This is a genomic window from Thalassotalea coralli, from assembly GCF_055786205.1.
Genome location: NZ_JBVVBK010000008.1, coordinates 115,344 through 173,014, shown reverse-complemented (window position 1 = coordinate 173,014; position 57,671 = coordinate 115,344). Strand labels below are relative to the sequence as shown.

The 57,671-nt window shown below is 41.2% G+C and carries 55 protein-coding genes (1 of these 55 only partly in view); 42 read left to right on the top strand and 13 right to left on the bottom strand.

The window, feature by feature from the left end; genetic code table 11:
• The first annotated feature begins 43 nt into the window (after positions 1 to 43).
• The 9 genes from spoT (at position 44) to ACOB80_RS18930 (ending at position 13,528) form a co-directional block, all read left to right on the top strand.
• Complete coding sequence (gene spoT / locus ACOB80_RS18970) at positions 44 to 2,152, top strand: bifunctional GTP diphosphokinase/guanosine-3',5'-bis pyrophosphate 3'-pyrophosphohydrolase (protein ID WP_473167444.1); 2,109 nt, start codon at positions 44 to 46, stop codon at positions 2,150 to 2,152.
• A 12-nt stretch (positions 2,153 to 2,164) separates the two neighbouring features.
• On the top strand, positions 2,165 to 2,554 hold the full coding sequence (gene ridA, locus ACOB80_RS18965; RefSeq protein WP_473167443.1) for a deaminase RidA: 390 nt from the start codon (positions 2,165 to 2,167) through the stop codon (positions 2,552 to 2,554).
• 74 nt (positions 2,555 to 2,628) lie between these two features.
• The gene (gene trmH, locus ACOB80_RS18960; RefSeq protein WP_473167442.1) at positions 2,629 to 3,336 is read left to right on the top strand and encodes a tRNA (guanosine(18)-2'-O)-methyltransferase TrmH; all 708 of its coding nucleotides are present in this window, start codon (positions 2,629 to 2,631) and stop codon (positions 3,334 to 3,336) included.
• 43 nt (positions 3,337 to 3,379) lie between these two features.
• Complete coding sequence (recG, locus tag ACOB80_RS18955; RefSeq protein WP_473167441.1) at positions 3,380 to 5,479, top strand: ATP-dependent DNA helicase RecG; 2,100 nt, start codon at positions 3,380 to 3,382, stop codon at positions 5,477 to 5,479.
• A gap of 112 nt (positions 5,480 to 5,591) precedes the next feature.
• The gene (gene ubiE, locus ACOB80_RS18950; RefSeq protein ID WP_473167440.1) at positions 5,592 to 6,368 is read left to right on the top strand and encodes a bifunctional demethylmenaquinone methyltransferase/2-methoxy-6-polyprenyl-1,4-benzoquinol methylase UbiE; all 777 of its coding nucleotides are present in this window, start codon (positions 5,592 to 5,594) and stop codon (positions 6,366 to 6,368) included.
• The gene (locus ACOB80_RS18945) at positions 6,369 to 7,004 is read left to right on the top strand and encodes a ubiquinone biosynthesis accessory factor UbiJ (protein WP_473167439.1); all 636 of its coding nucleotides are present in this window, start codon (positions 6,369 to 6,371) and stop codon (positions 7,002 to 7,004) included. It abuts the gene before it with no gap.
• A gap of 22 nt (positions 7,005 to 7,026) precedes the next feature.
• Positions 7,027 to 8,592: a ubiquinone biosynthesis regulatory protein kinase UbiB gene (gene ubiB, locus ACOB80_RS18940; protein ID WP_473167438.1), complete on the top strand. Its 1,566-nt coding sequence runs from the start codon at positions 7,027 to 7,029 to the stop codon at positions 8,590 to 8,592.
• A gap of 52 nt (positions 8,593 to 8,644) precedes the next feature.
• Positions 8,645 to 11,233: an ATP-binding protein gene (locus ACOB80_RS18935; protein ID WP_473167437.1), complete on the top strand. Its 2,589-nt coding sequence runs from the start codon at positions 8,645 to 8,647 to the stop codon at positions 11,231 to 11,233.
• 387 nt (positions 11,234 to 11,620) lie between these two features.
• Entirely contained in the window at positions 11,621 to 13,528 is a 1,908-nt protein-coding gene (locus tag ACOB80_RS18930) for a metallophosphoesterase family protein (protein ID WP_473167436.1), read from the top strand.
• A gap of 42 nt (positions 13,529 to 13,570) precedes the next feature.
• On the opposite strand, the gene ACOB80_RS18925 is transcribed toward ACOB80_RS18930, so the two are convergent.
• Entirely contained in the window at positions 13,571 to 15,313 is a 1,743-nt protein-coding gene (locus tag ACOB80_RS18925; RefSeq protein ID WP_473167435.1) for a DUF885 domain-containing protein, read from the bottom strand.
• A 175-nt stretch (positions 15,314 to 15,488) separates the two neighbouring features.
• Between ACOB80_RS18925 and ACOB80_RS18920 the strand changes: the two genes are divergently transcribed.
• From ACOB80_RS18920 to mutM, 3 genes are read left to right on the top strand one after another with little or no spacing between them, the layout of a single operon-like run.
• Positions 15,489 to 15,974, top strand: coding sequence for a hypothetical protein (locus ACOB80_RS18920; protein ID WP_473167434.1), 486 nt, complete (start codon positions 15,489 to 15,491; stop codon positions 15,972 to 15,974).
• Positions 15,975 to 15,999: 25 nt separating this feature from the next.
• Positions 16,000 to 16,908, top strand: a complete 909-nt coding sequence (locus ACOB80_RS18915; protein WP_473167433.1) for an ATP-grasp domain-containing protein — start codon at positions 16,000 to 16,002, stop codon at positions 16,906 to 16,908.
• A 20-nt stretch (positions 16,909 to 16,928) separates the two neighbouring features.
• Positions 16,929 to 17,741: a bifunctional DNA-formamidopyrimidine glycosylase/DNA-(apurinic or apyrimidinic site) lyase gene (gene mutM / locus ACOB80_RS18910; protein WP_473167432.1), complete on the top strand. Its 813-nt coding sequence runs from the start codon at positions 16,929 to 16,931 to the stop codon at positions 17,739 to 17,741.
• A 47-nt stretch (positions 17,742 to 17,788) separates the two neighbouring features.
• Here mutM and ACOB80_RS18905 read toward each other — a convergent pair whose 3' ends face one another.
• Positions 17,789 to 18,226 (bottom strand): DUF6491 family protein, encoded by a 438-nt coding sequence (locus ACOB80_RS18905; RefSeq protein ID WP_473167431.1) that lies wholly within the window; start codon positions 18,224 to 18,226, stop codon positions 17,789 to 17,791.
• Positions 18,227 to 18,298: 72 nt separating this feature from the next.
• Positions 18,299 to 18,781 (bottom strand): pantetheine-phosphate adenylyltransferase, encoded by a 483-nt coding sequence (gene coaD / locus ACOB80_RS18900; RefSeq protein WP_473167430.1) that lies wholly within the window; start codon positions 18,779 to 18,781, stop codon positions 18,299 to 18,301.
• A gap of 192 nt (positions 18,782 to 18,973) precedes the next feature.
• Here coaD and ACOB80_RS18895 point away from each other — a divergent pair, with 192 nt between their 5' ends.
• Complete coding sequence (locus ACOB80_RS18895; protein ID WP_473167429.1) at positions 18,974 to 19,630, top strand: TetR/AcrR family transcriptional regulator; 657 nt, start codon at positions 18,974 to 18,976, stop codon at positions 19,628 to 19,630.
• A gap of 7 nt (positions 19,631 to 19,637) precedes the next feature.
• Here the strand turns inward: ACOB80_RS18895 and ACOB80_RS18890 are convergent, their stop codons facing one another.
• A complete protein-coding gene (locus tag ACOB80_RS18890; RefSeq protein WP_473167428.1) occupies positions 19,638 to 20,393 on the bottom strand; it encodes a 3-deoxy-D-manno-octulosonic acid kinase in 756 nt (251 codons plus the stop codon).
• 42 nt (positions 20,394 to 20,435) lie between these two features.
• Here ACOB80_RS18890 and ACOB80_RS18885 point away from each other — a divergent pair, with 42 nt between their 5' ends.
• On the top strand, positions 20,436 to 21,503 hold the full coding sequence (locus tag ACOB80_RS18885) for a glycosyltransferase family 9 protein (protein WP_473167427.1): 1,068 nt from the start codon (positions 20,436 to 20,438) through the stop codon (positions 21,501 to 21,503).
• Between the two features lie 13 nt (positions 21,504 to 21,516).
• Here the strand turns inward: ACOB80_RS18885 and ACOB80_RS18880 are convergent, their stop codons facing one another.
• Positions 21,517 to 22,800, bottom strand: coding sequence for a 3-deoxy-D-manno-octulosonic acid transferase (locus ACOB80_RS18880; RefSeq protein ID WP_473167426.1), 1,284 nt, complete (start codon positions 22,798 to 22,800; stop codon positions 21,517 to 21,519).
• Positions 22,801 to 22,980: 180 nt separating this feature from the next.
• Here ACOB80_RS18880 and ACOB80_RS18875 point away from each other — a divergent pair, with 180 nt between their 5' ends.
• The gene (locus ACOB80_RS18875; RefSeq protein ID WP_473167425.1) at positions 22,981 to 23,778 is read left to right on the top strand and encodes an alpha/beta hydrolase; all 798 of its coding nucleotides are present in this window, start codon (positions 22,981 to 22,983) and stop codon (positions 23,776 to 23,778) included.
• 13 nt (positions 23,779 to 23,791) lie between these two features.
• Here the strand turns inward: ACOB80_RS18875 and ACOB80_RS18870 are convergent, their stop codons facing one another.
• Entirely contained in the window at positions 23,792 to 24,223 is a 432-nt protein-coding gene (locus ACOB80_RS18870) for an Lrp/AsnC family transcriptional regulator (protein ID WP_473167424.1), read from the bottom strand.
• 168 nt (positions 24,224 to 24,391) lie between these two features.
• On the opposite strand from ACOB80_RS18870, the gene ACOB80_RS18865 reads away from it, so the two are divergent.
• Genes ACOB80_RS18865 through glpG form a run of 4 tightly spaced genes read left to right on the top strand, consistent with a single transcriptional unit; the run spans position 24,392 to position 27,831 of the window.
• Positions 24,392 to 25,600 carry a glycine C-acetyltransferase gene (locus tag ACOB80_RS18865; RefSeq protein WP_473167423.1) on the top strand — a complete coding sequence of 403 codons (1,209 nt, stop codon included), beginning with the start codon at positions 24,392 to 24,394 and terminating at the stop codon, positions 25,598 to 25,600.
• On the top strand, positions 25,600 to 26,628 hold the full coding sequence (tdh, locus tag ACOB80_RS18860) for an L-threonine 3-dehydrogenase (RefSeq protein ID WP_473167422.1): 1,029 nt from the start codon (positions 25,600 to 25,602) through the stop codon (positions 26,626 to 26,628). The genes ACOB80_RS18865 and tdh overlap by 1 nt, the downstream gene beginning before the upstream one ends.
• A 3-nt stretch (positions 26,629 to 26,631) precedes the next feature.
• Positions 26,632 to 26,964 carry a thiosulfate sulfurtransferase GlpE gene (gene glpE, locus ACOB80_RS18855; RefSeq protein ID WP_473167421.1) on the top strand — a complete coding sequence of 111 codons (333 nt, stop codon included), beginning with the start codon at positions 26,632 to 26,634 and terminating at the stop codon, positions 26,962 to 26,964.
• Positions 26,965 to 26,982: 18 nt separating this feature from the next.
• Positions 26,983 to 27,831: a rhomboid family intramembrane serine protease GlpG gene (glpG, locus tag ACOB80_RS18850; protein WP_473167420.1), complete on the top strand. Its 849-nt coding sequence runs from the start codon at positions 26,983 to 26,985 to the stop codon at positions 27,829 to 27,831.
• An 18-nt stretch (positions 27,832 to 27,849) separates the two neighbouring features.
• On the opposite strand, the gene ACOB80_RS18845 is transcribed toward glpG, so the two are convergent.
• Positions 27,850 to 28,233, bottom strand: coding sequence for a flagellar basal body-associated protein FliL (locus ACOB80_RS18845; protein ID WP_473167419.1), 384 nt, complete (start codon positions 28,231 to 28,233; stop codon positions 27,850 to 27,852).
• Between the two features lie 151 nt (positions 28,234 to 28,384).
• Here ACOB80_RS18845 and ACOB80_RS18840 point away from each other — a divergent pair, with 151 nt between their 5' ends.
• Positions 28,385 to 28,966: a chorismate--pyruvate lyase family protein gene (locus tag ACOB80_RS18840; RefSeq protein WP_473167418.1), complete on the top strand. Its 582-nt coding sequence runs from the start codon at positions 28,385 to 28,387 to the stop codon at positions 28,964 to 28,966.
• Between the two features lie 3 nt (positions 28,967 to 28,969).
• Positions 28,970 to 29,839 carry a 4-hydroxybenzoate octaprenyltransferase gene (gene ubiA / locus ACOB80_RS18835; protein WP_473167417.1) on the top strand — a complete coding sequence of 290 codons (870 nt, stop codon included), beginning with the start codon at positions 28,970 to 28,972 and terminating at the stop codon, positions 29,837 to 29,839.
• A 105-nt stretch (positions 29,840 to 29,944) separates the two neighbouring features.
• Here ubiA and plsB read toward each other — a convergent pair whose 3' ends face one another.
• The gene (plsB, locus tag ACOB80_RS18830; RefSeq protein WP_473167416.1) at positions 29,945 to 32,452 is read right to left on the bottom strand and encodes a glycerol-3-phosphate 1-O-acyltransferase PlsB; all 2,508 of its coding nucleotides are present in this window, start codon (positions 32,450 to 32,452) and stop codon (positions 29,945 to 29,947) included.
• Between the two features lie 57 nt (positions 32,453 to 32,509).
• Here plsB and ACOB80_RS18825 point away from each other — a divergent pair, with 57 nt between their 5' ends.
• The 4 genes from ACOB80_RS18825 to ACOB80_RS18810 all read left to right on the top strand — a co-directional run bounded on the left by ACOB80_RS18825 (position 32,510) and on the right by ACOB80_RS18810 (position 35,978).
• Positions 32,510 to 33,835 carry a M20/M25/M40 family metallo-hydrolase gene (locus ACOB80_RS18825; protein ID WP_473167415.1) on the top strand — a complete coding sequence of 442 codons (1,326 nt, stop codon included), beginning with the start codon at positions 32,510 to 32,512 and terminating at the stop codon, positions 33,833 to 33,835.
• 105 nt (positions 33,836 to 33,940) lie between these two features.
• A complete protein-coding gene (locus ACOB80_RS18820) occupies positions 33,941 to 34,543 on the top strand; it encodes an energy transducer TonB (protein ID WP_473167414.1) in 603 nt (200 codons plus the stop codon).
• Positions 34,544 to 34,704: 161 nt separating this feature from the next.
• Positions 34,705 to 35,280, top strand: coding sequence for an RNA polymerase sigma factor (locus ACOB80_RS18815; protein ID WP_473167413.1), 576 nt, complete (start codon positions 34,705 to 34,707; stop codon positions 35,278 to 35,280).
• Positions 35,277 to 35,978: an energy transducer TonB family protein gene (locus tag ACOB80_RS18810; protein WP_473167412.1), complete on the top strand. Its 702-nt coding sequence runs from the start codon at positions 35,277 to 35,279 to the stop codon at positions 35,976 to 35,978. Before ACOB80_RS18815 ends, ACOB80_RS18810 begins: the two co-directional genes overlap by 4 nt.
• Positions 35,979 to 36,000: 22 nt before the next feature.
• Here ACOB80_RS18810 and ACOB80_RS18805 read toward each other — a convergent pair whose 3' ends face one another.
• Positions 36,001 to 36,507: a lactoylglutathione lyase family protein gene (locus ACOB80_RS18805; RefSeq protein WP_473167411.1), complete on the bottom strand. Its 507-nt coding sequence runs from the start codon at positions 36,505 to 36,507 to the stop codon at positions 36,001 to 36,003.
• 258 nt (positions 36,508 to 36,765) lie between these two features.
• On the opposite strand from ACOB80_RS18805, the gene lexA reads away from it, so the two are divergent.
• The 5 genes from lexA to ACOB80_RS18780 all read left to right on the top strand — a co-directional run bounded on the left by lexA (position 36,766) and on the right by ACOB80_RS18780 (position 42,640).
• Positions 36,766 to 37,389: a transcriptional repressor LexA gene (gene lexA, locus ACOB80_RS18800; RefSeq protein ID WP_473167410.1), complete on the top strand. Its 624-nt coding sequence runs from the start codon at positions 36,766 to 36,768 to the stop codon at positions 37,387 to 37,389.
• 584 nt (positions 37,390 to 37,973) lie between these two features.
• Positions 37,974 to 39,494, top strand: a complete 1,521-nt coding sequence (gene coxB, locus ACOB80_RS18795) for a cytochrome c oxidase subunit II (protein WP_473167471.1) — start codon at positions 37,974 to 37,976, stop codon at positions 39,492 to 39,494.
• A 12-nt stretch (positions 39,495 to 39,506) separates the two neighbouring features.
• A complete protein-coding gene (ctaD, locus tag ACOB80_RS18790; protein WP_473167409.1) occupies positions 39,507 to 41,096 on the top strand; it encodes a cytochrome c oxidase subunit I in 1,590 nt (529 codons plus the stop codon).
• An 86-nt stretch (positions 41,097 to 41,182) separates the two neighbouring features.
• Complete coding sequence (locus ACOB80_RS18785) at positions 41,183 to 41,725, top strand: cytochrome c oxidase assembly protein (protein WP_473167408.1); 543 nt, start codon at positions 41,183 to 41,185, stop codon at positions 41,723 to 41,725.
• Between the two features lie 30 nt (positions 41,726 to 41,755).
• Complete coding sequence (locus tag ACOB80_RS18780) at positions 41,756 to 42,640, top strand: cytochrome c oxidase subunit 3 (RefSeq protein ID WP_473167407.1); 885 nt, start codon at positions 41,756 to 41,758, stop codon at positions 42,638 to 42,640.
• 115 nt (positions 42,641 to 42,755) lie between these two features.
• Here ACOB80_RS18780 and ACOB80_RS18775 read toward each other — a convergent pair whose 3' ends face one another.
• Positions 42,756 to 42,965 (bottom strand): DUF2909 domain-containing protein, encoded by a 210-nt coding sequence (locus tag ACOB80_RS18775; RefSeq protein ID WP_473167406.1) that lies wholly within the window; start codon positions 42,963 to 42,965, stop codon positions 42,756 to 42,758.
• Positions 42,966 to 43,027: 62 nt separating this feature from the next.
• Here ACOB80_RS18775 and ACOB80_RS18770 point away from each other — a divergent pair, with 62 nt between their 5' ends.
• The 5 genes from ACOB80_RS18770 to ACOB80_RS18750 are packed head-to-tail and all read left to right on the top strand — an operon-like array spanning position 43,028 to position 46,919.
• The gene (locus tag ACOB80_RS18770) at positions 43,028 to 43,783 is read left to right on the top strand and encodes an SURF1 family protein (protein WP_473167405.1); all 756 of its coding nucleotides are present in this window, start codon (positions 43,028 to 43,030) and stop codon (positions 43,781 to 43,783) included.
• Position 43,784: 1 nt separating this feature from the next.
• Positions 43,785 to 44,339, top strand: coding sequence for a redox-active disulfide-containing membrane protein (locus ACOB80_RS18765; RefSeq protein ID WP_473167404.1), 555 nt, complete (start codon positions 43,785 to 43,787; stop codon positions 44,337 to 44,339).
• Positions 44,340 to 44,367: 28 nt separating this feature from the next.
• On the top strand, positions 44,368 to 45,351 hold the full coding sequence (locus ACOB80_RS18760; protein WP_473167470.1) for a COX15/CtaA family protein: 984 nt from the start codon (positions 44,368 to 44,370) through the stop codon (positions 45,349 to 45,351).
• Between the two features lie 9 nt (positions 45,352 to 45,360).
• Complete coding sequence (gene cyoE, locus ACOB80_RS18755) at positions 45,361 to 46,281, top strand: heme o synthase (RefSeq protein WP_473167403.1); 921 nt, start codon at positions 45,361 to 45,363, stop codon at positions 46,279 to 46,281.
• Positions 46,282 to 46,292: 11 nt separating this feature from the next.
• Positions 46,293 to 46,919: an SCO family protein gene (locus tag ACOB80_RS18750; RefSeq protein ID WP_473167402.1), complete on the top strand. Its 627-nt coding sequence runs from the start codon at positions 46,293 to 46,295 to the stop codon at positions 46,917 to 46,919.
• A gap of 21 nt (positions 46,920 to 46,940) precedes the next feature.
• Here ACOB80_RS18750 and ACOB80_RS18745 read toward each other — a convergent pair whose 3' ends face one another.
• Entirely contained in the window at positions 46,941 to 48,002 is a 1,062-nt protein-coding gene (locus ACOB80_RS18745) for a polysaccharide deacetylase family protein (protein WP_473167401.1), read from the bottom strand.
• A gap of 92 nt (positions 48,003 to 48,094) precedes the next feature.
• Between ACOB80_RS18745 and ACOB80_RS18740 the strand changes: the two genes are divergently transcribed.
• Positions 48,095 to 49,411 (top strand): MATE family efflux transporter, encoded by a 1,317-nt coding sequence (locus tag ACOB80_RS18740; RefSeq protein WP_473167400.1) that lies wholly within the window; start codon positions 48,095 to 48,097, stop codon positions 49,409 to 49,411.
• A 53-nt stretch (positions 49,412 to 49,464) separates the two neighbouring features.
• Here ACOB80_RS18740 and nfuA read toward each other — a convergent pair whose 3' ends face one another.
• The gene (gene nfuA, locus ACOB80_RS18735; protein WP_473167399.1) at positions 49,465 to 50,043 is read right to left on the bottom strand and encodes a Fe-S biogenesis protein NfuA; all 579 of its coding nucleotides are present in this window, start codon (positions 50,041 to 50,043) and stop codon (positions 49,465 to 49,467) included.
• 256 nt (positions 50,044 to 50,299) lie between these two features.
• Between nfuA and ACOB80_RS18730 the strand changes: the two genes are divergently transcribed.
• Entirely contained in the window at positions 50,300 to 52,840 is a 2,541-nt protein-coding gene (locus ACOB80_RS18730; protein WP_473167398.1) for a M14 family zinc carboxypeptidase, read from the top strand.
• A 3-nt stretch (positions 52,841 to 52,843) separates the two neighbouring features.
• On the opposite strand, the gene ACOB80_RS18725 is transcribed toward ACOB80_RS18730, so the two are convergent.
• Complete coding sequence (locus ACOB80_RS18725; RefSeq protein ID WP_473167397.1) at positions 52,844 to 53,581, bottom strand: ComF family protein; 738 nt, start codon at positions 53,579 to 53,581, stop codon at positions 52,844 to 52,846.
• A 52-nt stretch (positions 53,582 to 53,633) separates the two neighbouring features.
• On the opposite strand from ACOB80_RS18725, the gene bioH reads away from it, so the two are divergent.
• From bioH to ACOB80_RS18700, 5 genes are all read left to right on the top strand, one after another.
• Positions 53,634 to 54,410, top strand: a complete 777-nt coding sequence (bioH, locus tag ACOB80_RS18720) for a pimeloyl-ACP methyl ester esterase BioH (protein WP_473167396.1) — start codon at positions 53,634 to 53,636, stop codon at positions 54,408 to 54,410.
• A 125-nt stretch (positions 54,411 to 54,535) separates the two neighbouring features.
• Positions 54,536 to 54,832: a hypothetical protein gene (locus ACOB80_RS18715; protein ID WP_473167395.1), complete on the top strand. Its 297-nt coding sequence runs from the start codon at positions 54,536 to 54,538 to the stop codon at positions 54,830 to 54,832.
• 6 nt (positions 54,833 to 54,838) lie between these two features.
• Complete coding sequence (locus tag ACOB80_RS18710; protein ID WP_473167394.1) at positions 54,839 to 55,828, top strand: putative metalloprotease CJM1_0395 family protein; 990 nt, start codon at positions 54,839 to 54,841, stop codon at positions 55,826 to 55,828.
• A gap of 117 nt (positions 55,829 to 55,945) precedes the next feature.
• The gene (hutG, locus tag ACOB80_RS18705; RefSeq protein ID WP_473167393.1) at positions 55,946 to 56,737 is read left to right on the top strand and encodes an N-formylglutamate deformylase; all 792 of its coding nucleotides are present in this window, start codon (positions 55,946 to 55,948) and stop codon (positions 56,735 to 56,737) included.
• Positions 56,737 to 57,671 carry the 5' portion of a formimidoylglutamate deiminase gene (locus ACOB80_RS18700; protein WP_473167392.1) on the top strand. It continues 430 nt past the right edge of the window, so only the first 935 of its 1,365 coding nucleotides appear in the window; the start codon lies at positions 56,737 to 56,739; its stop codon lies off the right edge, out of view. The genes hutG and ACOB80_RS18700 overlap by 1 nt, the downstream gene beginning before the upstream one ends.

Sequence of the window (57,671 nt, the reverse complement as noted above, 5' to 3'; positions counted from 1 at the left end):
TGCATTGGTGTCTATTACCTTAGAAGTAGAAAGGACAGACTGAGTGTATCTTTTTGAACCACTAAAAGAGTATGTATCAAGCTATTTATCGAAAGTACAAATAGACTTGTTAAAAGAAGCTTATATCGTTGCGCGTGACGCTCATGAAGGGCAAATGCGTTCAAGTGGCGAGCCTTATATTACCCACCCAGTTGCTGTTGCCCATAATTTGGCAAAAATGCATTTAGATCATGAAACGCTGATGGCCGCGTTACTTCATGATGTTATTGAAGATACGCCGGTTACCAAAGATGAACTCGCAGAATTGTTTGGTAATACCGTTGCTGAGCTTGTTGAAGGGGTAAGTAAGCTAGACAAGCTTAAATTTGATAACAAAGAAGAGATGCAGGCGGAAAACTTCCGCAAAATGGTGCTGGCAATGACACAAGACATTCGTGTCATTTTGATCAAACTTGCCGATAGAACACATAACATGCGTACATTAGGCGCACTTCGCCCTGACAAGCGTCGTCGAATTGCACGTGAAACCCTTGAAATTTATGCGCCAATTGCCAACCGTTTAGGTATTCATGATGTTAAAAATGAACTCGAAGTGCTTGGTTTTGAAGCGCTTTACCCAATGCGAGCACGTGCACTTAAGTCAGAAGTAAAAAAAGCGCGCGGTAATCGTAAAGAAATTATCAACAATATTCGTGAAGAAGTTGTTCAGCGATTAAGTGAACACGGCATAACAGCTGAAGTCATTGGCCGTGAAAAGCATCTGTTTTCCATTTACCGTAAAATGAAAAACAAGGAATTAATGTTTAATGAGGTTATGGACATATATGCCTTTAGGGTAATCGTCGATAACAATCTTGACGCTTGTTATCGTGCACTTGGCGCTGTTCACAACTTGTTTAAACCGATTGAAAGCCGCTTTAAAGACTACATTGCTATTCCTAAAACCAATGGCTATCAATCATTGCATACATCGCTTATTGGCCCACACGGTATTCCGGTAGAAATTCAGATCCGTACGCGAGATATGGACCAAATGGCAGACAAAGGGGTAGCAGCTCACTGGCTTTACAAGCAAGACGGGGACGAAGGTGGTACCACGGCGCAAATGAAAGCACGCCGTTGGATGCAAAGCTTGCTTGAATTGCAACAAAGTGCGGGTAGTTCATTTGAGTTTATTGAAAACGTAAAATCAGATCTATTCCCTGAAGAAATCTACGTTTTCACCCCTGATGGACGAATTATTGAATTGCCTATGGGCGCAACGCCAGTGGATTTTGCTTATGCGGTTCACACCGATGTAGGTAACTCCTGTGTTGGCGCTAAAGTGGATCGAAAACCGTTTCCATTAAGCCAACCAATAGATTCCGGTCAAACCATTGAAGTGGTGACCTCGCCAGCGGCACATCCTAATGCAACATGGCTTAACTTTGTTGTGACAGCGAAAGCGAGATTACAGATCCGCACCTACCTGCGTTCGCAAGAGAAAAACCATTCTCATGCACTAGGTTTACGATTACTGAGCCATGCACTTGGTAATGTTAAGCTTGAAGACATCGAACAAGAGAAAGTCGATCAAGTATTAGCGGAAACGGGCAACAACAGTTTAGATGAATTACTTGTAAACATTGGTTTAGGGAATGCGTTAAGTATTGGTATAGCGCGCCGATTAACGGATGAATTTACCGAAGAAAGTGAGGACAGCGATCCGTCTTCTAAAGGTAAATTGCCGATCAAAGGCACTGAAGGCATGCTTGTTAACTATGGTAAGTGTTGTCGTCCAATTCCGGGCGATAGCATTGTCGCGTATTTAAGCCCAGGTAAAGGCTTAATGGTGCACCAAGCGAGCTGTAAAAATATAAAAGGTACACAAGAGCAGCATATTTTCCCTGTTAAATGGGACACGGACATTGATCGTGACTTTATCGCTAAACTGCGCATAGAAATCGTCAACCACCAAGGTGCGCTTGCTAAGCTAACAAATGTTGTCGCTAAATGTGAATCCAATGTTCACACTTTAAACTCAGGTGAAAAAGATTCTGGTTTATACGCTATTGATATGGAGCTTACCTGTCGAGACCGTATACACTTAGCCGATATTATTAGAAAAATTAAAGTCATGGTTGACGTACAAAAAGTGGTACGTAACAAATAAACAAGGATTATTATGAAATCAATCATTCAAACAGATAAAGCACCTAGTGCTATCGGAACATACAGCCAAGCGGTAAAAGTGAAAAATACCGTTTATCTTTCAGGCCAAATTCCATTGGTTCCAGAAACGATGGAAATTGTGTCTGAAGATTTTGCTGAGCAAGCACATCAAGTATTTAAAAACTTATCTGCAGTATGTGAAGCTGCAGGCGGCACGATCAATGACATGGTTAAAGTAAACATTTTCCTAATGGACTTAGGGCAATTTGCGACAGTAAATGAAGTAATGAGCCAGTATTTTACGCAGCCATACCCAGCACGTGCGGCAGTTCAAGTATCACGTCTACCAAAAGATGTAGCCATTGAAATTGACGGTGTAATGGAAATTCCTAACATCGCTTAAGGCGCATTACTCGATAAACATTGCGCGGTGGTAAAAACAATGCCGCGCTTCTTAGACCTACCTTATAGAATATTATGACACCAGAAAGACTCGAACGAATTAATGCTATGTTGGACAAGCGCCAACCTGATCTCACTGTTTGCATGGAAGGCGTACACAAAACTCACAACCTTGCTGCAGTAGTAAGAACGGCTGACGCAATAGGTATTAGTGATGTTCATGCGGTTTGGAAAAATGAAAGAATGCGTGTCTCTGGTGGCAGCGCAGCTGGTAGTCAAAACTGGGTTGATGTTCACAACTATTCTTCTACTAAAGATGCGATAGCCGAACTTAAGCGTCAGAATATGCAAATCTTGGTAACTAACTTATCAGAGCGCTCTGTCGATTTTCGTGACATTGATTACACAAAACCAACAGCAGTTATTCTTGGTCAAGAAAAATTTGGTGCGTCAGATATTGCGTTAGAACTTGCTGATGAGCATATCATTATTCCTATGGTTGGCATGGTGCAATCGTTGAATGTGTCTGTTGCTAATTCCGTTGTATTATACGAAGCTCAACGCCAACGTGTTGCTGCAGGCATGTACGACAAACCGAGCATATCTGAAGAGCGTCGTCAGCGTTTTCTATTTGAAGGTGGTCATCCTATTTTTGCCAAAGCCTGTCAGCGTAAGGGCTTACCTTATCCTAAAATAGACGAGCAAGGCCAAATAGTTGCTTCAGACGAGTGGTGGCAGCAAATGCAAATGACACAAGAAGCTTGGCAAGAGCTTGATAACTAGCATAATAATGTAATCAAAAAGGAATTTGGTTAGAAGGAACACTATGGCATCATCTGCTCCGGGCTTAGGCAATTTATCTCAAATCGCCATTACTGCGCTTAAAGGCGTGGGCCCTAGCATGGCAGAAAAACTGGCTAAAATTGGCTTGCATAGTGTTCAAGATCTACTGTTTCATTTGCCGAATCGCTATGAAGACCGCACTCGTGTTTTGACGATACGAGACTGCTTACCAGGCATGTTTACTAACATCATTGGCGAAGTCGTTCACTCTCAAGTGGTGCAAGGTCGCCGCCGCATGTTATTGGTGACGGTGAATGACGGAACAGGCAACTTAACGCTACGTTTTTTTCACTTTTCAGCCGCTCAAAAGAATAATTTACCCAATGGCGTTGCCATTCGTTGTTATGGTGAAATACAGCGTGGTGCTAAAGGGTTGGAAATCATTCATCCCGAATATAAAACGCTCGAACAAGATACTCCCTTGGCAGAGACAGAGGAATTTCTCACGCCTGTGTACCCAACCACAGATGGCCTAAGACAAATTACCCTCAGAAATTTAACCGATGAAGCACTTAAACGCCTCAAACGTGGTCAAGTGGAAGAACTGATACCTGAAAAGTTTCGTCATGAGCCTTATTCATTGAAAGAGGCACTAGCTTTTATTCATCGTCCTACGCCGGATACATCTATCGAGCAATTAGAACAAGGTAAACACCCTGCGCAAATTCGTTTGATTAAAGAAGAATTACTCGCTCATAACTTAAGTATGCTTAAGCTAAAGCAATCGACACAAAAAGTTGATGCACAGCCGTTAACGGTATCAAGTGAACTTGAGCAACAGTTTCTAGCAAGTTTACCGTTTTCACCAACAGGCGCCCAAGCGCGCGTAGTAAAAGAGTTACGTGAAGATTTAGCTAAGTCGCTGCCAATGATGCGCTTAGTACAGGGCGATGTGGGCTCAGGAAAAACCTTAGTGGCGGCATTGGCAGCTATTACTGCAATTAGCCAAGGCTATCAGGTGGCATTGATGGCACCAACTGAAATATTAGCAGAGCAACATGCGATTAACTTTGCTAACTGGTTTGCCCCGTTAGATATAACTGTTGGTTGGTTAGCGGGTAAAACAAAAGCCAAGGCTCGTAGAGAAGCCTTAGAACGTATTGCCTCTGGCGAAATGCAGATGGTGGTTGGCACTCATGCGCTATTTCAAGATCAGGTAGCGTTTAATCAATTAGCGTTAATTATTATTGATGAGCAACATAGATTTGGTGTTCATCAACGTCTTTCGCTACGTGAAAAAGGCGCCTTTGACGGTAAGTATCCACATCAATTGATCATGACTGCTACACCTATTCCGAGAACATTGGCGATGACGGCATATGCAGACTTAGATACATCAATTATTGATGAGTTACCACCAGGAAGAACGCCTATTACCACTGTGGCGTTACCTGACTTACGCCGAGATCAGGTGATAGACAGAATTCGCCAAGCAGCCCATGAAGATAAACGTCAAGCCTATTGGGTATGTACTTTGATTGAAGAATCTGAAGTGTTGCAATGTCAGGCGGCTGAAGATACGGCACAATATCTTCAAGAACAGCTTTCAGATTTAAAAGTAGGCTTGGTTCATGGCCGAATGAAACCACAAGAAAAGCAAGCGGTTATGGAGCTATTCAAAGCAGGAGATGTTGATTTATTAGTGGCAACTACTGTGATAGAAGTTGGGGTTGATGTCCCTAATGCTAGCTTAATGGTGATCGAAAACCCAGAGCGCTTAGGTCTAGCTCAACTCCATCAATTGCGCGGACGAGTTGGGCGAGGCTCTGTCGCTTCTCATTGTGTGCTTATGTATAAAAGCCCACTCTCTAAAACGGCGATTAAACGCTTAGGCGTGTTACGTGACAGTAACGATGGCTTTGTTATCGCGCAAAAAGATTTAGAAATTAGGGGGCCTGGTGAATTACTAGGTACTAAGCAAACCGGCCTTGCCGATCTGAAAATTGCTGACTTAGCTCGTGATGCCGATCTTATCCCTGTCATTCAAGAACAAGCATATTTGCTATGGCAGCAATACCCAGAGGCAGGCATTGCACTCATTAATCGCTGGCTAGCAAACCGAGAGCATTTTTCTGCCGTATAACTTAACCACTGATCTCGCGCAAAATAAATGCCGATTGTTACGTGACAACAGTTAATTAATCTATCAATGTACGCTACACTATTCGCCATTATGAAGGCAGAGTATTACCACAATGAACGAACAGCCTAATTTACCTAAATCTAACGATACTGAAACGACCCATTTTGGTTATCAAACCGTTAAAACTGAAGAAAAAGAATCGAAAGTAGCCAGCGTCTTTCATTCTGTTGCTCAGCAATACGACATTATGAATGACCTAATGTCTTTCGGCATTCATCGTTTGTGGAAGCGTTTTACTATTGACGCAAGTGGCGTCAGACCAGGTAATAAAGTATTAGATCTTGCTGGCGGCACAGGTGACTTAACAGCAAAGTTTTCTAAACTTGTTGGTGCGCAAGGCCAAGTGGTTTTAGCTGATATTAATAGCTCTATGTTAAACGTTGGTCGCGATAAATTGCGCGATAAAGGTATCGTACAAAACGTAGAATACGTGCAAGCTAATGCTGAAGCTTTGCCTTTTGAAGACAATACCTTCGATGTTATTACCATGGCTTTTGGTTTACGTAATGTGACCAACAAAGATAAAGCACTTGCGTCTATGTACCGTGTGTTAAAGCCAGGTGGTCGTCTACTGGTTTTAGAGTTCTCTAAACCTGAACATGAAATTACGAATAAAGTTTACGACTTTTACTCTTTTAATATCTTACCGAAAATGGGTGAATTGGTGGCAAAAGACGGTGACAGTTACCAGTACCTTGCGGAATCTATTCGCATGCATCCAGATCAAGAAACATTAAAAAGTATGATGGAGCAGGTAGGGTTTGAACAAACGACATATAAAAACCTTACAGACGGTATTGTCGCTTTACACAAAGGGTATAAATTCTAAGTGAGTCACTCAGTGTTCATGCATCAGCAACTCATCTGTGCCTTGATAGAAAAGGGGTTGAATAAAGCCTTCGCGATGAGTGATGTTACCCCGCGCGATTGGCAGTTTTTTGTTGATCAAACGGCTGCGATTCATATTAAAGAACTAGGCTTTCCAATTTGTTTTTCTTTTGCCGCAGACCGGTTGTTGGTGACGTCTATCAGTGAGCGAGCTGATTGTACGGTTGAAACGTCCTTTTCAGCATTGATGGAAATGAAACAAGGCAAAGAACTCACGGATTTGATACGTAGCGGCGCTCTGGATGTACAAGGTGAGATTAAAGTTGTTCAACACTTATCGAGTTTATTTGAGCGGGTAAACCCTGATTGGCAAAGAGAACTGGCTCAACATATTGGCGATATTCCTACCTATCACGTTGAACGTATATACCTATGGTTGGCAGATAAGCTTAGGTTTGCTGCCAGACAAATTAAAGAAGACAGCACAGAATATCTTGTTCACGAACTCGGTGTTGTGGTAAATCGTTACCAAATAGCAGAATTTAAAGAAGGTGTTGAACAAACGAGCCAGTATTTGACTGCGTTAGAGCAGCGAATTGCTCAGCTAGAACAACGCATCAACAACCCTTCATCGTAACCAGTAAAAGGAAACCTAGGCTTTGAGTAGTGTTAGATTGTATCGCATTATCGCCACATTTTTTCAGTATGGCTTAGATGAGCTACTACCTGCTCGTTTCGTTCCTTGGTATGCCAAAGTGCTACGCTGGAGTTTATTTTGGCTACGTAATAAGCACAAAGACAAGCCGTTATCGACCCGTTTTCGTTTAGCTATTGAATCGTTGGGACCAGTTTTTATTAAATTTGGTCAAATGTTATCTACTCGTCGTGATTTGTTACCGGAAGATTTTGCGAATGAATTAGCATTACTGCAAGATCAAGTCCCGCCATTTGACGGCGAAAAAGCGCAGAAGATTATTATCGAGGCCATAGGTCAAGAGCGATTCAATGAATTATTTTCAAATTTCGAGACAAAGCCGCTAGCGTCAGCGTCTATTGCCCAAGTACACACAGCGACATTAGATTTAGACGGTCAAGCAACTGAAATAGTCATTAAAGTGCTGCGTCCAGGTATTGATAAAGTGATCAAAGCTGACGTGAACATGATGGCTAAGATCGCTAAAGTGGTGTCTCGCTGGTTACCTGATGGTCGACGATTACGCCCGAATGAAGTGGTTTCAGAATACAAGAAGACTATTCTTGATGAATTGGATTTGGACAGAGAAGCTGCGAATGCTATTCAATTAAAGCGTAACTTCAGCATGGGCCGCGATAACGACAATATTTTGTATGTACCCGAAGTATATAGTCAGTTTTGTACGCGTAATGTCTTGGTGATGGAACGTATTTACGGGGTGAGCGTTGGCGAAGTTGAGCAGCTTAAAGCGCAAGGAGTGAACCTAAAACTGTTAGCAGAACGCGGTTTAGATGTGTTTTTTACTCAAGTATATCGAGACAGTTTTTTCCATGCCGACATGCATCCTGGCAATGTTTTTGTTGACGTAACCAACCCCGAAGACCCAACTTGGATAGCAATAGATTGCGGTATTGTTGGCACTTTAAACCGAGAAGATAAAAGATATTTAGCAGAAAACTTTGTTGCCTTTTTTAATCGAGATTACCGAAAAGTTGCGCAATTACATGTTGATTCTGGCTGGGTGCCTGCAAACACTAGCGTAGATGAATTTGAATTTGCTATTCGTACCGTATGTGAGCCGATTTTTAACAAACCTTTGGCGGAAATTTCTTTTGGTCATGTCTTGGTTAATCTATTTAATACCGCACGACGATTTAACATGGAGGTGCAGCCACAATTGGTACTTCTCCAAAAAACTTTGCTTTATGTTGAAGGGTTAGGCCGACAGTTATATCCGCAACTTGATTTATGGCAAACCGCTAAACCTTTCCTTGAATCATGGGTAAAGGAGCAAATGGGTGTTAAAGCCGTATTTGAAAAAATTAAAGAAAATTTACCTTTCTGGAATGAAAAACTGCCAGAAATGCCTGACCTGATCTACCAATACTTGAAGGACGGTAAACAACACCAACAAGACCAAGTTACACTTCTAAAACAAATAAATAGAGAAAATAAAATCAATAATCAAAAACTTATCTATACTATTTTAGTATGCAGTGTATTGATTTCGGCGAGTATCTTGTTAAGTTAGTACTATAACTAGCTCGTTCGAACACGCAGTTCAATCACAAGGACTCGTTAATTTGATCAAAAATAAACATTATTTACAAATTACCGTCACGCTTATTGTCGGTGTTTTGTTTGCTATTTTATTGTTTTTTTCTTTAGAAAAATGGGAAAAATCGGGCGACACTTTAACTTTTCAACATAATGCGCAAAGTGCTATTCATGCTGTTGAAAACCAGCTTGCTGATTTAACGCAAGGAATTTACTCCTTTGCTGATTTTCTCGAGTTAATTGAGCCTATTTCTGAAGCTAAATTTCAGCAATATGCTGCGCGGTATTTATCGCGTAACAGTCAAGTGGAATTGACTTCATGGCATCCTTATATTCAAGCGCATCAACGTGAACTTTTCGAAAAAGAGCAATTAGCTGGCAACTATATCCTCCGATGGCAAAGTGAGGGCGTTTTGGGGCGCGATATTGACAGGGGCTTTTATTTTCCCAGTTTATATCAAGCGTCTTGGCATAATTTGAGCAAGTTTAAAGGCTATAACTTAACCTCGGACGTAAAGTTCCAAGATGATGTTAAAAAGGCATTGGCTAGCGCTCAAATCGTCTCTTCGAATGTCACTAGTTTAGCAGGGATTAAACCTGATCTGATTGGCATGTTGTTAATAGTACCTGTTTACGACGAGAACGCGCGTGCCGGCGTGTTGATTCAAGCGATAGATATTAAGGCAATTAGCCAGTTAGTTGCCAACGAAGCAAGGTCAGCTGGCCTTGATGTTTGGGTATATGAACAAGAGGCGCCTGACGCAGCATTGCCCTTATTTGCCATTACCGAGGATGATCACCAACAGGATATGACAGAGCAGGCTGTTATTGAACAACATCCATTGATGTGGCGAGGTGAAATGCAGGTGGTTGATAAGCAGTGGCGCGTTGTCATTGCACCGTCAGAGCATCAAGGGTTTGAGCCATACAAAAGTGTTGCTTGGATGGGATTCGTATTTGTACTTGTGGTTTGGGTGGGTTTTTGCTTTTTTTGGCTTAAACGCTATCACTACACTAAAGAATTGTTATCGAGTGCCAATCAGCATGTGGTGACTAATGAGCACCTTGCCAATGAAATTGTCGAACGATTAAAAATTGAAGAATCTCTAGTTAAATTCGCTCACGCATTTCAGTTATCTGCTGACGGTATTAATTTGATTGATATGCAAGGTAACTATACCTATTGCAACGCTGCTTCGGAAAATCTATATGGTTATCGCAGTGAGCAAATGTCAATTTTACATTTTCTTGATATTAACCAAGATCCAGAAGTTCAAAATTTAGATTTACTTTCTTTCGTCGAAAAACAAGGTAGTTGGCTAGGGCAGCTTTCACAAACGCGAGCCGATGGGACAAGATTTTTTGCGTCAGTATCTTTATCTCTCATCAAAGACGACAGCCACAAAGCTATCGGCTTTATAGAGATCACTCGCGACATCACAGAAAATACTTTACTGCAAACAGAGTTACAACAGTCGCGTAAGATGGAAGCGTTAGGAACGCTAGCGGGCGGCATTGCTCACGACTTTAACAATATTTTGGCTTCTATTTTAGGTAATACCGAAATGATGGTAATCACTAAGATGGATCCTGTAAAAGCTGAAAACTATATTGCCAATATTCAAGAGAGTTGTAATAGAGCCGCTAATTTAGTTAAACAAATTATGACCTTTAGTCGGATGGACTCGCTTAAATTAGTGCCGATAGATTTAATCAACACGGTTAAAGACGCCCTTAACATCATAAAAGTGTCAATTCCGTCTTCAATTCGTATTGTGACCAGCATTGATTCCCATTGCCCACCAATTAAAGGTGATGCAACGCAAATCCATCAGATTGTCATGAATTTATGCAACAATGCAGCACAAGCCATTGGAGAGGAAGCGGGCACTATTGCCATCGATCTGCATCCCGTTAAAACCATGTCCATCGATAAACAGCATGTCAGCATTGAGCAGGTGCAGCTAACGATTACTGATACTGGCCAAGGTATTTCCAAAGAGCACTTAGAGCGAATCTTTGACCCCTTTTATACGACTAAGCGCTTAGGTGAAGGTACTGGCCTTGGCTTGTCGGTGGTGAAAAGTATTATTGAAAGCCATGGTGGCGAGATACAAGTGCGCAGTGAGGAACAGCAGGGGGCAAGCTTCATCATTGTATTCCCTACCTGTGAAGTGCATACAGAAGCTATACCGATAGAGCCAAAAACTGAAGAAGTGTTTGAGCAGCAAGATATAGAAGCTAATCAAAGTAAACACGTACTTATTGCCGAAGATGAAAAGCATATTTCTAAGCTGTATCAAGAGTTCTTGCAGGACTACGGCTATCAAACCACCGTCTGCTCCGATGGTGCTGAAGCGTTAAAAGCATTTAACGATCCAAATAATTCATTTGATTTGGTACTTACTGATCAGGCGATGCCCCATGTAACCGGAAAAGAGCTTAGTATTCTTATGTTACAAAAACAGCCTGACTTACCGATTATTATGTGTACCGGTTACAGTGAGGTTATTTCAGAAGAAGTCGCAAAAGATATTGGTATTAAACACTATTTATTGAAACCAGCGAGTTTAAGCAAGCTAATGGCAACGATAAATGACTTGTTAAAAGACTAGAGCGTGTTGATCTTTGTGGTTCACTTTCTGTTCAATGTAAATGCTTTCTGATCGCGGCGCAACGATTGTGGGATAGTTGTTCTATGTGAATGAGGTGCAACAAAGAGCAGGAAGCATTTAAATGAACCCGTAGGGCAGCGTTTGTTTGTCCTTTCTACTGCGTTAGCGCTTATTCATGTGGAATAACCACACCACATGCGCGCTGCCTGGTATAAAAGATAAACGATTCGCTGCAGAAACGAACAGCAAAGATCAACACGCTCTAATTGAGTAACGAGCGCCACTTTATTTTCCACCCAAGGTAAAGGTGGCGCAAAAACGCACTTGAAAGATCGGCACACCCTAGTTAAATTGTAGTTTTCGTCGTTAAGGTAGTTCTTACTCGTAATGCTCCCCCATATTCTTGCAGGCCCAATTGTTCGTCATATTAGTAAGTCGGAAGTGACTTTATGGTTAGTGACCAGTGTCGATAGTGAAATATCTTGCCAGTTAACATCGAGCAGCGAATCCTTTTACCATCAAAATCTCGATGAAAAAGCGCTTCAAACGATAGCTATCGGACAGCAAGCGTTTGTTAGATTAATTCATATTAGTCTTGATGAGCCGCTACCGTTAAACACAGAGATTTTCTACGATTTACAGTTTTCCCATGACAATCACTCACTGTCATTGACGGAAGCTATCCCATCATTACTTTACGCTAACTACCCATTACCGCATTTTGTCGTACCTGATAAAGTTGATCGCTTGTTACACGGCTCTTGTCGTAAACCACATTTCGAAGGTGAAGACGGTTTAGTTGAAGTCGATCGCCAAGTTGAAATATCGTTAAACCGACAACAAGACCGACCTTCTTTATTAATGATGTCGGGCGACCAAATTTATGCTGATGATGTAGCAGGTCCTATGCTTAAAGCCATTCATCAGGTTATTAATATTCTTGGCTTGTATGATGAGGAGTGGCAAGGCGCTAAGGTCAACAATTCTCAGTCGTTGTATCAAAGTGAGTATAGCTACTACCATAGAGATCACCTTTTACCGCATACAGAAGCTAATAAAGCCGTCTACGAGAAGCTATTTGCTGCCAGTAAAAAGCCAATTTTTACATCGGTAAATGCTAAAAATCACTTAGTAACTTTAGCTGAGTGTTTCGCTATGTATTTATTAACTTGGTCACCACAACTATGGGAATTGGTAGATCTTACACCTCCTGAGCTAGATGACTCTGATATGGCAACCTACCAAAAAGAGCAGGTAGCGATAGAAGGCTTTATCGACGGTTTAGCGAAAGTACAGCGTGCATTGGCACACTTGCCCACTTATATGATTTTTGACGATCATGATATTACCGATGATTGGAATTTAACGCGTGCTTGGGAAGAAGCCGCGTATGGTCATCCTTTTTCCAAAAGGATTATTGGCAACGCTTTGGCAGCCTATTGGTTGTGCCAAGGGTGGGGGAACGCTCCAGAGAAGTTAATCGAATTAAATAGCCAAGCTGATACCTGGTTTGATGGAAAAGGGTACCAGCAACTCGATAACATGATTGATACCTTGCTTGATTGGCAAGAATGGCACTTTAATTTAGCCACCACGCCTAAAATTGTTGTTTTAGATACCCGTACTCAACGCTGGCGTTCTGAAAGTAGAGCAACTAAGCCTTCTGGATTAATGGATTGGGAAGCATTAACAGAAATGCAGCAAGATATTCTAAAAGAACCCAGGGTTATATTAGTGTCTGCCGCCCCTATTTACGGCGTTAAAATGATTGAAACCATCCAGCGAATTTTTACGTTTTTCGGGCAGCCGTTAATGGTTGATGCCGAAAACTGGATGGCCCATAAAGGAACCGCAAACGTTATTTTAAATATTTTTCGACATGTTAAAACGCCACCTGAATTTATTATTCTCTCAGGAGATGTCCATTATTCCTTTGTTTATGACGTAACTCATCGATTTATTCGTAATTCATCGAAAATTGTACAAGTGACTAGCAGCGGTATTAAAAATGAATTCCCAGCAGGATTGCTTAACAGTTTGGATAAACTAAACCAGTACTTGTACGGCCCTTATTCACCGTTAAATTGGTTCACCAAACGCCGCAGTATGAAAATTCAAGTACGAACACCGAAAGCTAACGACAGTGACGTATTTAATGGGCGTACCCTAGTTAACCAATGTGGTATCGGTGATTTACATCTTACAGACAATGAATTACTCGTTGATGTGAAGCAGCTTGGCGCTTGTGGCGGGGTAACAGAATTTATTGCGAAGAAAGGAGAAAAAGAGCAGTAACGCTATGGCTACTGCTCTGATAGTCTTACTGGTTGTTAACTGTTACTTCTTTTGTTCAGCGATCCAGTCATGTGTTAATTCTTCTAATAGTGCTAGCGGTAAGCTACCGTTTTTCAGCATTTGGTCGTGAAATAGACGCACATCAAATTGATCACCGAGTTCTTTTTCTGCTAAAGCGCGTAACTCTCGAATTTTAATCTCACCTATCTTGTAAGACAGCGCCTGAGCCGGCCAAGAGATATAACGATCAATTTGGGCAACAACATCTGGCATGCTTAACGCGGTATTGTCGGCTAAGTAGTCGATTGCTTGCTGGCGGCTCCAGCCTTTAGCATGAAGTCCAGTATCAACGACTAAACGACCTGCACGCCATGCTTCGTAAGTTAGTCGACCAAAGTCACTGTATGGGTCTTGGTAAAAGCCAATTTCTTTGCCTAAGCGTTCTGAATAAAGTCCCCAACCTTCGCCATATGCAGCGTGGTAAAGTGTTTTTCTAAACTCAGCCATATCAACTTCTTGTGCGATAGCACTTTGTAAGTGGTGACCGGGCTCAGCTTCATGGAAGGTTAGTGCTTCTAACGTGTATAGCGGTTGCGCACTGAGATCTTTTGTTTCAAGGAAGTAAGTACCCGAAGTTGTGCCGCTGCCATCAGAGGCAACATAATAAGCGCCACCGTTTGGTGCTGATTTAATATCGAAGGTTTGACGCGGCAATACTGAGAACCATTTAGGCAACTGAGCTGCCATCTTACGTGTGATATAACTCGCCTTTTCAAAGATTTCCATCTCAGATTTAGCATAAAACTTTGGTTCGTTACGCAAGTAATCGATAAAGGCTTTTAGGTCACCTTTAAAGCCAACTTGACGCATGATAACTTCCATTTCCCCTTTGATACGCTTAACTTCATCCAAGCCAATTTGGTGAATTTCATCAGCGCTCATATCCGTTGTGGTGTAAAACTCTATTAAGTACTGGTAGTAGTCGGCACCGCCAGGAAGTTCACTAATAGCAACCGTATCGCGACACTGTGTCATGTAGTCTTTTGTAAAAAAGTCATAGAATTTTTGATATTCAGGGATTACTTTTTCATTAATAAGTGCTTTTGCTTTTGCTTGGTATTCGGCTTTATTGCTAATTGAATCTGGCATGTTAGCAAACGGTTGATAAAACGGGCTGCTAGTTGCATCGTCGACAATGAGCTTTTTAATGTTGCCAGCGTAGTGCTTAAACGAGTCGCAATAATGCACATGACCTAGCTTTACTGCCGCTCTAAGGTCAGTGATGTGGTCTTGGCTGTATTTCGGATAGCCCGCCAAACTTATCAAATACTTGTCATAATCACCTTTACTTAAAAATGACATATTGCCAGGTGCGGCGGCAAAATAGCTATCAAATCCAGAGTAGTAATTTACTGGGTAGAGGTGATCAAGTTGCTGGTAACTCTTAGCTTCTGTTTGACGTTCATATTTAAATAAACGGTAAGTAACTTGATCATTAGCTGATAACTTTGACACATCTATTTTCTCAAGGCGATTCAGAAGCTCTTGATTGTATTTTTCTCGGCGGTCGCGACCTTGTTGCGACATATCTGGCAGTGCGCCGTTGGTACGAAATGCGTCAGGATCTTTTCGGAAAAATATTTGTTCTTTATTGGCCACTTGCCAATGCTCGTCAATTAGCGCGTTAAATGCGTTGGTCGCTTCATTATTTGGGGTGGCGAATGCAGTACCCATAAAACCACTGAATACCGCAATTGAAGCAAATACCAATTTATTCTTTTTCATCATCTTTCCTAGTTGGCATTTTTGTATAAAGTATACTACTTTACCTTGTTATGGATTAACTGTCAGCTAACTTCCTGTTTACTGTTTTCAAAGCGTCAAGCGACAGATGTTTATATTATTTAGCTAAGGTATACTCAAAGTAATCATTCACAGAGCTTTAAGACGTCTAAATACCATGATCAGACTGACTCGGGTTGGCTGGAACAATGTCATTATATTTGGTGTTATCGGTTTTATTTTACTGATTAATATTACTCATGATAATACCTTTAACACAGTAAAAGCTCTTCGCAACGAAGAAGTGAATATTCTCGGCGATAACCCCGTTATTTTAACACTTACGGTAAACGAGCGCTGGAAAGTCGAGCGAATTGGTCGAAGTTGGCGAACTAACAACGAGTTATTAAAAGGCCAAGCATTGGATCAAATGATGCTTGCGTGGCATGAGACCGAAGCCAATGTCATTGTTGCGCCTACTGAGTTTGATCCGCAACTCGCTTTAGCGGTAAAACTTGAATTAGCGGGGGTCGATCGACCCGCGCTACTGCATTTGTATGTGGAACAAGATTTATTAAAAATTCACAATACATACAAGAACCAATGGACTTCTGTTCCCTTGCAGCGCTTTGAGCAATTAATTCCTGGCGAATTATTAAACTAATACGAAATAATACAAGAGCTTTACTATGAATCACTGTGCCATTTTATCAATGGAATGCTTGGATGAGTTTGAGGTAAATGATCACCTTATTGAGCAGCCATTAGCCGAACTTGGTTGGCAAACGACGCACATTCCTTGGCGAAATGACGGAACTGACTGGCAGCGATTCGACGCCGTTATTATCCGCTCTCCATGGGATTACCAACAAGACCCAAAAGCCTTTCTCGATCGTTTAGCTGAAATAGAACAAAGTGGTACTGTGCTTTTAAATAATTTATCTATTGTTAAATGGAATGTTGATAAGCAATACCTCGCCGAATTAGCACAGCAGCAGGTTGATATTGTACCAACCACTTGGCTGGATCGTTTGCAAGGAAAGCCCATACCTATAGAGAAAATTGATGCTGTAGTAGCGCAATACGAGTCAGCAGAATTTATTTTAAAGCCCCGTATAAGCGCTAACGCAGATAATACCTTTCGACTGACACTGTCTGAAATGAAAGCGAGAAAAGACGCTTTGGCTGAAGTGTTTTCAGATAAAGATTTTATGTTGCAACCATTCGTTGAGCAAGTAACCACCGAAGGTGAGTTTTCTTTGTTTTATTTTAATGGTGAGTACAGCCATTGCATTTTAAAAACACCTGCAAGCAATGATTTTCGTGTCCAAGAAGAGCATGGTGGGCGTTTAACCGCGTTATCTCCAGAGCCAAATTTGATCGCCGCTGCCAATCGTTGCACAGAGGTATTAAACAAAAAATTTGGCTCCTTACTATATGCACGGCTTGATTTCGTTAGACACCAAGAAACTTTCCAGTTAATGGAAGCTGAGCTGATCGAACCCTCTTTATATTTTAATATGGATGCAAAATCAGCCTCGAGATTTGCTCACGCATTTGTTGCCAAAATGAATGCATTATTAGAAACCGGCCATTAACAGTAGATTGAGCTTTAAGCATGCCAGAGTTACCTGAAGTAGAAGTTTGCCGATTAGGCTTAACACCACATATTGAGCAACAGAAAATCACTAAGGTGGTTATTCGTCAACGACAATTGCGTTGGCCCATTCCAACAGAAGTTGACAACTTAACTGGGCAAAGTATTCAGAGTGTTAGTCGTCGGTCCAAATATTTGTTAATAGAGCTGAATACCGGCACGCTTGTCATCCATTTAGGTATGTCTGGCACTATTCGCGTAGTCGACAATAGTACGCCGGTGGTTAAACATGACCATGTCGACTTTGTATTGGCGAGTAATAAAACATTGCGTTTTAATGACCCTCGACGATTTGGCGCAGTATTGTGGTTGCCTAATCATGTTGATGAGCAAGGTCTGTTTAGTAAGCTAGGCCCTGAGCCACTAGAAGAAGATTTTTCAGTTGAATACATGATAGAAAAAGCTAAAAATCGCGCGGTTCCTATCAAAACCTTTTTAATGAATAATCAGGTCGTGGTTGGTGTTGGAAATATCTATGCCAATGAGTCTTTGTTTCAAGCGGGTATTTTGCCAACCCGATCATCAAAAGATGTTACTGCACAAGAGTGGTTGCAATTAGTTCCAATTATTAAAAGCGTATTAGCTAAGGCTATTGAGCAAGGCGGAACGACTTTAAAAGATTTCACTCAAACAGATGGTAAACCTGGCTATTTTGCGCAAGAACTGCAAGTGTATGGCCGAAAAGGTTTGCCTTGCGTTGTTTGTGGAACTGAGCTTGAAGAAGTACGTCAGGCAAATCGTAGTTCTGTATTTTGTCCGGAGTGTCAGCAGTAGGCAATCGAACAATCGATTGCCTAAACAGTGAACTGGTTGTGTTAAACCTATTTGCTTTCTTCGTTGGTGAGATCTCTAAGTGCGATGATCTCATCTTCTTGCTCGCCTGTAATCGGGTAGATTTTATCAATTCTACAAGTGATTTGAGGTGAATCTGCAGTCGATATCGAATCGAATTTCACTTGTAGTGAACTGCTTTCAGATCGTTTAAGTATGATAGCGTTCGCCCATTTCAAATCGAAACATCCACCTGTCATCTCAACGAGAAATTGTTTTCTTGGAGAAGATGAAACAATGAGAAAGTCATTGGTTAACTCTGACCAGCCAGAATAGCGAAAAGTCGTTACTTTCTTTACATCTTCAATCTTATTGGTTGCGATGTAATCACGGATGGCAGAGTTTCTGAGCTCTTCATTTTTACCTGCATTTGAGCTACAAGCAGTCACTAACACTAATGACGCAATAGTTAACCATTTTAATTTCATCTTTTTACCCCTATTTGTAACTACAATGTGAGTGTAGTCATTAACCTATTTTTAAACAATAAGCTTACTGTGTTAATTTGTAATCGCACTTAATAAAGCTGTTTTTACTTGTTTATCAACAAACTGGCTAACATCACCGCCATGTATCGCAACTTCCTTTACTAAAGTAGAAGAGATGAAAGAGTTTTCTTCGGCAGGTGTTAAAAACACGCTTTCTAAATCAGGATATAAACGTCGATTCATATTGGCTAACTGAAATTCATATTCGAAATCTGACACGGCTCTTAATCCACGAATCAACACACTTGCTTGGTGGCTTTTCGCGAAATCAACTAATAACCCACTAAAACCGACAACGGTTACATTAGGTAAAGACTGAGTGACTTGCTCTAATAACTCAACGCGTTGCGCTAGACTGAACATGGGTTTTTTACTCGGACTTGCCGCTACACCAACGATCACTTCAGGGAAAAGGTTGCTGGCTCGTTCGATAAGATCTGTGTGACCATTAGTAACAGGATCGAATGTTCCAGGATAAATCGCTTTAATTGCCATAATTTTATGAAAGAGTAAGGATAAAGCCCCTATTGTAGACACGGTGTATAGTGAAGACAAGCTGATGACAGCACTGGAAAATAATAGGATATAGCTAATTAACTTAAAGTATTTACTCGAATATCTTTACCTGTTGCGAAAATTGGTAGTATGATAGCTAAATGTATTTAATTTCAAAAGAAGCGAATAAAGATGAAAACCCGTGAAAAAATAATTCAAGCCAGTATCGAGTTATTTAATGATCAAGGTGAGCGCAATGTTACGACCAATCATATCGCGGCCCATCTAGGTATTAGCCCGGGTAACCTTTATTATCATTTTCGCAATAAAGAAGACATTATCCTTTCTATATACGAAGAATATGCGCGAAACCTTTTATTAGATACCTTCCCACAAGCAAACCCAGAAACTAAACCATTAGATACCATTATTTTATATATGGATGCCGTTTTTCAGGCGTTGATGAAGTTTCGTTTTTTCTATGCAAATTTACCGGTATTACTGGCTAAAAGCCCACAGTTGCATGAAAAATATGTTGAAGTACAGCACACCATTTCTAAACGATTGAGTGAAATGCTTGTTTCATTGCGTGAGCAAGACATGATCACCTTTGAAGATGATGAACTCGCCGACTTAGTGAGTATTTTGCGTTTGATTAATACCTTTTGGTTAAGCTTTTATCAAACACAGAATGAAAATACTGAAATCAATGACGCAGTATTTTTTGAAGGAGTATTGAAAATTTTAGTACTGCTTCGTCCTTATATTACCGCCTCTGCTTCAGCAGACTTCAAAGAAGCACGCGCGATTTATCAGCAGCGCTATCAAGATGCGTTAGAAGCTGCTTAATCAGCAGCTAAGATAAATATCCTTCTAGCAATAATTGCCAGTCTTGCTCTTGCCAGTGTAGCTGTGGGTTTTTGACTAGTTCTTTTTTGAATGAACGGTGTAAGCGGTCGATATTGCTTTGTTGCCACTGCTGGGCTGGTTGGCGTATGTCTCCTTGGTCAAAATCTATTAACCAGACTTTATTATTGTTATCGATCAAAATATTGTGAATATTGAGATCGTGGTGATAAACACCTTGTTGATGAAATTGGCGAATACATGCCCCAATAGCTTGCCAAACATCATCAGACAGAGAGCGTTTGGCTAGAATACCTATTAGATCTTCTGCTTGCTCAATTCGTTGGGTTAATATGTCTGCACGATAACTCAATAGGCCTCGTTGGATGCGGTAACCAATCGCTTTAGGGGCAGGGAGCTTTAGCTGTTCTAGTGCTTTTAACAGAGAATACTCTTTTGCGGCGCGCGTATTTTTTAGGCCAGTAAAAAGATAACTATCATGTACTAGTTTTCCTATTAGTCCACCGCGGTAATAATGCCTTAATACCCATTGATTTATAGGGGCGTCGATAAAGTAAGTAATACCTCTGCCTGTTGCTTGGCCGACAACTTTGTTGTTATTTAACCAATAGCTAGGTTCAAAGTAATCTGCCTCAAAATGAGACAATAATTCACCGTCATAAACACAGGTTTGTGTGTTATCTACAATAACTTTTTCCTGACAGGGTTTTACAATTGTTGAAGGGTTCAAGATAATAGGGCTCATTAACGTTAACAGCGCATTGCGCTATATTGTGGTGAATCCTGTATGCTGGGTCAAATTTCCCGCCCAAAAAGTTTATGTTTATTGCGCCTTTCCGCTATTGGTGACGTTTGTCATGCCGTTGCTATGGTTCAGCAAATTCAACAACAGTGGCCAGATATCGAAATTACTTGGGTGATTGGCAAAGTAGAAGCCAAACTTTTAGAGGGGTTGCCTGGTGTTCGCTTCATCGTTTTTGATAAAAAAGCGGGTTGGCAAGCGTACCGAGATTTACGTCAAACGTTTAAAGGACAAAAATTCGATGTGCTATTGCATATGCAAGTTGCACTGCGTGCCAGTATCGCTAGCTTGATGATACCGGCAAAGACTAAAATTGGCTTTGATCGTGCGCGTGCAAAAGAAGGTCAGTGGCTGTTTACTAATGCTGCAGTGCAGCCGATTGAACAACCACATGTGTTAGATGGCTTTATGGGTTTTGCTCAAGCATTAGGAATAGAAACAAAGCCACCTCATTGGCAAATGCCTTTTACCGATGAAGATCAGCTTTGGGCTGGAGAAACTGTCAATAGTGACAAGCCTATTGCTGTTATTAGTCCGGCAGCAAGCAAAGCAGAACGTAACTGGCACACAGAGGGTTATAGTCAAGCGGCAAATCATCTGGCTGAGTTAGGGTTTACCGTGGTTATCTGTGGCGGACCGACAACTTTAGAAAAATTGCTCGCCGAGGAAATCATTCAAGGCGCTAATGCGCCTATTATCAACCTTGTGGGTAAAACTTCGTTGAAGCAGTTATTAGCTGTGCTCAATATCGCCCATTTAGTGATTGCGCCTGATACAGGTCCTGCTCATATGGCGGTCACCGTTGGAACACCTGTGATTGGTCTTTACGCTCATTCAAACCCGCATCGAACTGGACCTTATTTGTATCAACATTATGTTGTCAGTTGCTATAACCAAGCGGTACAACAGCAGTATGGTCGACCAGTTTCGAAATTACCTTGGGGAATAAGGGCTAAAGGAAACACCTTGATGAATGGCATTACTATTTCGCAAGTGAAAGACAAAATACGTCAGCTTATTGCAGACAACTATCCTGAACTTAAAAGCGAGTAGTTTAGTCTTTGCTTTAAAGCAATGTACGTAGCGCGGTAACGGCTTTTTCAGAAGCTCCTTGGTTTTGCTGCACGACATTAAGTGCGGCATTGCCCAACTCGGTATTGAAGGGTTTGTTTTTCAATAATTCAGTGACCTCATCTGCTAATACCTTCGCCATATTAGGATCATCTGTAGGAAGATTAATTTGAATGGCGGCTTGCTGTGCTAGCATCAAATCTGCAACTGCTTGAAAATTTCGCATGTCAGGCCCCCAAGTAATCGCCTTACTGTGTAAAGCTGGTTCGAGAGGGTTATGACCGCCAATGCTAGAGAAGCTACCGCCCATGGTAATGACATTTGCCAAAGCATATATCGCTGACAATTCACCTAATGTATTAATCAACCAAATATCTGTTTCTTTTGTCAATTCTGTACCGTCAGAACGTTTAACGGTGTTGAAACCTGCATCTAGGCATAGCTGATAACAGGTTTCAAACCTTTCTGGGTGCCTAGGAACAAGAATAAGTAAACAGTCAGGTAGAGATTGTTTTATCCTAGCAAAGCTCTCTAACGTTAAAGCCTCATCACCTTCATGGGTGCTAGCTACAAGCCAAATATGTTCCGATTGGTTTAAATGAAGCGCCAAGGTTTGGGCTTTTTCTCGAAGTTCATTTGACAGTGATAAGTCGTATTTTAAGTTACCTGTGACGGTAGTTTTTTCTGGTGATGCACCAAGTGAAATAAAGCGATTACGGTTATCATCGCTTTGCGCCAATATCTGATCAAATTGGCGTAAACAAGGCGAAATAAGCGCACTTAGTTTTTGATAACGCGGTAGAGATTTATCGGAGAGCCTAGCATTGAGCAAGTGAAGTTTGATATTCCGTTTGGCACATTGAGCGATAAAGTTTGGCCAAATTTCTGTTTCCATTAACACAACCGCTTTAGGTTTAAGCATTTTGAGGAATAGCCAAGTACAAGGCAAAACATCAAGAGGTAAAAAACAGTGCTGAACTTTATCGCCAAATAACGCTTGTACTTGACTACCACCTGTTGGCGTAAATGTAGTTAAGGTAATTGGAGAGTCTGGAAAGGAAATTAATAGCTGATTGATATAACTCTTTAACGCTATAACTTCACCGACACTGGCAGCGTGAACAACAATGCCATTAGCCTTAAAATGTGTTGGTACTATACCTAAACGACTAGCGAGCCCCGATCTGAACCCTTTATTGGTTAATGATCGTAAAAGCAACGCGATTATCAGCACAGGTGTTAGTAAAAAGGTAAACAAACGATAAGCAAAAAGTGCCAAAGATCTTTCCTGTAAACATGCCAGTTAACAAGGCAAGAGTATACGTGAGTTGCCGTCAATAAACACCTGTTTAACTACTTTGGTTATCATGGGCAAACATAAAACGCAGCGTCGCTAGTTAAATGCTTCTTTCTAAGGTAGGCTTAGAGTAAGCGTAACTAAAATTTAATGGATGAAGGTATGCTCAAACGTTTGATGTTTTTGCTAAAAGTGATTTTGCTTAGCTTGTTTTCTCTGGTAGCTCATGCACAACAAGCGCCTGAAGAAGCCTCTGCAGAATCGTCTGAAGATACTTTAAATCATATTAAATTTACAACAAATGATGGTTTTATGTTGGCAGGTAGCTATTTTCCAGGGCTATCGAATGCTTCAGGAGTGCTGTTACTTCATGATTGCAGCCGAAGCAGTGTCACCTTTGACAATTTAATGATGCTGTTGCAACAACATGGATTACATGCGCTAGCTATAGACTTACGTGGTTTTGGCCGGAGTATCAATGAAGAGTTTTCTCACTTGAAAGTAAAGCGACTTTCCAAAGACATTGTCTCTTATCAAAGTGAGCTTGTTCGTATTAAAAGTTATTGGGAGTCAGACATACTTGCTGCTTATAACTACTTGAGAGACAAAATTCAAAAAGATCGAGACGTTGCTGTGGTATCTACCGGGTGTACTGGGTCGCAAGCGATCGCATTAGCAGAAAAGATGCGTATTAATAGTTTCGTGATGGTAACACCTAAGCTTAATTTTATGGAGAAAGAGCACTTTAAGAATCTAATTGATATTCCGGTCTACTTTATTGATTCTTTACATAACGCTGATACTTATCAAACGACAAAAGAGTTATTTGAATGGAATGGTGATAGTCGATCTGTTTTACAAATATTTAAAGGTGATAGGCACGGTCACTCGCTCATTAATGGTAAAAACTATATCGCTGCTGATATTGCTTTGTGGCTTGACGATACCTTAAGTAAATAACCGCTGTAGCAGCCTATCGCTCAAATATCTTGTCCAAAATTATTGAAGAATTGGTGCGCTCAACACCTTCTAGCGCACAGACATTGTTTAATACTTCACTAAGCTTTTCTAAGGTACTTGCCTGAATGATCACCAGTAAGTCGTATTCACCACTAATTGAATATATTTGATCTATTTGATGAATTTTTCGTAGCGCGATACTAATGTTCTGGCGAAGATTTGGATTAACTTTCAAAGAAACATTAGCTGAAATGAGCTGTTCGCTGTATTCACTGCCTAATACAATACTGTAGGCTTGAATAACCTTATTGTTCTCTAATTTAGTGAGCCTATTTTGTACTGCGGTTCTAGAGACCCCAGTAGCACGAGCAATATCGGAAACACTCGCTCTAGCATTACATTTAAGAATAGACAGAAGTTCTTCGTCTTTATCAGTAAGTTTCATAAATCGTTATCTTAAGTTCGAATTAACAGTTGAAATATACGATTTGAAACCATAATGTGTCAAATTAACTATTTATTAGGTCATTTTAACTCGTAGTGTCACTTTATTTGGTAATTGGTCTAGGCTGATAATATCTCGGCCTAAAGAATAAACTGATAAGGAACTACTGTGACAACTTCTGCTTCAAAAACAAATTTCTTTAATCATATTGCTGACCAAATAGAACAAGTAAAGCAAGATGGCTTATACAAAGATGAGCGTGTTATAACGACTGCACAACAAGCGCAAATAGCTGTGGCGTCAGGTGAAGAAGTTATTAACTTCTGTGCTAACAACTACTTGGGTTTAGCCAATCACCCTGCGCTAATCAAAGCAGCACAAGACGGTTTAGCTGATCATGGTTTTGGTATGGCGTCGGTACGTTTTATTTGTGGTACGCAAGACATTCACAAAACACTTGAACAAAAGTTATCAGAGTTCCTTGGCATGGAAGATACCATTTTGTATTCATCGTGTTTTGATGCCAATGCAGGTCTATTCGAAACGATTTTAGGTCCAGAAGATGCCATTATCTCAGACGCTTTAAACCACGCGTCAATTATCGATGGTGTACGTTTATGTAAAGCAAAACGTTTCCGCTATGCTAACAATGATATGCAAGAGCTAGAAGCGAGATTACAAGAAGCAGAAGAAGCTGGCGCGCGTTTTAAGTTAATCGCAACTGACGGTGTGTTTTCTATGGATGGCGTTATTGCCAACCTAAAAGGTATTTGTGACTTAGCCGATAAATACAATGCGTTAGTTATGGTTGATGACTCTCATGCTGTTGGCTTTGTCGGTGAAGAAGGTCGCGGTAGCCATGAATACTGTGAAGTTATGGGTCGCGTTGACATTATTACTGGCACATTAGGTAAAGCAATGGGCGGCGCTTCTGGCGGCTACACTTCAGGTAAAAAAGAAGTGATTGAATGGTTACGTCAGCGCTCTCGTCCTTATTTATTCTCTAACTCACTAGCGCCAGCGATCGTTAATGCCTCTATTCGCGTATTGGATTTACTCGCAGATGGCGATGAGCTTCGAGCAACACTAAAAGATAATGCAGCTTATTTTAGAACTAATATGGAAGCTGCTGGTTTTACATGTGCTGGCGCCGACCATGCGATAGTGCCAGTTATGCTGGGTGACGCAAAATTAGCGAGCGATATGGCGAACCGTTTATTGGCGGAAGGTATTTACGTAATTGGTTTTTCTTTCCCTGTGGTTCCTAAAGGTCAAGCACGTATACGTACACAAATATCAGCTGCTCACACCCAAGCACAATTAGACAAAGCTATCGAAGCCTTTACACGTATCGGTAAAGAGATGGGAGTTATCTAATGAAAGCCTTATCTAAGCTACATGCTAAAGAAGGTATTTGGATGACTGAGGTGGAAGCACCTGAGTTAGGCCACAATGACCTTCTGATCAAAATTAAAAAAACCGCTATTTGTGGTACTGATATTCATATTTATAATTGGGATGAGTGGTCGCAAAAAACCATCCCTGTACCTATGGTTGTCGGGCATGAATACGCTGGTGAAGTAGTCGGTATTGGTCAAGAAGTTAAAGGTTTTAGCATTGGCGATCGAGTGTCTGGTGAAGGCCATATAACGTGTGGTCATTGCCGCAACTGTCGTGGCGGAAGAACGCATCTTTGTCGCAATACTGTTGGTGTTGGCGTAGACAGAGAAGGTGCATTTGCTGAATATCTAGTTATTCCAGCTTACAATGCCTTTAAATTGCCTGATGAAATTTCAGATGACTTAGCCGCTATTTTCGACCCGTTTGGTAATGCTGTTCATACCGCATTATCGTTCGATTTAGTAGGTGAGGATGTTCTGATCACTGGCGCTGGTCCTATTGGTATTATGGCGGCAGCTGTGGCTAAACATGTAGGCGCTCGTCATGTTGTGATCACCGATGTTAATGAATACCGTTTAGAATTAGCTGAAAAAATGGGTGCTACTCGCGCGGTAAACGTTGCTAACGAGAATTTAAGCGAAGTTATGCAATCATTAGGTATGACGGAAGGCTTTGATGTTGGCTTAGAAATGTCGGGTGTGCCAATGGCTTTTACCGACATGCTTGAGAACATGAATAATGGCGGCAAGATAGCTATGCTAGGTATTCCAGGTAATGATATGGCGATAGACTGGTCGAAAGTTATCTTTAAGGGTTTAACCATTAAGGGTATCTATGGTCGTGAAATGTTTGAAACTTGGTATAAGATGGCAAGTTTGATCCAATCGGGCTTAGATTTATCACCTATTATTACTCATCACTTTAAAATAGATGATTTTCAACAGGGTTTTGATATCATGCGCTCCGGTCAATCAGGTAAAGTTATTTTAAACTGGGAGTCTTAGTGCATGACTGAAGTCGCATTTAAGCATATGCAAGTGCAGGAGCTAGCGTCGCTTCTGCCACAAAAAGAACACGTTATTGTTGATATTCGTGATCCGGCGTCCTTTGCTCAAGGGCGCATTCCAAATGCGATTCATTTAACCAATGATAATTTATCTGACTTTATCCGTGAGGCAGATTTAGATGCACCATTAGTGGTTTGCTGTTATCACGGCAATTCAAGCCAGCAAGCCGCTCAGTTCCTAGCAAGCCAAGATTTTAGTGACGTGTATTCATTAGACGGCGGCTTTGTTGATTGGCAACTGCAATTTCCCGATCAAATTGAAGCGGGCGAATAGTCTAGTAGGAGCAATGATATGCAGCCTTTGGTAAAGGTAGCTCATCATAATATCGCCTTGTTATTTGTGAACTACGCGAAGACGCAAGGCTTGTCTCTCAAACTTGAACAAGAATCTGAGCAATATATTATTTATGTCGCTGACGTTGATTATGACCGCGCAAAAGCGATGTTTGAAGAATTTGCCCGTCAGCCACACGCGCAGAAATATCAGCAAGCAGCTTGGCAATCGGGTCAGGTTGTCGATGTTAATTCCACAGAGCCTTCGTTGCTGTCGGTATTTAAGCGGCAGTTTTTATCTCACGCTGGGCCGTTTACGTTACTTATTTTTGGTCTTTGTTGGTTGGTATATGTACTGAGTGTACTGGGTTGGGGAAACCAATTATTCAGTGCATTGCGTTTTTACACTAGCCTTTCAATGGAAGACTTTCTTGCTAACCCTATACGGTTAATTGGACCTGCATTTTTCCATTTTTCGTTACTCCATATCGCGTTCAACACTATGTGGTGGTGGCAGATGGGAGGCGCTATTGAAAAATGCATGGGTAAAATGGAACTGATCCAAGTGTTTTTCTTCACCGCTATTTTGTCGAATGTGGGTCAGTTTTTAGAAACAGGCTATAACTTTGGTGGTCTATCTGGCGTAGTTTATGGCGTTATTGGTTATGTTTGGTTAGCTGGCGTTTTAGCGCCAGAAAAAGGGATGGCAGTGTCTAAACCACTCATGGGCTTTTTGATTTTTTGGCTAGTGCTAGGCTTTGTTGATATGTTGCCGGTAAATGTAGCGAACACTGCCCACTTACTCGGGTTGCTTGCAGGTTTGTTTGTTGCTTGGCTGCGTTTTAACCGAACCGGTAAACAACCCTAAAAGTTTAGGTTAACGCGCTTAGTTATCTAGCCATTGCGTAAATAAAAGTTTCTTAATTAGTGGCTTACCTGTTTCTTGTGTTAGTAAGTTTTTGACTTTTTCCTCACATAAACGCTGAATCTCGTAGCGACCATTAATAGACTTTATTTTTGCTTCAGGTTGCTGACCAATAATGCTGATAATAGCATCGCGTAGTAGGGGAGAGTGATGCTCTACCGCTTCGTAGTTTGAAGAGTCTTCAATCATTAACTCTACCGATAAGCGTACATAACCCATTTTCTTTTTAACGGCAACATAGTTAGTTACTATCTGTGGTTCAAAACCAAAATAAGCATAGTCTGATGCTTTAGTGAATGGGCTGAAACCAACTAGAATAATCAGGGCAACAATTGCTTTGTTCATCTAAATAAAACCTTACCACATAGTCTTTAGGGTTATACATCAAAATCTATTGTAGCCCCGTTCGCAAAGATTTTCATTTTTATTTATCGATCTTGGTAAACGCTTCCTGATATCATAGCTAGGTATCGCTAAATAGAGTTGAATAGGGGTTATGACGGAAGTTTGTTTAGCAAAGGTTTCCTTTCCTGTAAATTTGCACGGCCATTGGTGCCCAAGCCATTCTTCGTTGGTTGAACAACATACTAGAGATTGGCTATTAGACCCAGGTTCACTTACCGCACGCCTAAAAGCATATTCAGATAGCTTTCGAGTTCAATTGTTGGGCCAAGAAGTGTTACCTTGCCCTGCGCATGAATCGACAGATGATATTCCCGCCGGAGAAGAAGTATTAGCTCGCGAAGTCTTGTTGTATTTGAATGAACAACCACAAGTATTTGCGCGCAGTTTATTACCTCTTTCTTCTTTAACGGGTGAGCAACGAGAGCTAGCGAGCCTTGGTAATCAATCGCTTGGCCAAGTGCTATTTAATCATCCCAAATTAACGCGAAAAGAATTTGCAATTGCGAGTTTTGAACAGGCATCAACTGTGGCTAAACTTGCAGGTACACTAGGTTTAGAGCCGCAGGCGACATTGTGGGGCAGGCGATCAACCTTTGTTATCGAAGACAAGCCATTAATGGTTGCTGAGGTATTTCTGCCCGGCTCAATTGCTTACCAAAACCGCCAAGGATAACCAATGAATATGATTACTCAATGGATGGGGCCTTGGTCGGCTATTAAACAAATTACACGCATGGATAAGCCAATAGGCACCTACTTATTGCTATGGCCAACGTTTTGGGCATTATGGGTTGCCGCTGATGGTTGGCCCCCTTTGCACCTTATTGCGGTATTTGGTCTTGGCGTATTTATCATGCGCAGCGCTGGCTGTGTTATTAATGATTATGCCGATCGTAAAGTTGATGGTTTAGTTAAACGTACGAATCAAAGGCCGTTAGTATCGGGGGCAATGAGCGAAGATCAAGCATTGAGTTTATTTGCTTTTCTCATTGGTGGTGCGTTTGCCCTAGTGATGACCTTATCGTGGAGCACTATTCAGTTATCGGTTGTTGCATTAATATTAGCTGCAAGCTATCCGTTTATGAAACGATATACGCACTTACCTCAAGTGGTATTAGGTGCAGCCTTTAGCTGGGGTATGATCATGGCATTTGCTGAACTACGCGGCAAGGTGCCTTTAGAAGCCTGGCTACTCTTTTCAGCTAATTTGCTGTGGACTGTTGCTTACGACACTATGTATGCCATGGTTGATCGTGATGACGACGTTAAAATTGGCGTAAAATCAACAGCGATACTGTTTGGAAAACACGACAAACGAATCATTGGTTTGTTGCAACTTCTTGTGTTGGCTTTACTGTGGACTGTCTCAGACTTGTTAGCCTTTGGCTGGCCATTTCAACTGGCGCTAGTAATCACCGCAGGTTTGTTTTGTTATCAACAGATGTTGATTATGAATCGCGATCGCGACCGTTGTTTTCAAGCATTTCTAAATAACCATTGGGTCGGGTTAGTTATTTTCATCGGTATTATTATCGAAAGCCTTTAAAACTAGCGACAATCATTAATATGCAAAAAAGCCACTTAAATGTTTAATTCAAGTGGCTTTTTGCTGTCTGCTTTAAATCATCTTCTATGACAGTGGCTTCAAATACTACCTGGCTATCGTTTGTAAAACGGCAATATCGACCAAGTTAGTCACATTACCTTTTACGACATCTAAGGTGCTACTCGCAACGAGCTTACTGTCTTCATCAATCGAAAAGTAGTCGAGGTCTTTTAAGCGATTGATCAAAGTAAGTTGCGCTTTTTTATCAATAAACTCAGGGGCATTGATGTTATTTACCACCGATAAACGCTTAGCAATAGACACAACTTTCTCGCTAAACTCCGTTTTACTAATTGGTGATAATCGTTGTCCCAATGAAGTTATGATGGCAAGTCGCTGTAGTGTTTCATCGCAAACCTCGCCTAACAGCTGAACAAAAACGCGCTGCTCTTGTGACGCCGTTAGCGACCAAAATCCGGCTTTAGATACTTTGGCAATGCCATTATCAGATAAGAAGGTGAGCACTTGGTTTATGTGCTCTTTTATCTCTTCACCTTGTTGCCATAAAAACAAGTCGGTATGTAATAGTTCAATTAGCTGGCAAACTTGGGTATCGATACTGTCGCGTGAGATTTTACTCATTTTATCTAATAGTCGACAGATAAAAGCTGGCAAAATATAACAGTGTAAAATGTTATTTCGATAGTAACGCATTTCGAGTACAGCAAAGTCACCCAGTGAAATTATGTCGCCATAACTGTCTTTATCTACGGTCACTTTCTTCAAGGAAATGGCGTGATCTAGAAGCTGTTTGCCCGTCTCATCAGGCATGGTAATTTCACTGCTATAAGGTACTGCTCGTTGAATCGCTAAAAACAGGTCTATCTGTTGTTCTAAATCTGCTCTTGGCAACGCTTTATGCTCAGTGGCGTGCAAGATCATGGCTATAAGCGAAACACCATTAATGGCTGCACTTTTGTTGATTTTAACCATAACGTCATGTGCCAGTAGGTTTACCGTAGGTGTTAACCAGCTTGGCTTTTGAGGGTCAATTTCATCAATGTCTTGTTTCCACTCTGGTACGTGGGTATTGAGAAACTGGTTAATATTAACAGGCTCACCAAAGTTAATATGTCCTTTACCGTAATTGCGCAGGTTTTTAATTGCCTTTAGTACGCCAAATACCGATTCATTTTGCTTTTTACTACCACTTAATTCTTTGTAGTAAGTACCTACTTCCATTACATGCTCGTAACCTAGGTACACAGGGACAATTGAAAGAGGTCGATCAATTCCGCGTAATAGACTTTGGATAGTCATCGCTAGCATGCCAGTTTTAGGCTCTAATAATTTACCAGTACGCGAACGACCGCCTTCTGAGTAGTACTTTACCGCATAACCACGTTCAAACAATAAGCCAAGATATTCGCGGAAAACGGTTGAATACATGCGGTTGCCACCAAAACTTCGGCGAATAAAGAAAGCTCCTGCTTTTCTAAAAATAGGCCCAGCAGGCCAGAAGTTAAGGTTTATGCCTGCGGCAATTCTCGGCGTTACTAAGCCTTGTTGGTAAATAATATAGGTAAGAAGCAAGTAATCCATATGGCTGCGGTGGCAAGGAACATAAATGATTTCATGTCCATCGTCAGCTAACTCTCTAAGGCGACTGGCATTGTGAACTTCTAAGTCAGAGTACAAACGATTCCACAGCCAATGAAGCACACGCTCACCCACGCGGATCATTGATTCACGATAATCACCCGCGATTTCGTTCATCATATCGAGCGCTTGCTTTTGAGCAGCTTCTTTCGAAATACCTTTTGCAGTAGCTTCTTCCTCGATAACACGCACAATGGCAGGGTTCTTCATCAGCGTTTTAAACATTTGCTGGCGATGCATTAACCGTGGACCAGTAGCCGCAATTTTTTGGCGGAAAAAATGAAAGCGAGCAACACGCAGTAGCTTTTTAGCAATCGTTTGATCCGAGCCATGGGTATCAGCCATCGCGCGCAATGATAATGGCTCGCTATAGCGAACCAAAGTGTTACGCCCTAGAAACGCAACAATAAAAAACTTTTTAAACCAGGTTGGTGACTCTTGATCGGCAACGATAGCACGTACGCTTGCATCTGGCTTTTCGATATTAGGTTTACGCCCCCAAACGATACTTGCAGGTATAAGCTGCCCTTTTAGTTCAGGGTTATTTTTGTGGGCTTTAAGAATTTCACTGCCTAAAGGAAGCGCGTTAGATGGTTTAGGCTTTCCCCACAACGGCTTAGGTGTATCTATCGAGATAGTTCGATCGATTAATTGGCCATCAACTTTTACTTGCGACAACGGATCCGGCAAGTCGAGCTTCTTACAGGCTTTTTGTAAGGACAATAAGTCGCTGGCAGAGCGGTATCTGACAATATAAAAAATAGGTCTATCTTTACTTTCTTTTGGACACTCGACAATGTCATCAGCGACAATTCTGCAGTTTACCCACAAAGTAATCGGTAATTTAAGTAATCGATAAAACAAGTTTCGTAACGCTAACATCTTCTTTGCTAGTTGCTTTTTAATGGTCGCTAGTTTAGCAAATGTAGGATAAATTGTCTTTTTTAGATACATTTTATCAACGTAAATATAAGATTTTTACCAAGCTAGGAGCAAGGCGTGATAACTAAAATGGCAATAGTAACGCGAGTATTCATGGCGAGTGCTTTATGTTTAGTCAGTGTAAATGCATTTTCAAGTAACTTAACAGCACAAGAGAAAAAACTTATCTCGCAAGTGAAGAATGACATGCCGCAAGCGATTAAGTTACTAGAAGAAACGGTAAATATTAACAGCGATACCATGAACTTTTCAGGGGTAAAAAAAGTATCAGATATTTATCAGCAAGCGTTTGATGCCATCGGTTTTGAAACAGAGTGGCAAGATGGCAAAGCGTTTAATCGTGCAGGACACTTTGTCGCACAATATCAAGCGAAAAATCCAAACAGTATTAACGTGTTACTAATAGGCCACCTTGATACCGTGTTTTCAACAGAAGATAGCTTTCAACGCTATCAACCCATAAGTGAAACGAAAGTAAAGGGCCCAGGTGTCGTTGATATGAAAGGTGGCAACGCTATCGTTTTTACTGCGCTAAAAGCCATGAAAGCACAAAGCATGTTAGATGATATTAACGTAAGAGTGGTGTTCACAGGTGATGAGGAGCGAAGTGGTAGGCCATTGTCTTTATCGAAAAAGGCTTTAATTGATGGTGCCAAGTGGGCTGATGTCGCCTTAGGATTTGAAGCGGGTGATGGCAATATAGATACGGTAATGGTTGCTCGCAGAAGTTATATAGGTTGGACGTTAAAAGTTAATGCTAAATCGGCACACTCTTCGCAAATCTTTCGGGAGGAAATTGGTTATGGTGCGATATATGAATTGTCGCGCATTCTCGATCAATTTCGTCAACAGTTGAGCCAAGAAGAGCTACTCACTATCAACCCTGGCTTAATCGCAGGCGGCACTCGGATAGAACATGATGACTTTAATGCCACGGCGTCTGCTTATGGTAAAGCCAATGTTATTGCTAAGGAATTGGTGGTTGCTGGCGATATCCGCACGATCAGCCCTGAGCAATATGAAAAAGCAAAAACGGTAATGGAAAATATTGTCAGCAACAATTTGCCGCATACCCAGGCAAAAATAGTGTTTACCGATGGCTACCCTCCTATGGCACCAACAGCTGGAAATAAGCAACTTGCCGCTTTATATAACCAAGCAAGCCAAGATCTAGGCTATGGTAAAGTGGTTGGCGCCAACCCCCGCAAAGCTGGCGCTGCAGATATTTCCTTTGCAGCTAGTTATGTTGATATGGCGCTTGATGGTTTGGGGATGATGGGAACAGGTGGTCATACTCAAGATGAAACGGCTGATATGACATCGTTTTATAAAAACACAGAAAAAGCGGCTTTATTGCTTTATCGATTATCTCAAAATAAAAAAGTAACTCATTAAAAAAAGTTTAACCCCTTTTTATCTTTTAACGCGTTTAAACAGGTAAGTCAGTTGATTCTGACTGTGTGATCACACCTTGTTTCAATCGTGAAGAAAGGGGTTAATATGAAAAAATATCTTGGACCAATGGTTATAGCCGGCGGAATTACTGTTGGCTTGTTTGGTGTTATGGCGTCACTTGTTGCCAGTGATAAATACATAGAACCAATAATACTTGATGATGTGCCGATAGACTTAGTGTCAATTCCAGAGCCGAGTAAAATTAATAAAAAAATACGGGTAATGCCAGAGCCGCCCAAAATGCCGGAAGCACCTGAAATGCCAACTGAAATAGTTGAAACTACCGGTGAAGTCGGTCCGATGGGAGTGTCTGATTTCACTATTGATATTGGCAGTGCCAATGTAGGGGTTCCAACGATGGCGCCTAAAGCAGACAGTGATGCCACGCCAGTGTTTAGAGTTGACCCTAAATATCCGGTAGAAGCTGCAAATTCCGGTATATCAGGTTGGGTTAAACTAGCGTTTGACATTAATAAGCTAGGAGGAGTAGAGAACATTAAGGTGCTTGAAGCGGAACCAAAGCGCATTTTCAATCGAGCGGCGAGGCAGGCATTAAAACGTTGGAAGTATCGTCCTAAAGTAGTGGATGGGCAGCCCAAAATTCAACAGGGATTATCGGTATTATTAGAGTTTAATTTAGCGCAGTAAATTCTGGCAGCGGTTAAAGTGAAAAAATCGTTAAGGCGAAATTACGGTTTTTTTACTTAATACAAAGGCTTTAAAGGTAGTAATGTAAAAGCTAAGATCCCACGAAAACGTGGATTTAACTCGTCACACATTTTAAGCAAATAAGCGAGATAGGAATAAGATTGATTTTACCTTCTAAAATAAAAGGTTGGTTAACGGGATATATATCACCAGAGCAGGCTTTGGCTGACTTTCTTAAGTCGGGAAATCAAGACAAGCTCAGATATGTAATTGACCATTATAATCAATCAGTTCTTCACTATTTGTTGAGCTTTACCAACAAAGATCTTGCCGAAGACGTGTTACAAAATACTTGGTTAAAGGTCTTTCAAAGCTACAACAAAAAACAGCCTAAAAAACCGGTGAAACATGTTAAGGCTTGGTTGTTCACAATTGCACGAAATAGCTTAATTGACGAATTAAGAAAAGATAGACAATGGCAGGATTTAGCAGAAGAGAACATTGCTGCTCAACAGCCATCGCTATTAGAAAATCTTAGCCAAAAAGCTAGGTTAGAAAAGTTTAACGATATTCTTGAAAGGTTGCCGTTTGTGCAGCGTGAGGCTTTTATTTTTCGCCAAGAAGGTTTTTCATTGCAAGAGATTAGCGAATTAACAGGTAGTGAAATTGAAACGGTTAAAAGTCGATTACGATACGCGAAGAAGCAATTTAAAGCGGCACTAGGAGACCAAGAGTGAACCAAGACAAGTTTGACCAAGAGTTGTCTCAGCTTTATCAGCAACGCAAAGCAGAAGTGATAGCACCTGCGATAAAGCTGGAACAACCACAGAAAAAGACACGACCTTGGTCTAACCGATTGACTATTTTGTCCATCGCTGGTACATCGTCATTTGCGGTAATGGCATTGATAGCCAACTTGGTTCCCAAGCAAGCTACTATGGTAGAGGTTAAACAGCCTCTGCATGTGGAAGTTACGATTGCCGATACTGAATTAAAAGAAGTGTCAGATGGCGAGATAAAACTACCTAGCAGGGAGTCGTTACCTAAATATGAAAAACCTGAACATCCTGCCAAAGTCGCTGTAGAAAAATGGCAACCAGAGAAGCCTTTTATTCCGACTGAAAAACATGAATTATCGCTAGAGCAGGAGCATTTAGTCGTGACTGTTCCTGAGCCACAATTAGCGCCAAGTTTTAAAGTTATGCCGGACACGCGTAAATTGGCTGGCGAGGTAGGTGAAATTACCTTGAGCTACCAGATAAGTGCCAAAGGCGAAGTCATCAATATTGAAATAGAAGCATCAAACTTATCTCGTCAAGGACAACGAGTGGTAAAACGTGCATTTAAAAAGTGGCGTTTTGATCAAGCGGCTAATTCTGACCAAAGGCGCACGATTAAATTTAACTTTACCGCTCCTGAGAACAATGGCAGTTAGTGTTGTTTAAAAATAGCGGCGCTTAACTATAAGCGCCGCTGGCATAATGCAGTTCATAACTGTGGCTATATATTTCGAGAATATTGCCGAAAGGATCTTCCATGTAAATCATGCGATATGGCTTTTCTCCTGGGTAATAATAACGCGGTGCCTTCATGCGTTTTTTACCTCCCGCAGCTACAATTTTTTCAGCGAGCTCTTCTACGTTAGGGTCTTGCACACAAAAGTGAAATACGCCGGTTTTCCAGTATTCAAAGTTATTGTCAGGGTTGGTCTGGTTTTCAAATTGAAACAACTCGACGCCAATACGATCGCCTGTTGATAAGTGAGCGATACGAAATGAATTCCACCCAGCACCGAATACGTCTGTGCACATTTCGCCGATGGGGGAATCGTCCTCTTCGATAAGGGTTGGTTCCATAATTAAATACCAACCCAACACTTGCGTGTAAAACTTTACTGCTGCGTCTAGATCAGGTACTGAAATACCAATATGAGAAAACGTTCGTGGGTAAGGGGTCTGTGCCATAACTGTCTCCGAGAAATTTTTATACAAATGAATTCGGCTTACAACATGTCGATAAGCATAGTCGATAGTTTGATGTTTGAACGAATATGCGAGGGAGCAATACGGTGTATTTGATGGAAACGATCTATCTTTTCTCGTTCTAAGTAATCAGCCTTTAGATTTGATATGGAATTCAGTGCGTTGACAGTAAATAGTTGCGTTTATTTACAGCCTGTATATACTGACAGGTGAACTGTCCATTTATACAGGGAAATGCGTGTGACCGAATTAAAACCCTTAACAAATCGTCAAGAGCAGATATACGATCTGATCAAAGAAAAAATCTCTGCCACAGGTATGCCACCTACACGTGCAGAAATTGCTGACTTTTTTGGCTTTAAATCTGCAAATGCAGCTGAAGAGCATCTAAAAGCTTTAGCAAAAAAAGGCTACATTGAAATGTTGCCTGGCACGTCACGAGGCATTCGCCTAGTAGAAGAAACGCTTGAAGAAGAAGGTTTACCATTAATTGGCCGAGTTGCAGCTGGTGAGCCAATTTTGGCCGAGCAGCATGTCGAAGATCGTTATCAAATTGATGGCAATTTGTTTCATCCTGCCGCAGACTATTTACTGAAAGTAAATGGCGAGAGTATGAAAGACATTGGCATTTTAGACGGGGATTTATTAGCCGTTCATCAAACGACTGATGTACAAAATGGGCAGGTGATAGTCGCACGTGTTGAAGACGATGTTACGGTGAAGCGGTTCAAAAAAGAAGGCAATGTCGTATATCTTCATGCAGAAAACGAATCCTTTTCGCCAATAAAAGTAGATTTAACCAGTCAACACTTCAATGTTGAAGGAATTGCCGTTGGGGTGATCAGATCTGCTGATTGGATGTAAACCTCGCCAGAGTTTGTTAGTTAACGGTTGCACGATACTGAACTGAATTTGTACTGATAGTCAGTTTACTAGCAAACTCTTTATTTCTATATTTTGATCGCGTTTTAAGGACAAATCGTCGATTTACCCATCATTTCTTTTGTAATCTTACCTTAATATTTAAAATTGGTTGAAATTTGTACAATTTGTGCGCAATTAAACCAGTTTTCGTACTAACTTTTTTTAGAGTAAAAGCTTAAAAAATAAACAGGCCTCTATCCCTTTGTTTTTCTTACTTGGCCAATGTTAGAGCTTATACTCGGTTGTTAATACAGACATTTTTACTATACTGAAAAAAAATAATAATTTGACCCAGATCAATATTTAAGTAATTCTAGAACAGAAAGTGAACAATTCTAATAATAAGGCGAGCTTTCGTTTGTTTAAAATTTCGCCAAAATAAAATAAAAGTAAAACAACAAAAAATAAAAACAAAAACTAATGCAAAAAGGGCTAAGTAATACTGTGTTGCAGGGTTTTTGGTCTGTTAAGGGTAGAGGAGATGTCGAGTGAAGAGACGTAACCTAGGTTGGCTCTTGTTGGGGATGTTGCTTCCCAGTATGGCTTGGGCTCAAAGTCAGTTAAACCTTACAAGAGGTGTAACTGAAATAAGTAACGAAGTGTATGGATTACACATGTTCGTACTTTATATCTGTACCGCTATTGGTATTGTGGTATTTGGTGCGATGTTCTGGTCGATGTTTTTTCATCGTAAATCAAAGGGAGTTACTCCTGCAAAGTTTCATGAGAGTCTAAAAATAGAAATTCTCTGGACTGTTATTCCCATCGTGATTTTAGTGGCAATGGCTTGGCCTGCAACCAAAACGCTGATCGCCATGGAAAATAATGATGATTCCGAACTCACGATTCAAATTACGGGTTCTCAATGGAAGTGGCATTATAAATATTTTGGCGAAGATATAGATTTCTACTCTGTATTGACTACGCCGAAAGAACAGTTCGATAACAGAGATGGTAGTACCGCGCCAAAAGGTGAAAACTACCTGCTCGAAGTTGATAAACACCTCGTTATACCCGCCAACAAAAAAGTACGTTTCTTAATTACTTCCGACGATGTTATTCACTCATGGTGGGTACCAGCATTTGCTGTTAAGCAAGACGCAAACCCTGGCTTTATCAATGAAGCATGGGCGAATGTACCTAAACCTGGCATCTATCGAGGCCAATGTGCTGAGCTTTGTGGTAAAGACCACGGTTACATGCCAGTCGTTGTTGAAGTTAAAGAAGAAGCTGATTACCAAGCGTGGATTCAAGAACAGTATCGATTAAAAGAAGAGGCGGCTGCTGCCGAAGCAGCATCACTTAATGCGTCTGCTTCGATGGACGAATTGATGCAACTTGGTGAACAAACCTACATGGCACATTGTGCGGCTTGTCACCAACCAAACGGGCAAGGCTTACCACCAGCATTCCCTGCATTAAAAGGTAGTCCAATTGCTATTGGTGATGTTACGGCACACATCGATATCGTATATAACGGTAAAGCTGGAACAGGTATGCAAGGCTACGGCAAGCAATTAAGCCTGAAAGAAATCGCTGCAGTTGTGACATATGAGCGAAATGCATGGGGCAATAATACAGGTGATGCTGTACAAGCCTCAGATGTAAAGGCCGCGATGGGCGGTGCTGCTGCAAGCACCAGTGACCAAGTAAAAGCCGTTGGTGAAAAGGTTGCTGAAGTTGTTCAGGAAACCATTAAAGCTGAACCTGAAGATTTATCGAAAACCTATACGATGGCAGAGATGATGGCTAAAGGTGAGGCGGTATACAACAAAGTGTGTGTTGCATGTCATCAACCTACCGGTGCGGGAATGCCACCAGCGTTTCCTTCGCTAATTAATAGTCCATTAATCAAAGGTGACGTCTCTGCTCATATTGATATGGTGGTAAATGGCAGTAAGAAAAACCCTGCCATGGCTGCTTTTGGTAGCCAGTTATCTAAAACAGATATCGCAGCGGTTGTTACTTACGAGCGTAATGCTTGGGGCAACAATACCGGTGATCTTGTTCAACCAGCCGACGTAGAAGCGGCGAGTGCTAAGTAGGGAGGAAGAGTAATGTCGACTGAAGCTATTCACGACTCACATGAGCACGATCATCATGATCATAAAATGACTGGCATTAAACGCTGGTTATACACTACAAACCATAAAGATATAGGTACTATGTATTTATGGTTCTCATTCATCATGCTACTGATTGGTGGCGCCTTGGCTATGTTAATTCGTGCAGAATTATTCCAGCCAGGGTTACAATTGATGGAACCAGACTTCTTCAACCAGTTAACAACAGTACACGGTTTAATCATGGTATTTGGTGCCATAATGCCGGCTTTCACTGGTTTTGCTAACTGGATGATTCCAATGATGGTAGGTGCTCCTGATATGGCGCTACCTAGAATGAATAACTGGAGCTTCTGGATACTGCCATTTGCTTTTGCCATTTTATTGTCTTCATTCTTTATGGAATCAGGTGCACCTAACTTCGGTTGGACCTTCTATGCACCACTGTCTAGTACTTACTCAAATGGTAGTACGGCATTCTTTGTTTTCGCCGTTCATATTATGGGTGTGTCATCCATTATGGGGGCGATCAACGTTATCGTAACCATTATGAACATGCGTGCACCTGGCATGACTTATATGAAGATGCCTCTTTTCGTGTGGACGTTTTTCATCACAGCGTATCTACTGATTGCGGTAATGCCGGTATTAGCAGGTGTCGTTACTATGCTGCTTACCGATACATATTTTGGTACCAGTTTCTTTGATGCCGCAGGTGGCGGTGACCCAGTATTGTTCCAGCACATTTTCTGGTTCTTTGGACACCCTGAAGTTTACATTATGATTCTTCCTGCATTCGGTATCGTATCGACAATTATTCCAGCGTTTGCCCGTAAACCATTATTTGGTTATGCGTCTATGGTTTATGCAACAGCTTCAATCGCTTTTTTATCGTTTATTGTATGGGCTCACCATATGTTTACGACAGGGATGCCGCTGTTTGGTGAACTCTTCTTTATGTATTGCACCATGTTAATTGCTGTACCTACTGGCGTTAAGGTCTTCAACTGGGTCGCTACCATGTGGAAAGGGGCGATGACTTTTGAGATCCCAATGTTGTTCTCTATTGCCTTTGTTATCTTATTTACTATTGGTGGCTTCTCTGGCTTGATGCTGGCGTTAACCCCTGTGGATTTCCAGTACCACGATACTTATTTTGTGGTTGCTCATTTCCACTATGTATTGGTAACAGGTTCGTTATTCTCTATCTACGCAGGCGCTTACTATTGGTTACCTAAGTGGACAGGACACATGGTTAACGAAAGGTGGGGTAAAGCACATTTTTGGTGTTCACTCATTTCAGTAAATGTCTTGTTCTTCCCTATGCACTTCTTAGGTTTAGCGGGCATGCCTCGTCGTATTCCTGACTACGCATTGCAATTTGCTGACTTTAACAAATGGGTCAGTATCGGTGGCTTCGCCTTTGGCCTATCGCAACTTATTTTCTTAGTTGTAGTGATAAAGTGTATCCGTGGTGGTGAGAAAGCAGAAGCTAAACCATGGGAAGGCGCCGAAGGTTTAGAATGGACTGTGCCTAGCCCAGCGCCATATCACACCTTTGAAAAACCACCAAAGATCGATTGAGAAATCTAGGCGAGAAGGGCTATTTAAATACACCTTCTCGCACTCTATCAAGATGATCTTAAGGTAAGAATGAAAGAGGAATAACAATGACAGCGACACCAGAACAAAATGTTCAACAAACCGTTAAAAAGCTAGTGCTTGTGGTATTTGCGATGTTTGGCTTTGGTTTCGCGTTGGTGCCTCTTTACGATGTGTTTTGTGATATTACCGGATTAAATGGAAAAACTGCTGATACTGCTGCAGAAATTAACCAAGATGGCGTAGATACATCTCGCATGGTAACAGTGCAGTTTATTAGCCGTATGGCACAAGGTATCCCTTGGCAGTTTGAACCTATGATAAACGAAATTAAAGTGCATCCCGGTGAGATGAAACTCGTTAAATTTTACGCGAAAAATGAATCGTTAAAAGACATTATTGGTCAAGCTGTGCCATCAGTTTCTCCAGGTCAGGCGGCGATTTATTTTCAAAAAATAGAGTGTTTTTGTTTTAACCAACAACCGTTAAAAGCCCAAGAAGATGTTGAAATGGCATTGCAGTTTTATGTCGATGCAGAGTTACCCGCAGATATTTCAACAATAACGCTGTCGTACACCTTGTATGACATAACGGCGAAGGTTGAATCGTAAGCAATATTGCTTCGAACACAGGGGAAAGTTATGACAAACAAAGAATATGAAACTTACTATGTGCCGGCGCAAAGCCATTGGCCCATAGTTGGCGCAGTAGCGCTGTTTTTAATTGCTATCGGTGCTGGTAGCTACGTATCAACACTAAAATCAGGCGAATCTGGTATCGGTGGCTATGTATTATTGGCTGGTATCGCCATGGTTATTTACATGGTTTATGGCTGGTTTAGCAACGTAATTAACGAATCGATGGCAGGCAAGTACAGCCATCAAATGGATACCTCGTTTCGTCAAGGAATGAGTTGGTTTATCTTTTCTGAAGTGATGTTCTTCGCCGCGTTTTTCGGTGCTTTATTCTACGCTCGTACCTACTCAGTACCTTGGTTGGGTGGCGATGGAAATAATGCCATGACGTGGGAAGTATTATGGCCGGAATTTGTTGCCGAATGGCCATTGATTAAAACACCTGACGGAACAACGACTACCGCGATGGGGTGGTATGGGTTACCTTTGATAAATACCATTTTGCTATTAACTTCATCTGTTACAGCGCATTTTGCGCATGTTGCTTTAGAGAAAGACAACCGTAAGAGCTTAAAAATTTGGTTAGGGTTAACCATTTTACTAGGTGTTGTATTCTTATATCTACAAGGTGTTGAGTACTCACATGGCTATTCAGAAGAAATGCAGCTTTACTTAACCAGTGGCATTTATGGCAACACTTTCTATATGTTAACTGGGTTTCACGGTTTACATGTAACCTTAGGTACCATCATGCTTATCGTCATGTTCATTCGTATTATGAAGGGACATTTTACGCCAGATAACCACTTTGCTTTTCAGGCAACTAGCTGGTACTGGCACTTTGTTGATGTGGTTTGGGTACTACTGTTTTTCTTTGTTTATATTTTATAGGCAAATTGGTTGTAAAAAAGACACTCATACCGAGTGTCTTTTTTGTTTTTAAGGCGTTAGATGTTTCTTTCGCCGATATGCCTTTTGTTTCATTGGTTTTTAGTGAGATATAGCATTAATAAGGTCGTGGATTTGGTGTGATGATGCCAGTGGCTAGACAAACCAGCAGTATCATGACAATCAAGAAAGAAGTTAGTACGCGTCGACCAATATACTTACTCATTTTAGGTTTGTCTTTGTCCGGTTTAGTCATGATGAATAATGCTCTAAACAAGTTATAAATCATAAAAATAATTAAGCCTAAAATGATTAGTTTAATGACCACGGTAACCTCACTGTTTATTATCGTTGTTAATTTATTAGCTGAACTTGATAGCGGAAAGTAGGATGTCTTTGCTCACCGATTATTGTCGTCAACTCAATGTAGTACTCGTACTTGTTACTTTGCTTGTCTTTTCTGGATTAATCAAGCTAGGTCTATGGCAACACAATCGCGCCATTGAAAAAGAGTTGCGTTTAGAGCGTATTGCTTCCCTTCAACAACAAGGGCATTTAAGCAGCAATACGGTCGCTCGATTAATCAATAGCAACGAAGATGTTAATGATCTACCTGTGGCTCTTTCTGGGCATTTTGACGGTGAGCGGGTGTTTCTGCTCGATAACCAAGTGAATCAAGGTAAGCAAGGCTACCGGGTTCTACAGACATTCCAATCGGATTTAGGCTTAATATTGGTGAATCTCGGCTGGATCCAAGCGCCGAAACTACGAAGTGAACTGCCTGATTTTCAAGCGGTGACAGGTTTCCACCAAATAGAGGCGAATATTCGTATTATTGAGCAGGGTATTGTTTTACAAACACAAAATTATGACTCTGTTAGTTGGCCGCTCAGGGTTCAACAAATAGAGTTGGATAAATTTTCGCAGATAATTGGACAAAAATTGTTGCCCTTTGTTCTCTACTTAGATACAAAAGAAGACATAGGATTTGTAAAACAATGGCAACCTATCGTGATGCCACCACAAAAGCATCGTGGTTATTCAGTGCAATGGTTTTCGCTGGCAGCAGCTTGGCTATTACTCATGTTTAGCGCCAGTGTTCGCGCATTTCGAATTAATAAACAGAATAATAACAATAAGGTGTAGTATGTCTGACGCAGTAAATTCAAGGAATAAGCGTAATCTACTCTTGCTACTGGCAGTATTTGTATTGCCCATAGTGTTAGCAAAGTTAGCCTTACAGTTTGATTGGTTTGATAAAGGGGTAACCAATAAAGGTCAGCTAATTTCAGGCGAGCAAACCGTAGCTGAATTAGGCATAGATAGCTCTCAGTTTCCTGAGCAATGGTTGCTCATCTATCGTGTACCGGAAAATTGCGCAGAGGCTTGTCAAAACAGCCTGCTCACCGTTAACAATGCCTATCAGCTCCTAGGTAAAGAAATTCCGCGCGTTACACCTATCGCATTAACTTCTCCAAATCAGCCTCAATCTGAACAACTAAAGCACCAAAAATGGCAAGTATTATCTGAACCTTTGGATAAACATACGACTATGACTCAAGGGACGCTTATTGTTGCCGATCCTCTAGGTAACCAAGTATTACTGCACAAAGTACCTTTGGAGCAAGAAGCGCTATCACTTTTTGGTAAATCGCTGATTGCTGATATGAAAAAGCTGCTCAAGTATTCGAAGGTAGGATAAGGCGATGCAAGACAAAAAAATAATAACAATGAGGCGCATGGTACTTGCTAGTATTTTTCTTGCCGTGGTGGTGGTGGCTCTAGGAGCATATACACGATTAACTCACGCAGGACTTGGCTGCCCAGATTGGCCTGGCTGTTACGGCTTGATTGATGTCCCTGAAACTGCGGAGCAAATTGCCAAAGCAGAAGCGGCTTTCCCAGAAAGGCCTGTAGAACCACAAAAAGCTTGGAATGAAATGATTCACCGTTATTTTGCTGGTTCACTAGGTTTATTGATCCTCGCAATCTCAATTATGGCATTCCGTTTACGTTCTCATGGAACACCTGTGGGATTACCCTTTTTAATTTTAGCTATTGTTACTTTCCAAGCTGCTTTGGGCATGTGGACAGTGACTATGAAGCTAATGCCGATTGTGGTGATGGCGCATTTATTGGGTGGATTTACCACCTTATGCCTGTTGTTCCTGCTTTACCTCAGGTTAAAGCCATATAGGGTTCCCGGTGGAGATGGCAGAGTAAGGCCACTAGCTAAGTTTGGCATCATTGGCATTATCATTTTAACGTTGCAGATTGCATTAGGCGGTTGGACATCGTCTAACTATGCCGCGTTAGTGTGTACCGATTTGCCCATATGTCAGGATGGTTGGACTGAGCAGTTAACATTTGAAAATTCATTCGATCCAATTCCACCCGAAAAAGACACCTATGAGTTTGGTCATCTAAATCATGACGAGAGGGTCACCATTCACGTGATGCATAGAATTGGCGCGATAATTACCACCTTATATTTATTGTGGTTTGGGCTCGTTGTATGGATGCGAGCACAAAGTCAGTTCTTTAAAAGTACCTCTGCGGCAATGTTGGCGTTTTTAGTAATTCAAGTGTCGTTAGGCGTTAGCAATGTATGGTTTTCATTACCTCTTTCCGTGGCGGTTAGTCATAACGTGGTAGCAGCAGGGTTAATGCTTATGCTGATCGGCCTTACATACAGTTTAAAGCGGAAAGCATAGGGGGAAGTTATGTCAGAGCAATTATCTAATATCGAAACATCTGTTTCGGCCAAAACCTCCTTTAATTGGCGTGACTATTACGAGATTACTAAGCCGAAAGTTGTCGCGTTGCTAGTGTTAACTGCACTTGTTGGCATGTGCTTATCTGTACCGGGTGCGATCCCTTGGCAAGTGTTAGTGCCTGCCATTTTAGGCATTGGCTTTCTGTCATCAGCGGCGGCAGCTATTAACCATATCGTTGACGAGCGTATCGACAGCCAAATGAAAAGAACCCACAAACGACCTGTGGCAACTGGTCGATTATCAGTAAGAGCTGCAGTCTCTTTTGCGTGCTTTTTAGCGGTATCAGGTTTTTTCATGCTTTATTACTGGGTTAACCCGTTAACGGCATGGTTAACGCTGTCTGGTTTGGTTGGCTATGGTTTTATTTACACCTTATATTTGAAAAGGGCTACTCCTCAAAATATCACTATTGGTGGTTTAGCTGGTGCCATTCCACCACTCTTGGGCTGGACAGCCGTCACTAATGAAATTCACCCCAATGCACTTTTATTAGTGTTATTAATTTTTACTTGGACACCCCCGCATTTCTGGGCTCTAGCCATTCATCGAAAAGATGATTACGCAAAAGTTAATATTCCGATGTTGCCTGTGACTCACGGCGTTAGCTTTACTAAAACTCAAATCCTCTTATATACAGTATTGCTGTTTGTTGTTGGTTTATTGCCATATTTAGTGGGCATGAGTAATTGGTTGTATTTGATCGGTGCTGTCGCCCTGAATTTAGGCTTCTTTGTTTACGCGTGGAAGTTAAAATTTAATGCAGATGAAAATACCGCGATGGACACATTTAAATTTTCAATCGTCCATTTAATGTTATTATTCATCGTTCTTCTCGTTGATCATTATCTGTTACCTATCCCTCAGTAAGGAGTCTGTTGGTGAATAAGCTACTCGTTGTAATCGTGGCAATTGTTGCCATTGCCAGTGGTATATTTGTATTTAAAAAATCGTTTCAATTAGCACAGCCTGAACACGCTCTGTATTATCAAACACCAAGAGACGTAAAGCCATTTACGTTAGTTGATCATCAAGGTCAAAATTTTGGTAACGAGCAGTTGAGTGGTAAATGGTCTTGGGTATTCTTTGGTTATACTTCTTGCCCTGATATTTGCCCGACGACCTTACAAGAGCTTAATTTTAATTACCAAGAATTAAAAACCGTGACCGCAGATACGCAAGTGTTACTTGTTTCTGTTGATCCAAAACGAGATACCACAGAACGATTGTCACAATACATTAGCTATTTCAATGAAGAGTTTATCGCTTTGACTGCCGATCACGGACAGTTATTTCCGTTTGCGAGAAATTTAGGGTTAATGTACGCCATTAGTGATTCAGAACAAGAAAACTATCTAGTCGATCACAGTGCCTCAATCGTGTTAATTAACCCAGAAGGCAAAATCGCCGCTATTTTCAAGCCAGAGCACAAGTTGGGTGAAATTCCTATTGTTAATGGCGAACAGCTTGTGAGTGATTTTGCAAAAATAGTGAATTTAGCTGGTTAACTAACTTTTATCATCTCTACATTAAAGCGGGTACCACTTTCCCGTTTCTTCTAAAACAAACCAAGGGTGGGAATACCAGTAATACCTGCCCGGGTTTTGTTTGCTAGGAGCCGTGCAATTAGCGCGAACTCTACCTCGAGGAAGTGGTTGAGAAAAAGTAATTGAAAACTCTTTCTCGTTTAACCAATGTAATTTCTGTTTACCAATACCAGAGACATAACAATTTAATTGGCTGTTTCTAATATCTGCCGCCGTTACACTGAAGCTGACACTTTTTACCTCACCGCGTTTTACGACTGGACTTTTCTCTTCGCTGGTAACGGTTAAGGTCATCGGCAGAGAGTTTAATTTATCGTGTAAGCTCGATAATTTATCGTAAGGTTGCGAAGCAGGAAACCTAGGAATGAGTGCTAAGTCTGAATGTAGGCCAACGGCACCACTTTGTTGGCTAAAACCGACAAAGCCTAATTTAGCTAACCATTTTGTTGTCTTTAAAGAGTATTCTCCGTAAGGGTAAGCAAAGTACTTCCAGCTTTGCCCGGTTTCTTTTAAGATTTTTTCTTCAGCTTGAACAAGCAACTTACCTTGCTGTGTTAGCCAAGCATCTTCGGTCATGTTATTTGGTACGCGAGCTAAAGAGTCATGTTCGTAACCATGGTTTGCAATTAATACACCATCATCAGACATGGCTTTTAGTTGCTGCCAGTTTAAATAGTTTGCGCGGCCACGGGTAACTATTCCGGGATTCACAAAAATAGTGAATGGGTAGTTGTACTGATCCAAAATGGGTTTTGCGTTGGTTAGAATATTTAAATAAGCATCGTCAAAGGTAATAACAACGGTTTTATCGTCAATAGGTTGTTGTTTTTGAATTTTTTCGATCAATTCGTTTAATGGAATAACACGGAAGCTATTGTCGGCCAAATATTTCATATGCACAGCAAACTGCTCTGGTGTGATAGAAGTGCTTTTAGGGGTATCGGCGCTGACATGGTGGTACTGCAAAATGACGGCACTTTGGCTTACAAATGAAATAAAACTCAAAAAGACTAAGAATAAATGAGCAAGCGCCTTATTTTTCATTAAGTTGTACCTATAATAGCTTTTATTGCAAAGTGAAACGTAAGTATAGTTATTTTCACTAGTTAGTGCTCCGGTGTCACGAAAAAGTTCACATGAATAAACAATTACATAAAAACTTGTTTTTGCTGGCAATACCTATGGTGTTGTCGAATATTACTGCGCCGCTTTTAGGGCTAGTCGATACGGCCGTTATTGGCCATCTTCCTGAAGCTTACTATTTAGGCGGCAGTACTATCGGCGCGACTGTCATCACAATCGTGACATGGTTGTGTGGTTTTTTACGAATGACCACGACAGGGCTGTCTGCTCAGGCATTTGGTGCCGAGAATTTTCAAGACAACCTCTTAGTATTAGCAAGAGGTATAGTGGTAGCAGTAGCTGTCGGCCTACTGTTTATCGCCATTCAATCCTGGTATATCCCAGCTGCGGTCAGTATTGCGGGGGGGAGTGAAAATGTTCAATTCTACGCAACACAATATAGTCAGATTCGTATTTGGAGCTTACCTGCAGCATTGACCAATCTCGTCATTATTGGCTGGCTGCTAGGAAACCATAAAGCACGATCTGTCATGTGGATTTTTATTGCCATGAACTTGATTAATTTGTTGCTCGATCTGCTTTTTGTTGTGGTATTCGATTGGCAAGTGCAAGGTGTCGCTTGGGCAACATTGATAGCAGAATATAGTGGCTTATGCATGGCATTGTTTGTTGGCATGCGGTTAATCAAAGAAAAATCTGATAGACAGATAATATTGCATAAATCTGACATATTTGAGAAAGCGCCAATCAAGCAATATTTTCAACTCAACCGAGATATTTTACTGCGAACGTTAGCCTTACAAGTGTGCTTTGTTTTTATCACCTTTCAAGGGGCACGTCTTGGCGACACTGTGGTGGCTGCCAATGCCATTCTCATGAATTTTTTACTGTTTATTTCATTTGGCTTAGATGGTATTGCTAATGCCGCTGAGGTGATGGTGGGAAAGGCAAAAGGTGCCAATGACAGAAAAGAGTTTAGGCAAGTAGTTTGGGTTAGCTTGTTTTGGACGCTCATTTTCGCGGTTGTCTATGCTGCTTGTTTTTATTTATATGGCAGTTACTTAATCAACACCATCTCTTCAATTAAGCCAGTTGTTACTTACGCTGAGCAGTTTCTAAATTGGATAGTTATTTTGCCAATTGTTGCTTGTTGGAGTTATTTATTTGATGGCATATATATTGGCTTAACTCGAGGGCGAGTAATGCGAAACAGCATGATTGTCTCCACAGTTGTCGGTTTCTTTCCTGCGTGGTGGCTGCTACAGGATCTTCATAATCATGCGCTATGGGCTGCGTTGTCTATTTTTATGTTGTTTAGAGGCGCGACGCTTGCTGGTCACCTTTATTGGACAAGAAACCAAGCCCTTTAAAAACTAAAAAACCGAGCATATAGCTCGGTTTTATCAACGAGTGAACACTCTAATTAGTAGTAAGAATGTTCGCCACGCTCGTGCTCGGTGACATCTTTAACACCTTTGATTTCACCATTCATAATTTCAAGTAATTGCTTCTCGATACCGTCTTTCACAGTAACGTCTATTTGGCTACAGCCATTACAACCGCCGCCAAATTGCAATACTGCATAACCGTCTTCGGTGATTTCCATCAAATTACACTCACCACCGTGGCCTGCAAGTTGTGGGTTTACTTCAGCTTTAATAAAGTAATCGACGCGATCGAATAATGGAGCGTCATCAGCTACTTTTCTTAATTTAGCGTTTGGTGCTTTTAGCGTCAGTTGAGAACCCATTTGATCAGTAACGAAGTCAATCTCAGCTTCTTCTAGGAAAGGCTTACTTTCAGCATCTACATAAGCAGAGAAACCATTAAATTTTAATTCCATATCTTCTGGTTCAACGGCATCAGCAGGACAATAAGACACGCCACATTCAGCGTTAGCCGTACCTGGGTTAACAACGAAAACTCGAATGCTCGTACCTTCAGCTTGTGTCTCTAACAACTTAGCGAAATGACTTTGAGCCGATTCAGAAATAGTGATCATAGCTTTTACACTCTACAGAAAAACATGAATTGAAAAAATACCTGAGTGAATTGGTCAGGATTAGCCCATTTTACTCTGCTATGGCTCAATGCGCCAGTAGATCTTGCGAAATTGACGCTATCTTGAGTTTTAATGCTATTTTGAAGTGCAATAGAGATAAAAAAGAGACAAATAACCAAGGAATTGCGAGTAATTCACTGGATGGAAAAATCAGAGTTTGTTATGTTGATGCCGACTTTCTAAGGAGTTTGTTAACATGCTAATGCGCACTTTCGTTATTGTCTTAATAATGATGTTTATTGCTTCACCCGCTTCAGCGGCTAAAGTAGAAAAATTTTTACCCAAACATGAATACTTAAGTGATTTAACTAAGCCAGAACAGCTTTTGGGCTTCGGCTTAGGAGAGAGACACGTTCGCCATGACCAGTTAGTGCGCTACATGGAAGTGTTATCACAGCAATCTGCCCGAATTAACTTAACTGAAATGGGCTACAGCAAAGAAATGCGCCGCCAACTTCTGTTAACTATTTCTAGTGAAGAAAATTTAAAAAATTTACCTGAATTACTCGCTAAACATGCGGCAAGAACTGCTGACGCACCATTGGTTGTTTGGCTAGGTTACTCAGTGCATGGTGATGAAATTACAGGTAGTAACGCCTCGTTAGCTATTGCTTATTATCTGGCTGCTAGTCAAGACTCAGAAGTTAAACAGATGCTAAACGATACCATAGTGGTGATTGAGCCAAGTTTAAATCCTGATGGTATGGATAGGTTCACCAACTGGGTGAATACCCACAGAGGCACCACACCGAACCCAGATCCTAATCACATTGAGCATCATCAAGATTGGCGTACTGGCCGAACGAATCATTTTGGTTTTGATTTAAATCGCGATTGGCTATTGCTGTCTCAGCAAGAAACTCAAAACCGCATGAAGTTTTATCAGCAATACCAGCCTCATGTGTTAGGTGATTTCCATGAAATGGGCGCTAATAGTAGTTACTTCTTTCAACCGGGTATTCCTACCCGAACTCACCCTTTGACACCAAAGAAGAATCAAGCTTTAACGCAATTGTTGGCAACATTTCACAGCGCTGCATTAGATAAAGACAATCGTTTATATTACAGCCAAGAGAGCTTCGACGATTTTTATTATGGCAAAGGTTCAACATACCCAGACATTAATGGTGGCGTGGGCGTACTATTTGAACAGGCAAGTAGCCGAGGGTTCCAACAAGATTCTATTAATGGCTTGTTAACTTTTGAATATGGCATTCAGAATCATGTTTATACGTCACTTTCTACGATAGAAGGCGCATGGAAAAACCAAGCAGAATTTAAAGCATACCGAAAGCGTTTTTATGAAAACGCGAAAAAAGAGGCAAGCAAAGCAAAATTTGAAGGCTACCTTATTTCTGAACCAAATGACCCATATAAAATGGCATTGTTTCTTGAGAAGTTATCGGCGCATAGAATCAATGTTTATCCACTAACGGCAGAATATGAAGTTAATGATGTCGTTTACCCTGCTAAAGGCAGCTATTTCATTCCAATAAAACAAGGGCAATATCGTGTTATTGAAGCGTTATTTGGTCAAGGAACTAACTTCAAAGATAATACCTTTTACGATGTTTCAGGATGGACCATGCCTTTAGCCATGGATATCCCATTTGTTAAAGTAAAACGCTCGCGTGGCTTAAAGGTAGCGAATTCAGTTTGGCAAGCACCTGCGGATAATAACGATGTTAAGTCTTTAGAAGCCGCTTATGCATTTGCTTTTGAATGGCAGCATACTTTAGCACCGAAATTGTTAAATAAATTATTAAGTGCCGATATTAAAGCGCGTGTTGCAACGAAAACCTTTTCGTCGGTTATCGATGGAAAAACAAAACAATTTTCTCGCGGCACCATTGTGATTCCAGCAGGGATCCAAACCAATCAAAATTGGTTAACTGTTTTGTCTGAGCAAGCGAAGAAGAATCAATTACCCCTGTTTACTATCTCTACGGGCTTAACAGTTCAAGGTATAGATTTGGGCTCTAGATCTTTCGACAATATCGAACCTGTGAAAGTGTTGCTCGTTGGCGGAAAAGGCAGTTCTCAATACGAAGCGGCTGAAGTGTTGTTCTATTTAGATGACTTTCTAGGTGTACCGGTAACAGTAGTTGAGCAAACGCGTTTATCTCGTATTAACTTTAATGATTATACCCATGTGTTAATGGTAGACGGGCGTTATAGCAGCTTGAGTAAGTCTACCATTGATAGATTAACCGCTTGGATCAAGCAAGGTGGCGTTATTTTCGGCCAAAAACGCGCAGCAAAATGGTTATCAGACCAATCTATTTTAAATGCAAACTTTGTTTCGAAAGAGCAGATAGACGACTTATTTGATACTACAAACTTAAACTATCGCGATAAAGAAGCCCTGTCTGGTCGTAAAAGAATTGCTGGGGCGATATATTCTACCAAGATAGATGCGAGTCATCCGTTAGCTTACGGCTTTAACGATGATCAGTTACCACTTTTTAGAAATAGTACCTTGATTATGTCAGACACTATTGCACCGTTTACAGCAGTCGCTACTTATGAAAAAACGCCACTATTAAGCGGTTACACTGACAAAAATCTTGTTAACAGAATTGCTAATACACCAGCAGTAGTTGCTCATAATTACGGTCGTGGCCGTGTCATTGCAACCCCCGACGTTTTGAGTTTTAGAGGTTATTGGTTCGGTAGCGCAAGATTACTTTCTAATAGTTTGTTTTTTGGAAAAGCTTTCAGCGCATCAGGCAAATAGCCGCTATTGAGCATGAGGGAGTGAAATGGCGACCGTGACTAAGGTTATATATTTCACTCCGTTTTGCTTTAGCAATTTTGATATTTCGTTAGCTGTAGCGCCGGTAGTGATAACATCATCAAATAAATAAACTCTCTCGGGCAGTGTCACCGCTGGATCGAGTGAAAACTTACCTTTCAGGTTTCTCCGTCGCTGAGTACCTGTTTGCCCAACTTGACTGAGTGAATCTCCTGATTTATTTAGTGCTCTCTTTAAATAGTTAACTTGTAAGTCGTGGCAAAACTCTCGTGCGATTAAGTGTGCCTGATTATACCCTCGGTTGCGCCAAGTAGCAGATGATATAGGTACACAAAGCCATACTTTGTCGTCATCCTGTTCACATCTTGTTTTAACAAACTGTGTCATCAGCGCTGCGATGAGCTTGGCATAATCAAACCTTTGATGATATTTAAGCTGAGTAAGCCAATGGCTGACAGGCCATTGATAGAGAGAGAAGCTGAGTAACTGATCAAACTTTGGTTTTTTGATTAGTTTGGCAATCGCCGGCCAGTTGAGGAGGTTGCGTTGACAAATATCCATATCAAATTTTACCAAGTCTTCTTGGCAGTTGTGACACAACATAGGAATATCTGACGTTGGTGCTAAGCACAAATTACATTGATCTACGACTGAGTAGTGCTTTTGTGGCAAGCTCGACAATAGTCTTGTCCAAGCACTTTGATATGTTGAAATCCATTTCATTTGACTAGTTAATTGGCTAAAATTGCGCTTTTTTAAAACATTTCAAATTAGCATGGCAGATAAACTGAAAATTGCGAGTATTGGCACTGGGTCGTCAATTGTTCTTATTCACGGCTGGGGCTTAAATGCTGGCGTGTTTGAACCATTAGCTAAGGCATTATCAGAAAGATACAGCGTGACGTGTCTTGATTTACCTGGCTATGGCAATAATGTCGATGTTGCTCTTGATGATTACTGCTTAGAGGCCATAGTACAGAAGATCGCTGCTGTTATTGATGATAATTCGGTGGTGATTGGCTGGTCATTAGGTGGTTTAGTGGCATCTAAGCTAGCGCTAGATTTTCCTGAAAAATGTTCAGCCTTAGCGACAGTTGCAAGCTCTCCTTATTTTGTGGAGAGTGAAGATTGGCCAGGTATTCAACCGAATGTTTTATCGCTTTTTCATCGTCAGCTTTCACACGATACCAAAAAGACCATTGAGAACTTTTTAAAGATTCAAGCCATGGGCAGTCCGCATGTTCGTCAAGACATCAAAGTTATTCGAGATTTAGTGATGCAATACCCTATGGCGAGTAAAGCGACCTTAGACAAATCTTTACTGTTATTAGAACAAGTTGATTTGCGCAGTGAGCTTAGTCAAATAACCCAGCCATTTTTGCGACTATACGGTCGACTTGATGGCTTAGTCCCTAAAGGGGCTATCGACAAAATTTCTGCCTTAGCGCCGAACAGCCAACACGCTATATTTGAGAAAGCATCTCATGCGCCTTTTATTAGTCATTTTGATTCCTTTAAAGCAGCGTTGGTTGATTGGCTTGAAACGCTTTAGATAACTCTAGCTCGCTTTACATTTGATGCGTAATGGTTAATAATTAAACAGACACCGTGGGTGATTAATATCTGTAGTTAGTGCAATTTTTTGTGTGAAGTTGCCGAGATATTTTGGAGATTTTCATGGAAATTCAATCAGCTTTTTCTTCGGGCTTACAAGGCTTTCAAAAAGCTACCGACACCGCTAACCAAGCAGCAACTGATATTGCCAGTGCGGTTGGTTACAACCCCAACTCGCCTGAATTGGGGCAACAAGCTAATGATGCGACGGTTGATCAAAACACTGGCTCTGGTGATTTGTCTGATCTTAACAAGTCAATTGTGGAATTGCGCGTGGCGGAACACCAGGCGAAAGCATCAGCGGAAGTTATTAAAACGGCGGATGATATGTTAGGTACATTACTAGACGTTAGTGTGTAAATAACAATGAATATCACGAACGTTACGACAACAATTCCTACCTTGCCGACGGTATCTAACCCGTCGACAGATGCGTTGCGTCGTGACAATGTTCAACGAGAAGTCATCAGCCAGCCTGCTGCAGCACAGCAGTCTGCGGCGGAAAAGGGCGTTGCTTCTGAGCGAGAACGTGCTCGCACACCTGCTCAAAATAATGAACAAGTCGATTTTGAAAATATCCGTAAACAAGCGGAATTGGCTAATTCCTCTATCAGTGACGAGCAAGCAGGCTCGCAAGAACAAACTGATCCTGAACAAAATCCTCAGCAGCAAGCAAGCGATGACTCTGGTAAACTTTCTCAGAGTAGTGAAGAAGCTGAAGCACAAAAAAAGGATATTGAAAAAGAGCAAAGTAAATCTCAGGAGTTTGCTGAACAGCAGCAAATTAAAGAATTATCGTTAAGAGATAAAGAAGTTAGGGCACACGAGCAAGCGCATGCTTCAGTTGGTGGTCCTTATACAGGTTCGCCGAGTTATACTTTTGAAGTTGGTCCTGACGGAAAAAAATATGCTGTAGAAGGCGAAGTCTCTGTCGACCTTTCACCAGTTAAAGGTGATCCTCGCGCCACCATAACCAAGATGCAAAAGGTTTATAACGCTGCGCTAGCACCTGCTGACCCTTCGATTCAAGATACTCGTGTTGCTAACAAAGCGGCGCAAATGATAGCCCAAGCTCAATCAGAATTAGCAACGGAACTATCAGAAGATACCGTAAAAAGATCAAGCAGCCCACGTGTTATAGGTAATTCCGATACGTTTTCTAAACTTGAAGACGGTGGCGAAGAATCTTCTGATTTTGACGCAAAAATTAATGCTACATTAGCTTCTCAAGAAGCGATTGCGCCCACCCGCAACGATGAAATGATTAAGCGCAGTAATGTTATTGAAAACCGCTACGCGACTATCACCTTAGCATATGATAAACCGCCTAGAAACCAATTCGAACTTACGGCATAGCCCTCGCTTTTTATTGTCGTAGCGCCTGACTAAAATTCTAATTACCACGAATTATTGCCTCCTTGAGCTTTGACGTGTAAAATTTCAACTTGTATATACAATTTGAGCGAGTTAACAATGTCCGAAATATTTCAGCTTCAACAGGGTTCAGTACCTGTGTTGATTAGTATGCCTCATAACGGCGAAATGCTTTTACCCGAAATGAGTGAAACCACGACAGCTGCAGGTAAAAAAGTTGCTGATACGGACTGGTACCTAGATAAGTTGTATCAATTTGCTCAACAACTTGGTGCTTATATTATTACTCCGCACTTTAGTCGATATGTGATTGACTTAAATAGAGACAGCTCTGGCGCTAACCTATACCCAGGAGCAAATTCTACTGAACTTTGTCCAACGACTACCTTTGAATGTGAGCCTATTTACTTAGAGGGAAAACAGCCTAGTAGTAGTGAAATAGATGCGCGCATTGAAAATTACTGGCGCCCTTACCATCAAGCGCTAGCCGACACACTTAGTGAGATAAAAGCTAAATTTGGCCGAGCAGTGTTACTTGAAGCTCACTCTATTCGCTCTGAGGTGCCGCGTTTTTTTGATGGGGTATTGCCTGACTTTAACTTCGGCACCAATGATGGTGAAAGTTGTGATAACACTTTATTGGATAGTGTTATGTCCCTTGATTTTTCACCTTATAGCAAAATAGCGAATGGCCGATTTAAAGGCGGTTATATTACTCGCCACTTTGGACAGCCTACTCAAGGAATAAACGCCATTCAATTGGAGTTGTCTCAGCGAACTTACATGGATGAGACCGAAATGGTCTACAACATAGCTAAGGCTGAACAAGTGCAAGAAAAGCTGCACATGATGGTTAAACAAATTATTCAATACGCACAAGGTAAATCATAATGTCGATACGTATCCATGCTAATAGAATTCTTACTTCAACGGGTTGGCAGCATGACAAAACCTTGTCGATTGAAAACGGTATTGTGAGTAGTATTGAATCTGGTGATGTAAATGCAAGTGAACATTACCATACCATTATTCCAGGGATGATAAATTGCCACTCCCATGCGTTTCAACGAGCATTCGCAGGATATAGCGAGCAAGGAAGTGAGGGCCAGGATAGCTTTTGGACTTGGCGTAAGGTGATGTACGACTTTCTCGCTAAACTGTCAATTAAAGACGCAGGTGTGATTGCCAGTCAGCTCTATGTCGAAATGCTTAAACAAGGCTATACACGTGTTGCTGAATTTCACTATTTGCATCACGATATTGGTGGCGCCTCTGAGCATGGAGCCAAAGCTATGGCGGAAGAAATCATTAATAGCGCTCAAGTGACGGGATTAGGGTTAACGCTATTACCCGTTCTTTATCAGTATAGTGGTTTTGGTAAGCAGGTACCCAATCAAGGCCAACAACGATTTATTCACTCGATTGAAGACTTTAATCAGTTGGTTTCACATTGTATTGACCATGCAAGAAGCAAAGATAATGTCAATGTTGGTATCGCTCCTCACTCATTACGCGCGGTGGATGCAGATTCATTACGAAGTGCTGTTGAGCATTTGCATAGTGCAGATAACACTGCGCCGGTGCACATTCATATAGCTGAGCAACAAAAAGAAGTTGAGGATTGCATCGGTTATTACGGTCAGCGACCTGTTGAATGGTTGCTTAATAATTTTAAGTTGGATGAAAAATGGTGCTTGATTCATGCCACCCATATTAATGAAGCCGAGATCGATGGCTTGGCTAGAAGTGGTGCTATAGCTGGAATATGCCCGACAACGGAAGCTAACTTGGGAGATGGTATTTTTCCAACGGTTGAGTACATGGC

Coding starts and splice junctions, on each gene's coding strand:
- tdh (WP_473167422.1), top strand. CDS start 25,600: ATGAAAGCCTTATCTAAGCTACATGCTAAAGAAGGTATTTGGATGACT.
- mutM (WP_473167432.1), top strand. CDS start 16,929: ATGCCAGAGTTACCTGAAGTAGAAGTTTGCCGATTAGGCTTAACACCA.
- ACOB80_RS18725 (WP_473167397.1), bottom strand. CDS start 53,581: ATGAAATGGATTTCAACATATCAAAGTGCTTGGACAAGACTATTGTCG.
- ACOB80_RS18710 (WP_473167394.1), top strand. CDS start 54,839: ATGAATATCACGAACGTTACGACAACAATTCCTACCTTGCCGACGGTA.
- nfuA (WP_473167399.1), bottom strand. CDS start 50,043: ATGATCACTATTTCTGAATCGGCTCAAAGTCATTTCGCTAAGTTGTTA.
- bioH (WP_473167396.1), top strand. CDS start 53,634: ATGGCAGATAAACTGAAAATTGCGAGTATTGGCACTGGGTCGTCAATT.
- ACOB80_RS18765 (WP_473167404.1), top strand. CDS start 43,785: ATGTCTGACGCAGTAAATTCAAGGAATAAGCGTAATCTACTCTTGCTA.
- ACOB80_RS18870 (WP_473167424.1), bottom strand. CDS start 24,223: ATGAAACTTACTGATAAAGACGAAGAACTTCTGTCTATTCTTAAATGT.
- coxB (WP_473167471.1), top strand. CDS start 37,974: ATGTTGCTTCCCAGTATGGCTTGGGCTCAAAGTCAGTTAAACCTTACA.
- ACOB80_RS18825 (WP_473167415.1), top strand. CDS start 32,510: ATGGCAATAGTAACGCGAGTATTCATGGCGAGTGCTTTATGTTTAGTC.
- ACOB80_RS18740 (WP_473167400.1), top strand. CDS start 48,095: ATGAATAAACAATTACATAAAAACTTGTTTTTGCTGGCAATACCTATG.
- recG (WP_473167441.1), top strand. CDS start 3,380: ATGGCATCATCTGCTCCGGGCTTAGGCAATTTATCTCAAATCGCCATT.
- ACOB80_RS18770 (WP_473167405.1), top strand. CDS start 43,028: ATGTCTTTGCTCACCGATTATTGTCGTCAACTCAATGTAGTACTCGTA.
- ACOB80_RS18760 (WP_473167470.1), top strand. CDS start 44,368: ATGAGGCGCATGGTACTTGCTAGTATTTTTCTTGCCGTGGTGGTGGTG.
- hutG (WP_473167393.1), top strand. CDS start 55,946: ATGTCCGAAATATTTCAGCTTCAACAGGGTTCAGTACCTGTGTTGATT.
- plsB (WP_473167416.1), bottom strand. CDS start 32,452: ATGTATCTAAAAAAGACAATTTATCCTACATTTGCTAAACTAGCGACC.
- ACOB80_RS18785 (WP_473167408.1), top strand. CDS start 41,183: ATGACAGCGACACCAGAACAAAATGTTCAACAAACCGTTAAAAAGCTA.
- ACOB80_RS18840 (WP_473167418.1), top strand. CDS start 28,385: ATGACGGAAGTTTGTTTAGCAAAGGTTTCCTTTCCTGTAAATTTGCAC.
- ACOB80_RS18925 (WP_473167435.1), bottom strand. CDS start 15,313: ATGAAAAAGAATAAATTGGTATTTGCTTCAATTGCGGTATTCAGTGGT.
- ACOB80_RS18715 (WP_473167395.1), top strand. CDS start 54,536: ATGGAAATTCAATCAGCTTTTTCTTCGGGCTTACAAGGCTTTCAAAAA.
- ACOB80_RS18805 (WP_473167411.1), bottom strand. CDS start 36,507: ATGGCACAGACCCCTTACCCACGAACGTTTTCTCATATTGGTATTTCA.
- glpG (WP_473167420.1), top strand. CDS start 26,983: ATGCAGCCTTTGGTAAAGGTAGCTCATCATAATATCGCCTTGTTATTT.
- ACOB80_RS18820 (WP_473167414.1), top strand. CDS start 33,941: ATGAAAAAATATCTTGGACCAATGGTTATAGCCGGCGGAATTACTGTT.
- ACOB80_RS18885 (WP_473167427.1), top strand. CDS start 20,436: ATGCTGGGTCAAATTTCCCGCCCAAAAAGTTTATGTTTATTGCGCCTT.
- ACOB80_RS18920 (WP_473167434.1), top strand. CDS start 15,489: ATGATCAGACTGACTCGGGTTGGCTGGAACAATGTCATTATATTTGGT.
- ACOB80_RS18915 (WP_473167433.1), top strand. CDS start 16,000: ATGAATCACTGTGCCATTTTATCAATGGAATGCTTGGATGAGTTTGAG.
- ACOB80_RS18845 (WP_473167419.1), bottom strand. CDS start 28,233: ATGAACAAAGCAATTGTTGCCCTGATTATTCTAGTTGGTTTCAGCCCA.
- ACOB80_RS18895 (WP_473167429.1), top strand. CDS start 18,974: ATGAAAACCCGTGAAAAAATAATTCAAGCCAGTATCGAGTTATTTAAT.
- ACOB80_RS18875 (WP_473167425.1), top strand. CDS start 22,981: ATGCTCAAACGTTTGATGTTTTTGCTAAAAGTGATTTTGCTTAGCTTG.
- cyoE (WP_473167403.1), top strand. CDS start 45,361: ATGTCAGAGCAATTATCTAATATCGAAACATCTGTTTCGGCCAAAACC.
- ACOB80_RS18730 (WP_473167398.1), top strand. CDS start 50,300: ATGCTAATGCGCACTTTCGTTATTGTCTTAATAATGATGTTTATTGCT.
- ACOB80_RS18890 (WP_473167428.1), bottom strand. CDS start 20,393: ATGAGCCCTATTATCTTGAACCCTTCAACAATTGTAAAACCCTGTCAG.
- ACOB80_RS18930 (WP_473167436.1), top strand. CDS start 11,621: ATGCTCCCCCATATTCTTGCAGGCCCAATTGTTCGTCATATTAGTAAG.
- ACOB80_RS18745 (WP_473167401.1), bottom strand. CDS start 48,002: ATGAAAAATAAGGCGCTTGCTCATTTATTCTTAGTCTTTTTGAGTTTT.
- glpE (WP_473167421.1), top strand. CDS start 26,632: ATGACTGAAGTCGCATTTAAGCATATGCAAGTGCAGGAGCTAGCGTCG.
- ubiA (WP_473167417.1), top strand. CDS start 28,970: ATGAATATGATTACTCAATGGATGGGGCCTTGGTCGGCTATTAAACAA.
- ctaD (WP_473167409.1), top strand. CDS start 39,507: ATGTCGACTGAAGCTATTCACGACTCACATGAGCACGATCATCATGAT.
- ACOB80_RS18905 (WP_473167431.1), bottom strand. CDS start 18,226: ATGAAATTAAAATGGTTAACTATTGCGTCATTAGTGTTAGTGACTGCT.
- ACOB80_RS18780 (WP_473167407.1), top strand. CDS start 41,756: ATGACAAACAAAGAATATGAAACTTACTATGTGCCGGCGCAAAGCCAT.
- ubiE (WP_473167440.1), top strand. CDS start 5,592: ATGAACGAACAGCCTAATTTACCTAAATCTAACGATACTGAAACGACC.
- coaD (WP_473167430.1), bottom strand. CDS start 18,781: ATGGCAATTAAAGCGATTTATCCTGGAACATTCGATCCTGTTACTAAT.
- ridA (WP_473167443.1), top strand. CDS start 2,165: ATGAAATCAATCATTCAAACAGATAAAGCACCTAGTGCTATCGGAACA.
- trmH (WP_473167442.1), top strand. CDS start 2,629: ATGACACCAGAAAGACTCGAACGAATTAATGCTATGTTGGACAAGCGC.